This window comes from Streptomyces sp. 35G-GA-8 (genome assembly GCF_023534745.1).
Lineage (GTDB): Bacteria > Actinomycetota > Actinomycetes > Streptomycetales > Streptomycetaceae > Streptomyces.
Window position 1 is genome coordinate 1 of the sequence record NZ_JAMHJQ010000007.1, and the last position, 50,431, is coordinate 50,431.

General features: G+C 70.2%; 51 protein-coding genes. 22 read left to right on the forward strand and 29 right to left on the reverse strand.

Annotation, left to right across the window (positions count from 1 at the left end):
* Positions 1-349: 349 nt before the first annotated feature.
* Positions 350-991 carry a DNA-3-methyladenine glycosylase gene (locus M1203_RS16800; protein WP_249950536.1) on the reverse strand — a complete coding sequence of 214 codons (642 nt, stop codon included), beginning with the start codon at positions 989-991 and terminating at the stop codon, positions 350-352.
* Between the two features lie 73 nt (positions 992-1,064).
* On the opposite strand from M1203_RS16800, the gene M1203_RS16805 reads away from it, so the two are divergent.
* The 3 genes from M1203_RS16805 (at position 1,065) to M1203_RS16815 (ending at position 3,150) form a co-directional block, all read left to right on the forward strand.
* Positions 1,065-1,847: a sporulation protein gene (locus M1203_RS16805; RefSeq protein WP_249950537.1), complete on the forward strand. Its 783-nt coding sequence runs from the start codon at positions 1,065-1,067 to the stop codon at positions 1,845-1,847.
* A 98-nt stretch (positions 1,848-1,945) separates the two neighbouring features.
* Positions 1,946-2,485: a YbhB/YbcL family Raf kinase inhibitor-like protein gene (locus tag M1203_RS16810; RefSeq protein ID WP_249950538.1), complete on the forward strand. Its 540-nt coding sequence runs from the start codon at positions 1,946-1,948 to the stop codon at positions 2,483-2,485.
* A gap of 152 nt (positions 2,486-2,637) precedes the next feature.
* A complete protein-coding gene (locus tag M1203_RS16815; protein WP_249950539.1) occupies positions 2,638-3,150 on the forward strand; it encodes an HNH endonuclease in 513 nt (170 codons plus the stop codon).
* 126 nt (positions 3,151-3,276) lie between these two features.
* On the opposite strand, the gene M1203_RS16820 is transcribed toward M1203_RS16815, so the two are convergent.
* The 4 genes from M1203_RS16820 to M1203_RS16835 form a co-directional block, all read right to left on the reverse strand.
* The gene (locus M1203_RS16820) at positions 3,277-4,053 is read right to left on the reverse strand and encodes a sulfite exporter TauE/SafE family protein (protein ID WP_249950540.1); all 777 of its coding nucleotides are present in this window, start codon (positions 4,051-4,053) and stop codon (positions 3,277-3,279) included.
* Between the two features lie 62 nt (positions 4,054-4,115).
* A complete protein-coding gene (locus tag M1203_RS16825; protein WP_129769718.1) occupies positions 4,116-5,045 on the reverse strand; it encodes an SPFH domain-containing protein in 930 nt (309 codons plus the stop codon).
* A 90-nt stretch (positions 5,046-5,135) separates the two neighbouring features.
* Positions 5,136-5,564, reverse strand: a complete 429-nt coding sequence (locus M1203_RS16830) for an NfeD family protein (protein ID WP_249950541.1) — start codon at positions 5,562-5,564, stop codon at positions 5,136-5,138.
* 79 nt (positions 5,565-5,643) lie between these two features.
* A complete protein-coding gene (locus M1203_RS16835; protein ID WP_249950542.1) occupies positions 5,644-6,435 on the reverse strand; it encodes an ABC transporter ATP-binding protein in 792 nt (263 codons plus the stop codon).
* Between the two features lie 126 nt (positions 6,436-6,561).
* On the opposite strand from M1203_RS16835, the gene M1203_RS16840 reads away from it, so the two are divergent.
* Positions 6,562-7,359 (forward strand): hypothetical protein, encoded by a 798-nt coding sequence (locus M1203_RS16840; protein ID WP_249950543.1) that lies wholly within the window; start codon positions 6,562-6,564, stop codon positions 7,357-7,359.
* A 122-nt stretch (positions 7,360-7,481) separates the two neighbouring features.
* Here the strand turns inward: M1203_RS16840 and M1203_RS16845 are convergent, their stop codons facing one another.
* From M1203_RS16845 to M1203_RS16855, 3 genes are all read right to left on the reverse strand, one after another.
* A complete protein-coding gene (locus M1203_RS16845; RefSeq protein ID WP_249950544.1) occupies positions 7,482-7,730 on the reverse strand; it encodes a chaplin in 249 nt (82 codons plus the stop codon).
* A 162-nt stretch (positions 7,731-7,892) separates the two neighbouring features.
* Positions 7,893-8,522, reverse strand: coding sequence for a response regulator transcription factor (locus M1203_RS16850; RefSeq protein WP_249950922.1), 630 nt, complete (start codon positions 8,520-8,522; stop codon positions 7,893-7,895).
* Between the two features lie 64 nt (positions 8,523-8,586).
* The gene (locus M1203_RS16855) at positions 8,587-9,732 is read right to left on the reverse strand and encodes a GAF domain-containing sensor histidine kinase (protein WP_249950545.1); all 1,146 of its coding nucleotides are present in this window, start codon (positions 9,730-9,732) and stop codon (positions 8,587-8,589) included.
* A 207-nt stretch (positions 9,733-9,939) separates the two neighbouring features.
* Here M1203_RS16855 and M1203_RS16860 point away from each other — a divergent pair, with 207 nt between their 5' ends.
* From M1203_RS16860 to M1203_RS16870, 3 genes are all read left to right on the forward strand, one after another.
* Entirely contained in the window at positions 9,940-10,635 is a 696-nt protein-coding gene (locus M1203_RS16860) for an SDR family oxidoreductase (RefSeq protein WP_249950546.1), read from the forward strand.
* Entirely contained in the window at positions 10,632-11,723 is a 1,092-nt protein-coding gene (locus tag M1203_RS16865; protein WP_249950547.1) for an S-adenosylmethionine:tRNA ribosyltransferase-isomerase, read from the forward strand. The genes M1203_RS16860 and M1203_RS16865 overlap by 4 nt, the downstream gene beginning before the upstream one ends.
* A 331-nt stretch (positions 11,724-12,054) precedes the next feature.
* Complete coding sequence (locus M1203_RS16870; protein WP_374403181.1) at positions 12,055-12,708, forward strand: transglycosylase SLT domain-containing protein; 654 nt, start codon at positions 12,055-12,057, stop codon at positions 12,706-12,708.
* Positions 12,709-12,834: 126 nt separating this feature from the next.
* Here the strand turns inward: M1203_RS16870 and M1203_RS16875 are convergent, their stop codons facing one another.
* A complete protein-coding gene (locus M1203_RS16875) occupies positions 12,835-15,399 on the reverse strand; it encodes an FHA domain-containing protein (RefSeq protein WP_374403183.1) in 2,565 nt (854 codons plus the stop codon).
* Between the two features lie 392 nt (positions 15,400-15,791).
* Between M1203_RS16875 and serB the strand changes: the two genes are divergently transcribed.
* On the forward strand, positions 15,792-17,012 hold the full coding sequence (gene serB / locus M1203_RS16880) for a phosphoserine phosphatase SerB (protein ID WP_249950550.1): 1,221 nt from the start codon (positions 15,792-15,794) through the stop codon (positions 17,010-17,012).
* A gap of 137 nt (positions 17,013-17,149) precedes the next feature.
* Here the strand turns inward: serB and M1203_RS16885 are convergent, their stop codons facing one another.
* From M1203_RS16885 to M1203_RS16895, 4 genes are all read right to left on the reverse strand, one after another.
* Positions 17,150-17,668, reverse strand: coding sequence for a histidine phosphatase family protein (locus M1203_RS16885; RefSeq protein WP_249950551.1), 519 nt, complete (start codon positions 17,666-17,668; stop codon positions 17,150-17,152).
* A 91-nt stretch (positions 17,669-17,759) separates the two neighbouring features.
* On the reverse strand, positions 17,760-17,969 hold the full coding sequence (locus M1203_RS16890; RefSeq protein WP_249950552.1) for a hypothetical protein: 210 nt from the start codon (positions 17,967-17,969) through the stop codon (positions 17,760-17,762).
* 371 nt (positions 17,970-18,340) lie between these two features.
* Complete coding sequence (locus M1203_RS38750) at positions 18,341-18,457, reverse strand: SGM_5486 family transporter-associated protein (RefSeq protein WP_283958703.1); 117 nt, start codon at positions 18,455-18,457, stop codon at positions 18,341-18,343.
* 4 nt (positions 18,458-18,461) lie between these two features.
* Complete coding sequence (locus M1203_RS16895) at positions 18,462-19,814, reverse strand: CynX/NimT family MFS transporter (protein ID WP_249950553.1); 1,353 nt, start codon at positions 19,812-19,814, stop codon at positions 18,462-18,464.
* Positions 19,815-19,866: 52 nt separating this feature from the next.
* Here M1203_RS16895 and M1203_RS16900 point away from each other — a divergent pair, with 52 nt between their 5' ends.
* Entirely contained in the window at positions 19,867-20,541 is a 675-nt protein-coding gene (locus tag M1203_RS16900; RefSeq protein ID WP_249950554.1) for a FadR/GntR family transcriptional regulator, read from the forward strand.
* Positions 20,542-20,597: 56 nt separating this feature from the next.
* On the opposite strand, the gene M1203_RS16905 is transcribed toward M1203_RS16900, so the two are convergent.
* The 3 genes from M1203_RS16905 to fabG form a co-directional block, all read right to left on the reverse strand.
* Entirely contained in the window at positions 20,598-20,951 is a 354-nt protein-coding gene (locus M1203_RS16905) for a hypothetical protein (RefSeq protein ID WP_249950555.1), read from the reverse strand.
* 199 nt (positions 20,952-21,150) lie between these two features.
* Entirely contained in the window at positions 21,151-21,924 is a 774-nt protein-coding gene (fabI, locus tag M1203_RS16910) for an enoyl-ACP reductase FabI (RefSeq protein WP_249950556.1), read from the reverse strand.
* Positions 21,925-21,928: 4 nt separating this feature from the next.
* On the reverse strand, positions 21,929-22,648 hold the full coding sequence (gene fabG, locus M1203_RS16915; RefSeq protein WP_249950557.1) for a 3-oxoacyl-[acyl-carrier-protein] reductase: 720 nt from the start codon (positions 22,646-22,648) through the stop codon (positions 21,929-21,931).
* A gap of 194 nt (positions 22,649-22,842) precedes the next feature.
* Here fabG and M1203_RS16920 point away from each other — a divergent pair, with 194 nt between their 5' ends.
* From M1203_RS16920 to tyrS, 3 genes are all read left to right on the forward strand, one after another.
* On the forward strand, positions 22,843-24,366 hold the full coding sequence (locus M1203_RS16920) for a TldD/PmbA family protein (RefSeq protein ID WP_249950558.1): 1,524 nt from the start codon (positions 22,843-22,845) through the stop codon (positions 24,364-24,366).
* Positions 24,363-25,760, forward strand: coding sequence for a metallopeptidase TldD-related protein (locus M1203_RS16925; protein WP_249950559.1), 1,398 nt, complete (start codon positions 24,363-24,365; stop codon positions 25,758-25,760). Before M1203_RS16920 ends, M1203_RS16925 begins: the two co-directional genes overlap by 4 nt.
* Positions 25,761-25,825: 65 nt before the next feature.
* Positions 25,826-27,097, forward strand: a complete 1,272-nt coding sequence (gene tyrS / locus M1203_RS16930) for a tyrosine--tRNA ligase (protein WP_249950560.1) — start codon at positions 25,826-25,828, stop codon at positions 27,095-27,097.
* An 85-nt stretch (positions 27,098-27,182) separates the two neighbouring features.
* Here the strand turns inward: tyrS and M1203_RS16935 are convergent, their stop codons facing one another.
* Entirely contained in the window at positions 27,183-27,476 is a 294-nt protein-coding gene (locus tag M1203_RS16935) for a GlsB/YeaQ/YmgE family stress response membrane protein (RefSeq protein ID WP_249950561.1), read from the reverse strand.
* Positions 27,477-27,689: 213 nt separating this feature from the next.
* Here M1203_RS16935 and M1203_RS16940 point away from each other — a divergent pair, with 213 nt between their 5' ends.
* Positions 27,690-28,052 (forward strand): DUF3099 domain-containing protein, encoded by a 363-nt coding sequence (locus tag M1203_RS16940; RefSeq protein ID WP_249950923.1) that lies wholly within the window; start codon positions 27,690-27,692, stop codon positions 28,050-28,052.
* Between the two features lie 233 nt (positions 28,053-28,285).
* Positions 28,286-28,555, forward strand: coding sequence for a hypothetical protein (locus M1203_RS16945; protein WP_249950562.1), 270 nt, complete (start codon positions 28,286-28,288; stop codon positions 28,553-28,555).
* On the opposite strand, the gene moaA is transcribed toward M1203_RS16945, so the two are convergent.
* The 3 genes from moaA to M1203_RS16960 form a co-directional block, all read right to left on the reverse strand.
* On the reverse strand, positions 28,538-29,530 hold the full coding sequence (gene moaA / locus M1203_RS16950; protein WP_249950563.1) for a GTP 3',8-cyclase MoaA: 993 nt from the start codon (positions 29,528-29,530) through the stop codon (positions 28,538-28,540). The two genes, M1203_RS16945 and moaA, sit on opposite strands and share 18 nt — an antisense overlap.
* Before the next feature lie 155 nt (positions 29,531-29,685).
* Positions 29,686-31,317: a cation acetate symporter gene (locus M1203_RS16955; protein ID WP_249950564.1), complete on the reverse strand. Its 1,632-nt coding sequence runs from the start codon at positions 31,315-31,317 to the stop codon at positions 29,686-29,688.
* 17 nt (positions 31,318-31,334) lie between these two features.
* Entirely contained in the window at positions 31,335-31,730 is a 396-nt protein-coding gene (locus M1203_RS16960; RefSeq protein WP_249950565.1) for a DUF485 domain-containing protein, read from the reverse strand.
* Between the two features lie 265 nt (positions 31,731-31,995).
* Between M1203_RS16960 and M1203_RS16965 the strand changes: the two genes are divergently transcribed.
* From M1203_RS16965 to M1203_RS16990, 6 genes are all read left to right on the forward strand, one after another.
* Complete coding sequence (locus tag M1203_RS16965; RefSeq protein WP_249950566.1) at positions 31,996-33,546, forward strand: S8 family serine peptidase; 1,551 nt, start codon at positions 31,996-31,998, stop codon at positions 33,544-33,546.
* A 162-nt stretch (positions 33,547-33,708) separates the two neighbouring features.
* Positions 33,709-36,813, forward strand: a complete 3,105-nt coding sequence (locus M1203_RS16970) for an NACHT domain-containing NTPase (RefSeq protein WP_249950567.1) — start codon at positions 33,709-33,711, stop codon at positions 36,811-36,813.
* A gap of 106 nt (positions 36,814-36,919) precedes the next feature.
* Complete coding sequence (locus tag M1203_RS16975; RefSeq protein ID WP_249950568.1) at positions 36,920-37,993, forward strand: DEDDh family exonuclease; 1,074 nt, start codon at positions 36,920-36,922, stop codon at positions 37,991-37,993.
* A gap of 109 nt (positions 37,994-38,102) precedes the next feature.
* Complete coding sequence (locus M1203_RS16980; protein WP_249950569.1) at positions 38,103-38,906, forward strand: SURF1 family protein; 804 nt, start codon at positions 38,103-38,105, stop codon at positions 38,904-38,906.
* 42 nt (positions 38,907-38,948) lie between these two features.
* Positions 38,949-40,733 (forward strand): glycoside hydrolase family 15 protein, encoded by a 1,785-nt coding sequence (locus M1203_RS16985; protein WP_249950570.1) that lies wholly within the window; start codon positions 38,949-38,951, stop codon positions 40,731-40,733.
* Between the two features lie 4 nt (positions 40,734-40,737).
* A complete protein-coding gene (locus tag M1203_RS16990) occupies positions 40,738-41,493 on the forward strand; it encodes an SDR family oxidoreductase (RefSeq protein ID WP_249950571.1) in 756 nt (251 codons plus the stop codon).
* 553 nt (positions 41,494-42,046) lie between these two features.
* On the opposite strand, the gene amaP is transcribed toward M1203_RS16990, so the two are convergent.
* The 5 genes from amaP to M1203_RS17015 form a co-directional block, all read right to left on the reverse strand.
* A complete protein-coding gene (gene amaP, locus M1203_RS16995) occupies positions 42,047-42,625 on the reverse strand; it encodes an alkaline shock response membrane anchor protein AmaP (RefSeq protein ID WP_249950924.1) in 579 nt (192 codons plus the stop codon).
* Positions 42,626-42,635: 10 nt separating this feature from the next.
* Complete coding sequence (locus M1203_RS17000) at positions 42,636-43,310, reverse strand: DUF6286 domain-containing protein (RefSeq protein WP_249950572.1); 675 nt, start codon at positions 43,308-43,310, stop codon at positions 42,636-42,638.
* On the reverse strand, positions 43,307-43,663 hold the full coding sequence (locus M1203_RS17005; protein WP_374403193.1) for a hypothetical protein: 357 nt from the start codon (positions 43,661-43,663) through the stop codon (positions 43,307-43,309). The genes M1203_RS17000 and M1203_RS17005 overlap by 4 nt, the downstream gene beginning before the upstream one ends.
* Entirely contained in the window at positions 43,660-43,851 is a 192-nt protein-coding gene (locus tag M1203_RS17010) for a hypothetical protein (protein ID WP_030353762.1), read from the reverse strand. Before M1203_RS17010 ends, M1203_RS17005 begins: the two co-directional genes overlap by 4 nt.
* A gap of 81 nt (positions 43,852-43,932) precedes the next feature.
* Positions 43,933-44,424, reverse strand: coding sequence for an Asp23/Gls24 family envelope stress response protein (locus M1203_RS17015; RefSeq protein WP_249950574.1), 492 nt, complete (start codon positions 44,422-44,424; stop codon positions 43,933-43,935).
* Between the two features lie 94 nt (positions 44,425-44,518).
* On the opposite strand from M1203_RS17015, the gene M1203_RS17020 reads away from it, so the two are divergent.
* The gene (locus tag M1203_RS17020; protein ID WP_249950575.1) at positions 44,519-45,286 is read left to right on the forward strand and encodes a hypothetical protein; all 768 of its coding nucleotides are present in this window, start codon (positions 44,519-44,521) and stop codon (positions 45,284-45,286) included.
* Between the two features lie 134 nt (positions 45,287-45,420).
* Here the strand turns inward: M1203_RS17020 and M1203_RS17025 are convergent, their stop codons facing one another.
* The 4 genes from M1203_RS17025 to M1203_RS17040 form a co-directional block, all read right to left on the reverse strand.
* A complete protein-coding gene (locus tag M1203_RS17025; RefSeq protein ID WP_249950576.1) occupies positions 45,421-46,236 on the reverse strand; it encodes an enoyl-CoA hydratase/isomerase family protein in 816 nt (271 codons plus the stop codon).
* 130 nt (positions 46,237-46,366) lie between these two features.
* Complete coding sequence (locus tag M1203_RS17030) at positions 46,367-46,588, reverse strand: helix-turn-helix domain-containing protein (protein WP_006123601.1); 222 nt, start codon at positions 46,586-46,588, stop codon at positions 46,367-46,369.
* Positions 46,589-47,020: 432 nt separating this feature from the next.
* Positions 47,021-48,619, reverse strand: a complete 1,599-nt coding sequence (locus M1203_RS17035; RefSeq protein ID WP_030353757.1) for an ABC-F family ATP-binding cassette domain-containing protein — start codon at positions 48,617-48,619, stop codon at positions 47,021-47,023.
* Positions 48,620-48,773: 154 nt separating this feature from the next.
* Positions 48,774-49,655, reverse strand: coding sequence for a hypothetical protein (locus M1203_RS17040; protein ID WP_249950577.1), 882 nt, complete (start codon positions 49,653-49,655; stop codon positions 48,774-48,776).
* 246 nt (positions 49,656-49,901) lie between these two features.
* Here M1203_RS17040 and M1203_RS17045 point away from each other — a divergent pair, with 246 nt between their 5' ends.
* Complete coding sequence (locus M1203_RS17045) at positions 49,902-50,303, forward strand: VOC family protein (protein ID WP_249950578.1); 402 nt, start codon at positions 49,902-49,904, stop codon at positions 50,301-50,303.
* Positions 50,304-50,431 lie beyond the last annotated feature (128 nt).

Sequence of the window (50,431 nt, forward strand, 5' to 3'; positions counted from 1 at the left end):
CTGTTGAGTTCTCAAGGAACGGACGCTTCCTTTGTACTCACCCTCTCGGGCTTTCCTCCGGGCTTTTCCCTTCGGTCTTGCGTTTCCGACTCTATCAGATTCATTCGGCGTGTTCCGCCTCAAGAATTCCGATGGCCTTTGGACTGGCCTTTTGCCTTTCGGCTGTTCACTACTTTAACCGAATCCCTGCCCGGCTCATAATCGAGCCATTGAGTCCGGATTTCGGCATGCCGAAATCCCTACCCGTCAGGGTGTCGTCGAAAGTAGTGGGTGGCCGCTTCGGGGACTGCTGAACAGCAGGACCCGTTGAAAGCGGCTCGGGCTACGTTAGGCGGATGAACAGCACGAGTCAAGTTCGACGTTTACGTGGTGCGTGAGCGCGATAGGGGCTCACCGAGGGGTCGCCGTCGATCCAGAAGCGCCAGGGGTGGACCGCGCCGTCGCCGCCCACTCCGGTGCGCGGGCCACTGCGGACCTGGTCAGTCGGGACAGGAGTACCGGTGAGTATCGACAGGGGGGCGTCGGGGCCGGCGCAGACGTCCGCTCCGTTCAGGGCGCGGTCGACATCGAGGGCGGTGGCCAGGCGGGCCGGGCCTTTGGCCAGTTCCCTGTCATGGCGGGCCGAGATTCGACGTTTGCGGGCCAGTTCGGCGCCCACGCCGATCTCACCGGCCCGCAGCAGGACCCCGCTCGCCATGCCCTCGGGGCCGCACACCAGGTTGAGGCAGTGCCACATCCCGTAGGTGAAGTAGACATACGCATGACCGGGCGGGCCGAACATCACCTCGTTGCGGGCGGTGCGGCCGCGGAAGGCGTGCGAGCCCGGGTCGACCGCGCCTGCGTACGCCTCTACTTCGGTCAGCCGGAGCTCGATGGGGCCGTCGTCCGTGTCCCGTATCAGCGTTCGGCCCAGGAGGTCCGGTGCGACCTCAAGGACCGGCCGGTCGAAGAAGTCGCGGGACAGCGGCCTGCGGTCGGGACTCTCGGTCATGGCGTATGAGCCTACCGGGGAACCGAATACGGTCGAGGCGCGTATGTAGTGGTCAGGACTAGAAGGAGTGAACATGGGGTTCAAGAAGCTGCTCGCGAGTCTGGGCGCCGGTGGCGCGTCCGTCGAGACGGAGCTGACCGAGCTGAACGTCGTTCCCGGCGGGGTCGTCCAGGGTGAGGTACGGCTCCAGGGCGGGTCCGTGAATCAGCGGATCGAGGGGCTCAACGTCGGGCTCCAGGCGCGCGTCGAGGTCGAGGGTGGCGACCAGGAGACCAAGCAGAACATCGAGTTCACCAAGCAGAACATCGGCGGCGCCTTCGAGGTGCAGGCCGGGGCCGTTCATGTGGTGCCGTTCGGTCTGGAGATCCCCTGGGAGACCCCGATCACGACGATCGACGGTCAGCCGCTGCGCGGGATGAACATCGGTGTGACCACGGAGCTGGAGATCGCGCGGGCGCTGGACTCCGGCGATCTGGACCCGATCAATGTCCACCCGCTGCCGGCGCAGCAGGCGATCCTGGACGCCTTCATCCGGCTGGGCTTCCGTTTCAAGTCCGCGGACATGGAGCGTGGTCACATCCGCGGGACGCGTCAGCGGCTGCCGTTCTACCAGGAGATCGAGTTCTTCGCGCCGCAGCAGTACCGCGGCCTGAACCAGGTCGAGCTGTCCTTCGTCGCGGACGACCGCGAGATGGACGTCATCCTGGAGATGGACAAGAAGCCGGGTCTGTTCACCGAGGGCAGCGACTCGTTCCGGGCGTTCCAGGTGGGGCTCAACGACTTCCAGGGCACCGACTGGTCCGCGTATCTCAACCAGTGGCTCTCCGAGGTCGGTGGCCGTCGTAACTGGTTCTGAGCGCGGGCTCTAGGCTCGGCCCCGCGAGGCTGCCGAACCGCCGCGAGCGGTCGGCGGCCGAGCAGTCAGGCAGGACAGCCTATTCGGAGGTTTCAGACGTGACCGAGGGGAAGAGGGCTCCGCTCCCTCATGACTTCCATCCGCGGGTGCCGTCGTTCACGGTGGTGAGCGATGACATCGCGCCCGGGGCCACGCTCAAGGACGCCCAGGTCCACGCCGCCGGGAACACCTCGCCGCAGCTGCGGTGGGAGGGTTTCCCGGCGGAGACCCGGAGCTTCGCCGTGACGTGCTTCGATCCGGACGCGCCGACCGGCAGCGGGTTCTGGCACTGGGTGGTCTTCGACATCCCGGCGTCGGTCACGGAGCTTCCCGTGGGCGCGGGCACCGGGGCGTTCGAGGGGCTTCCCGAGGGCGCGGTGCAGGCGCGCAACGACTACGGGTCGCGGGACTTCGGTGGCGCGGCGCCGCCGCCCGGGGATCCGGCGCACCGCTATGTGTTCACGGTGTACGCGGTGGACAGTGAGCGGCTGGGTCCCGACGGCGACGCGTCGCCCGCGGTCGTGGGCTTCAATCTGCGGTTCCATACGCTGGCTCGTGCGCAGCTCATCGGCGAGTACGCGGCCCCGGCCGCCCTTTGACCGTTTGCCTTTTGTTTGCCCTGCCCTGGTCTTGGAGAGATCAGAGCAGGGCATTTTTTATTGTGTTGTCCCTCTCGGCGTGCCCGGCCAGAGTTGATCCAGGCCCGACGCCTCCCGATGGGGCTCGGGCCGGCACACGGGAGGTGGGCGGGATGCGGGACACGCTGGTACTGAATGCGAGCTTCGAGCCGCTGTCGACGGTGACACTCAACCGTGCGGTGGTGCTGGTGCTGCAGGACAAGGCCGTTGTCGAGCACGCTCATCCCGATCTCCGTGTGCGTGCGGCCGCGGTGGAGCTGCCGGTGCCCCGGGTGATCAGGCTGTGCCGTTACGTACGGGTGCCGTTCCGAAGACAGGCTCCGTGGTCGAGGCGGGGGGTGCTGGTCAGGGACCAGCATCGGTGCGCGTACTGCGGCAGGCGCGCGACGACGGTGGACCATGTGGTGCCGCGTTCCCGGGGTGGTTCGGACAGCTGGCTGAATACGGTCGCTTCCTGTGCCGAGGACAACCACCGCAAGGCCGACCGTACGCCGGAGCAGGCGGGGATGCCGCTGCTGTACCAGCCGTTCGTGCCGTCCCCGGCGGACGCCATGCTGCTGTCGCTGAGGGCCGGTGAGCGTTCGGAGCTGCCGCAGTGGCTGGTCTCGGTGGCGTCCGCCGCGTAAAGCGTGAGAGAGAGCGTGTCGGTAACGCGTGAGAGAGAGCGTGTCAGAGGCAGCCCGCTTCCCCACGGGGAGCGGGCTGCCGGCTGTCCGGGGCCCTGTGGAGCCCGTGCGGTCCGGGCCCGTCGGTCAGCCGTACCGGCGGACGAGCAGCTGGACGATGGCGACCACTCCGACGGCCACGACCAGCCCGCGCAGCGCCGCGGGGGGCAGCTTGCGGCCGGCCTTGGCCCCGAGCTGGCCGCCGATCGCCGAGCCGACGGCGATGAGGACGACCGCTGTCCAGTCGAACTCCGCGACGAAGAGGAAGAAGAGCGCCGCGACGGTGTTGACGACGGCGGCGAGGATGTTCTTGACCGCGTTCAGCCGCTGCATGGTGTCGTCGAGCAGCATGCCCATCAGGGAGAGATAGATGATGCCCTGGGCCGCGGTGAAGTAGCCGCCGTAGACGCTGGCGAGCAGGATGCCGGTGAACAGGAGCGGGCCGCCGTTGGGGCGGGCGCTGGTGCCTTTCCGGGCACGGCGGGCCTGGACGGCCCTGGCCAGCCGGGGCTGGAGGATGATCAGGACGAGAGCGAGGGTGACCAGGACGGGCACGATCGTCTCGAAGGCCGTCGACGGCAGTGCCAGCAGCAGAGCGGCCCCGCCCAGCCCGCCGGCGAGCGCGGCGGCGCTCAGGCGCAGTACGCGGCGGCGCTGGCCGGTGAGTTCGGCGCGGTAGCCGATGGCTCCGCTGATGGCGCCGGGTATCAGGCCAAGGGCGTTGGAGACGGTGGCGGTGACCGGCGGGAGGCCTGTCGCGAGCAGCACGGGGAAGGTGATCAGCGTGCCGGAACCGACAATGGTGTTGATGGTTCCGGCGCTGATGCCCGCGACGAATACGGCGAGCATCTCCCAGGTGGTCACGGTGCGCTGCCCTCCGGTGATCGGTGCTGGATGCACCGATCATGCACGAAGGGGTCGGTCGCTCAGTCCAGCGGGGGGTCCTGCCTGCGCTCCTTGCCGGTGTCGAAGCCCGGCATGCCACCGCCCAGGTTGCCGAAGGCGCCGCTGAGTCCCTTGAGCGCGTCGCCGATCTCGCTGGGCACGATCCAGAGCTTGTTGGCGTCTCCCTCGGCGATCTTGGGGAGCATCTGGAGGTACTGGTACGAGAGCAGCTTCTGGTCGGGGTCGCCCGCGTGGATCGACTCGAAGACCGTGCGGATCGCCTGGGCCTCGCCCTCGGCGCGCAGGGCGGCGGCCTTGGCCTCACCTTCCGCGCGCAGGATCGCGGACTGCTTCTCGCCCTCGGCGGTGAGGATCTGCGACTGGCGGATGCCCTCCGCGGTGAGGATCGCGGCGCGCTTGTCACGGTCGGCGCGCATCTGCTTCTCCATCGAGTCCTGGATGGAGGTCGGCGGCTCGATCGCCTTCAGCTCGACGCGGTTGACGCGGATGCCCCACTTGCCGGTGGCCTCGTCGAGGACGCCGCGCAGCGCCGCGTTGATCTCCTCGCGGGAGGTGAGGGTCCGCTCCAGGTCCATGCCACCGATGATGTTGCGCAGGGTGGTGACGGTGAGCTGTTCGATCGCCTGGATATAGCTGGCGACTTCGTAGGTCGCGGCGCGGGCGTCGGTCACCTGGTAGTAGATGACGGTGTCGATGTTGACGACCAGGTTGTCCTGGGTGATCACCGGTTGGGGCGGGAAGGGGACGACCTGTTCACGGAGGTCGATCCGGTTACGGATCGAGTCGATGAACGGGACGACAATGTTCAGGCCCGCGTTGAGAGTTCGTGTGTAGCGGCCGAACCGCTCCACGATGGCGGCGCTCGCCTGTGGGATGACCTGGATCGTCTTGATCAGTGCGATGAATACAAGCACCACCAGGATGACCAGGACGATGATGATCGATGGCATCGCGTTCCTCGGGCCCTTCGCTGCCGGATGTTCTGATGATCGATTTTCTCAGACCGCGAGCGTATGTGCTTACCGTTCGGCCGGGTTGGCTCACATCACCACGGCTGTGGCACCGTCGATCTCGACCACATCGACCTGTTCACCGGGTTCGAAGGCGGCTCGCTCGTCGTAGGTGCGGGCCGACCAGACCTCACCGGCCAGCTTGATTCGGCCACCTCTGCCGTCCACCCGTTCCAGTACGACGGCTTGACGGCCCTTCAGTGCGTCGATGCCGGTGGCCGAGCCGGGGCTCGCGCCGCGTTGGCGGGCCGCGTAGGGACGTACGACGGCGACGAGGGCGATGGACACTACGACAAATACGAGGACTTGGACCACGATTCCACCGCCGAGCGCCGCGGTGACGGCTCCGGCGACCGCTCCGGCCGAGAACATGCCGAATTCGGGCATCGCCGTTATGACGAGCGGAATGCCCAGTCCGACAGCGCCGATCAGCCACCACACCCATGCGTCGATTTCCACATGGTCATGGTAGGGGCGGGGGTCCCTGTCACGACAGGGGTGATATCCGGTCAGCTGAGGGCCGTTGACCGGCCGGACGTCAGCCGAGGGGCAGGCCCTGCGCGGTCCAGCGGTCGCCGTTGCGCTCGATGACGAGCGGGAGACCGAAGCAGTGCGAGAGGTTGCGCGAGGTGAGTTCGGTCTCCACGGGGCCGGCGGCGAGCACCTTGCCCTGACGGATCATGAGGACATGGGTGAAGCCCGGCGCGATCTCCTCGACATGGTGGGTGACCATGATCATGGAGGGGGCGTACGGATCGCGGGCGAGGCGGCCGAGTCTGCGCACCAGGTCCTCGCGGCCACCGAGGTCGAGACCGGCCGCGGGCTCGTCCAGGAGCAGCAGTTCGGGGTCGGTCATCATCGCGCGGGCGATCAGGGTGCGCTTGCGCTCGCCCTCGGAGAGCGTGCCGAACTTGCGGTCCAGGTACTCGGTCATGCCGAGGCGGTCGAGGAAGGCGCGGGCGCGCTGCTCGTCGACCTCGTCGTAGTCCTCGTGCCAGGTCGCGGTCATGCCGTACGCGGCGGTGAGGACGGTCTCCAGGACCGTCTGGCGCTTGGGCAGCTTCTCGGCCATGGCGATGCCCGCCACGCCGATACGGGGGCGGAGCTCGAAGACGTCCACCTTGCCGAGCCGCTCGCCGAGGATCCGTACCTTGCCCGAGGTCGGGAAGAGATAGCTGGAGGCGAGATTGAGCAGGGTGGTCTTGCCGGCGCCGTTGGGGCCGAGGATCACCCAGCGCTCCCCCTCCTTGACCGACCAGGAGACATCGTCCACCAGAGCGCGTCCGTCGCGGACCACGGATACGTCCACCAGCTCCAGTACATCGCTCATGAGCGCGTTGTCTCCCCATGCAATCGTCTTGAGGTTTCAGGTACGCCTGTAGGCGCGTCACCCAAGGAAAACCTACGCCACCCATCGGGGGGTCCGGCCGTGAGGTCCGTTCCCTACGCTGGTGCCATGCTTTCGCAACCACGCTCAGGACTGCTGGCCGCATGGGGAAATGCCCTTTTGGCCGGGTTTGTATCGCCGGACGACGCTGTGACCGCCGTGGTGGGCGACGACGCCGTGCACCGGGTGGAAGGGCTGCCCGGTGAGGCCGGTCCTGTCGGGCTCACGCTGGCGCTTGGCCGGCTGCGGGCGCTCGGGGTGACCGGGTACCGGATCGCGCTGCCCGCGCCGGGCCATCCGCTGGGGCTCAGCGGTCCGCCGGAGTTCAATGCCCGCGCGCTGGAGGCCGAGGAGGCCGTGATCGCGGCAGGGGCACCGTACGGACTGATCCCGGAGGTCTCCGCGGTGGGCCCGGACGGGGACCAGCATGTCGAGGTCGTGTGGCACTGTCTGCCGGTACGGGAGGCGCCGCCGGCGGACGTGCCCTCGCTGGGCGAGGCGGAGCGCGAACTGGCGGAGGCGCTGCGGGAGGCGACGGACGTGCTCTCCCGGCTGGATGTGGCGGCCTCGGGGCCGGTGGCAGAGGCGGCTCTCGACGCGTACCGGGCACGGTCGGAGCGCGGGCGCGAGGTGCTGGCGCCCGGCTATCCACCGCGCGCCGTACGGGTGCTCGAACTGGCGCAGCGGATCGCGCTGCTGGTCTCACTGGCGTACGAGCACGGCCACGGCGGCGCGGTGAGCGCGTCGGAGATGGCGGCGCGTGGCGAGGCGCTGCGGCCGGTGGAGCGGTGCGCGCGACGGGCGCTCGTGGCGTCCTACAACGCGTATGTCGAGGAGCGGGAGCGGGGTATGCCGCCCGTTTCCTGAGGTCCTGGGGTCGTGAGGATCCGGCGCACCGGGGTCTTGGGGACGCGACGAAAAGGCCGCCGAGGCCCCGGTACCCACCCGCCAGGGAGTCACCGGGCCTCGGCGGCGCGTCACGCGCTGCGTCAGTGGTTGACCGAGGCGTTGCCCAGGGCCGGGTTGAGCAGGCCGATCACGTTCACGGTGTTGCCGGTGAGGTTCACCGGGATGTGCACCGGGACCTGGACCGCGTTGCCGGAGCCGACACCCGGGGAGTGCTGCGCCACGCCGTTGGCGTGGGCGCCGCCCTCGGTGGCGGACGCGGCTCCGGCGGTGGCACCCGCGGCGAGACCGGCGGTGACGATGACCAGAGCGGCCTTCTTGGCAACCTTCATGGGATGTTCCTTAATCGTGTGATCAACAACAGCGGCGGTACGCCGCCGCACGCCATGAAGAACGCGCGAAAGACGATCAGGATGCGCCGTGTGGGTGACATACACCCGACGGTATGAATACTCAGACCGGAGTGCGATCATCCGATATCGCCGTGTGTGCGCTCAGCCCGTCACCCCATGGCGCACGGCCCACAGGGCCGCCTGCGTACGGTCCGAGAGGTCCAGCTTCATCAGGATGTTCGAGACATGTGTCTTGACGGTCTTCTCGGAGAGCACCAGCGCACGGGCGATCTCCCGGTTGGAGCGACCGTCGGCGATCAGGCTCAGCACCTCGCGCTCGCGTTCGGTGAGGGAGGTGCCCCTGCCCTGGCCGCTGCCCGGCTCGTCCTGGGCCAGCAGCGCTCCCGCGACCTCCGGCTGGAGCAGCACATGCCCGGCGTGCACGGAACGGATCGCGCCGGCCAGCGCCTCGGGATCGATGTCCTTGTATACGTAACCGGAGGCGCCGGCGCGCAGCGCGGGGACCACCGTGCGCTGTTCGGTGAAGCTGGTGACGATCAGGACCCTGGCCGGGTTGTCGAGCTCACGGAGCTTGCGCAGCGCCTCGATGCCGTCGGTGCCGGGCATCTTGATGTCCATCAGCACGACATCGGGGCGCAGTTCCTCGGCGCGGGCGATCCCCTCGGCGCCGTCGGACGCCTCGCCCACGACCTCGATGTCGTCCTGGATCTCCAGGAACGTCCGCAGTCCGCGCCTGACGACCTGGTGATCGTCCACCAGCAGCACCCGGATGGCCCGCCCGTCACCCGCCGCCGCTCCGACGACGCGCTCCGCGCCGCCCCTGTCCTTTTCTTTCTCAGCCACCGGGCACCTCCATCTCGATCGTGGTGCCCTGGCCGGGCGCCGATATCACCCTGAGCCTGCCGCCCACACCGCTCGCCCGGTCGCGCATCGAGACCAGCCCCAGATGGCGGCCGGCCCGGCGCACCGCGCGGGGTTCGAAGCCGGTGCCGTTGTCGGTGATGCCGAGGAGCGCGCCCTGGCCCCGGCGGGCGAGGGTGACGTCGACGCGGTCGCCGCCGGAGTGGCGCAGCGCGTTGTGCAGGGCCTCCTGCGCCACCCGGAGCAGCGCCTCCTCCTGAGCGGCCGGCAGCGCCCGCATCCCGCAGGTGTCGAAGGTCACCCGGGCGGAGTGGGCCCGGTCGAGGACCTGGATCTGGGTACGGAGCGTATTGACCAGGCCGTCCTCGTCGAGGGCGGCGGGGCGCAGCTCGACGACCGCGGCGCGCAGCTCGTCGGCGGCCTCGGCGGCGAGGGCGGCGACCTGCTGGAGCTCGCCCTTGGCCCGGTCCGGATCGCGGTCGACCAGCGCCGCCGCCGCCTGGGCCGTCAGCCGCAGCGAGAAGAGCTTCTGGCTGACGGCGTCGTGCAGCTCGTGGGCGAGGCGCGAGCGCTCCTCGGCGATGGTCAGCTCGCGGCTGCGCTCGTAAAGACGGGCGTTGGTGAGGGCGATCGCGGCGTGCTGGGCGAGGATCGAGAGAAGTTCCTCGTCCTCCTCGGTGAAGCCACAGCGGCCCTCCTCTTTGGGGCAGCGCTTGTTGGCGAGGAAGAGCGCGGCGATGGTCTCGTCGCCGTCCCTGACCGGCAGCCCGAGGAAGTCCGACATCTCGGGGTGGGCGGCGGGCCAGCCCTCGAAGCGCGGATCCCTGCGTACGTCGCCGAGCCGCTCGGCCTTCTCCTCATGGAGCATCGCGGCGAGGATTCCGTGCTGGCGCGGCAGCGGGCCGATCGCCTTCCACTGCTCATCGCTGACGCCGTCCACGACGAACTGGGCGAAGCCGCCGTGATCGTCCGGCACACCCAGTGCCGCGTACTCGGCGTCGAGCAGTTCGCGGGCCGAGACGACGATCGTCTTGAGGACGTCGTGCACCTCCAGACGCCTGCTCATCGCGAGGAGTGCGGTGCTCACGGCCGCGAGGCCGGAGCGTGGTCGATGGCTCATGGCTTCACCGTACCGGCGGGCGGGGCGGGCCGTATCGGCCTCGGGATCGGCTCCGACCAGGGCTGATGACCTAGGTCGTCCGACGCCGGGAGTAGGACGAAGTGCCTTCTTGGACGGTCCCGGCGCACGAGGCGGCGGGGGCCGCTCCCTTCCTACGTTGGGCCCGTCAGGCGGGAACGGGCGCGTGAGGGAGAAGGAGCGGACATCATGCCGGTAGCGATCATCACAGGGGCTTCCAAGGGGCTGGGGCGCGCGCTGGCCGACGCGCTGGCCCGGCGCGGCTGGGATCTGGTGCTGGACGCCAGGACCCCGCGCGCACTGGACGGGACGGCCGCCGACGTCTCGGCGCACGGGACCCGGGTCACGGCGATCAGCGGCGATGTCACGGACGCCGGGCACCGCGCGGAGCTGGTGGCCGCGGCGGCGGAGCTGGGGGCGCTCGATCTGGTGGTGAGCAACGCCAGCGCGCTGGGCGCGGAACCGCTGGTACGGCTGGACGCGCTGCCGCTCGACGGGCTGCGAAGGGCGCTGGAGACCAATGTGGTGGCGGCTCTGGGGCTGGTGCAGGAGGCGCTGCCGCTGCTGCGGGCGAGTGCCGTGGGCGCGGTGATCGCGGTGAGTTCCGACGCGGCGGCGGAGGCGTACGAGACCTGGGGCGGTTACGGCGCGTCCAAGGCGGCGCTGGACCATCTCGCCGCCGTGCTCGCGGTCGAGGAACCGGAGCTGCGGGTGTGGGCGGTGGATCCGGGCGACATGGGGACGGACCTGTACGCCGCGGCCGTGCCGGACGACCAGGACCCGCGCCCCGAGCCGGCGTCGGTGGTGCCCGGCTTCCTGCGGCTGCTGGAGCGGCGCCCGGTGAGCGGCCGGTACGCGGCCCCCGCGCTGCTGGAGCCGAGGTGAACGTCCTGCCTGCGCTCCGGGTGCCCGAGGAGCTGTCGGCGCGGGTCCCGGCGGAGCAGCGCGGGTCGGGCAGGGACGACGTACGGCTGCTGGTCTCCCGGGGTACGAGCGTCACGCACCACGCCTTCCGGGAGCTGCCCGGACAGCTGCGGGCCGGGGACGTGCTGGTGGTCAATACGTCCGCGACGCTGCCCGCGGCCGTCAGCGGGCGGCTGGGGCCGGAGCCGGGTGGCGAACCGATCGTCGTGCACTTCTCGACGCGGGGTGACGACGGCCGGTGGGCGGTCGAGCTGCGTACACCGCGGCGGGACAGCGGCGGGGGAACCACACTGCCGCGCGCCGGGGGTCCGGCGGGGGCGGTGGTCCGGCTGCCGGGCGGGGAGCACCTCGTACTGGACGAGCCGCTGGCCCCCGGGGGGTCACGGCTCTGGTGGGCGCGGGTCTCGTGCGCGGACGTTCCGAGGCTGCTGAGCCGCCACGGCCGGCCGATCCGGTACGGCTACACGGACCGGGACCAGCCGCTCTCCGCGTATCAGACGGTCTTCGCGCGCCGCTCGCCCGACGGCGCCGGTTCCGCGGAGATGCCGAGCGCGGGGCGGCCCTTCACGGCGTCGCTGGTGGCGGAGCTGAGGAGCCGGGGTGTGCGGTTCGCGCCGATCACGCTGCATACGGGGGTGGCGTCGGCCGAGGCGCACGAGCCGCCGTACCCGGAGCGCTTCGAGGTGCCGCGGAGCACGGCACTGCTGGTGAACGCGGTGGCGGCGGACGGGGGCAGGATCATCGCGGTCGGGACGACGGCCGTGCGGGCCCTGGAGTCCGCGGCGGGGCCGGACGGGGTGGTGCGGGCGGCCACCGGCTGGACGGATCTGGTGATCACGCCCCGGCGCGGGGTGCGGGTGGTGGACGGACTGCTGACCGGGCTGCACGAGCCCGAGGCCTCGCATCTGCTGATGCTGGCGGCCATCGCCGGGCGGGCGGCTCTGACCAGGGGATACGAGGAAGCCCTGCGCGGGCTCTACCTCTGGCACGAGTTCGGGGACATCCATCTCATCCTCCCGGAGGAGACCGTTCACAGTTCGCGTTGCTGAAGCAACACCGTGTCATGTCGCCATGCCCCCGATGTGAGCCCGGGCATAGGACGCACATCACTTACGAACTCCGCTAGTCGACCGAGAAGAGGGGTGTGAGCTTGAGATAAGCGGGGAGCGGGGCGCCGTCGAGGCGCCCCGCTCCACTATGCGGGGTCGTACGTCACACCTTTGCCAGAGCATTTTGCGACCGCTAAGAATTGCCGACGTCGCCGCCCGAGCAGGCTGGCCATCCGGCCTCCGCGACTCCCGCTACTCGAAGAGGTTCGTCTCTATGTTCTCGTCACGCACCCCTGGTCTCAGTCGCCTGAACAAGACCCAGAAGGCTTCCATGGCCGGCGTCGCCGCCGCCGGAATCGCCGCGGTCACGTTCTCCCTGGTTCCCACCACGGCTGTCGCCGCCGAGTCCCAGGCCCCCGTCCAGTCCCGCACCACCTCCACGGTGTCGACGTCGGCGACGGACAGCGCCAGGACCCCCGCCGTGAGCGCGATCATCGCCAAGCAGTTCAGCAGCCCCGACATCGCGGCCAAGGTTCAGTCCGTGGTCCAGAAGACGGCGTCGGAGAAGACGAAGGCCGCAGAGGCCGTCGCGAAGGCCAAGGCCGACGCGCAGAAGCGCGCCGACGAGGCCGCCAACCGCTCCACCGTCCGTAAGCCCGTCTACAAGAACAACCTGGACGGCTGGATCAAGGAGTCGCTGGCCATCATGAAGAAGCACAAGATCCCCGGCTCGTACGAGGGTCTGCACCGCAACATCATCCGTGAGTCGAGCGGTAACCCGAAGGCGATCAACCTCTGGGACATCAACGCCCGGAACGGCATCCCGTCGAAGGGCCTGCTCCAGGTCATCCCGCCGACGTTCAAGGCGTACCACGTCAAGGGCACCCCGTTCGACATCTACGACCCGGTCGCCAACATCGTGGCCGCGGCCAACTACGCCGCGGACCGGTACGGCTCGATGGACAACGTCAACAGCGCCTACTGAGCCCAGCAGGGCCCGGCGCGCTGAGGCGCACCACACGCAGAACGCCGGAGGGCGGCACCCCATGTGCGGGGTGCCGCCCTTCGGCGTGCGCGGTGTGTGGCGGAACACTCTCCGGCAGGACAGGACCTAGTTGCGCATGACCTCCGGTTCATGGCGGCGCAGCAGACGCGCCACCGCGAATCCGCAGACCACACCGATGAGCAGCAGCACCGAGATGTTGATGCCCCACTGGGCCGCCGTGTGTTCCCACAGCGGGTCCAGATTGGTGGGGTTGTCCGGGTCCCAGGGCGCCATCAGCGTGGAGAGGTTGAGCGTGGTGCCCGCGCCCGCGATGGCCCAGCGCGACGGCATCAGCCAGGCGAACTGCTCCAGGCCGGGTGAGTCGTAGATCTGGAAGATGACACCCGTGAAGACGATCTGGACGATCGCGAACATGACCAGCAGCGGCATCGTCTTCTCGGCGGTCTTCACCAGCGAGGAGATGACCAGGCCGAACATCATCGAAGTGAAGCCGAGGGCGATCATCACGAGACACATCTCGACGGCCGGCGGCATGAGCAGGCCCTCCGCGGGCAGCGCGCGGGGCGCGAAGCCGATACCGCAGATGATCACGCCCTGGAAGGCGGTGATCACTCCGAGGGTGATGACCTTGGACATCAGATAGGCGGATCGGGAGAGGCCGGTGGCCCGTTCCCGTTCGTAGATCACCCGTTCCTTGATCAGCTCACGGACGGAGTTGGCCGCGCCCGCGAAGCACATACCGACCGTGAGGATCAGCAGGATCGTGCCCGCGGCGCCGTTGAACCTGGCGGGCGCCTCGGCCGGGCCGAGGCCGAACTTCGCCGGGACGACGACGCTGACCACACCGAGCACGACGGGCAGTATCACCATCAGTGCCATGAAGCCCTTGTCGGACGCGATCACCGAGACATAGCGGCGGATCAGTGTCAGGAGCTGGGATCCCCAGCTCTGCGGCTTCGGCGGGCGCATCTGCTGCGCCTTCGGCATGGCCACGGACTGCGCGGCGACGGAGTCGATGTCGGCGGCGTACAGCTGGTAGTGCTGCGAGCTGCGCCAGCGGCCCGCCCAGTCGTAGTCGCGGTAGTTCTCGAAGGCCGAGAAGACATCGGCCCAGGTGCTGTAGCCGAAGAAGTTGAGCGCTTCCTCGGGCGGGCCGAAGTACGCGACGGAGCCGCCCGGCGCCATCACGAGCAGCTTGTCGCAGCTCGCCAGCTCGGCCACGGAGTGGGTGACGACCAGGACCGTACGGCCGTCGTCCGCGAGGCCGCGCAGCAGCTGCATGACATCGCGGTCCATGCCCGGGTCGAGGCCCGAGGTCGGCTCGTCCAGGAAGATCAGCGACGGCTTCGTCAGCAGCTCCAGGGCCACGGACACGCGCTTGCGCTGGCCGCCGGAGAGCGAGGTGATCTTCTTGTCCTTGTGGATGTCGAGCTTCAGCTCGCCGAGGACCTCGCCGATCCTCGCCTCGCGCTCGGCCTCGGCGGTGTCACCGGGGAAGCGGAGCTTGGCGGCGTACTTGAGCGCCTTGTTCACGGTCAGTTCCTTGTGCAGGATGTCGTCCTGCGGGACCAGACCGATGCGCTGGCGCAGCTCGGCGAATTGCTTGTAGAGATTGCGGTTGTCGTAGAGGACATCGCCCTGGTCGGCGGGGCGGTAGCCGGTGAGCGCCTTGAGCAGGGTGGACTTCCCGGAGCCCGAGGGGCCGATGACCGCGATCAGCGATTTCTCGGGGACGCCGAAGGAGACGTCCTTGAGGATCTGCTTGCCACCGTCGACCGTCACCGTGAGATGACGCGCGGAGAAGGACACATCGCCGGTGTCGACGAACTCTTCGAGCCGGTCACCGACGATACGGAAGGTCGAGTGACCGACGCCGACGATGTCGTTCGGGCCGAGCAGTACGGTGCCCGACTTGGCGATCGGCTGACCGTTGACATAGGTGCCGTTGTGGGATCCGAGATCACGGATCTCGAAGCGGCCGTCGGGCGCCGCCGTGAACTCGGCGTGCAGACGGGAGACCTGGAGGTCGGAGACGACCAACTCGTTCTCCAGGGCGCGGCCGATGCGCATGACCCGGCCGAGGGAGAACTGGTGGAAGGTGGTCGGGCTGCGGTCGCCGTGGGCCGACGGGGCCCCCGCGCCCCGCTGGTGCGGTACCTGACCGTGCTGCCGCGGAGGTATGTACCCCTGCTCCTGAACGTGTGCCTGATGCGGTGCTTGGTGCTGGGGCGGTGCTTGGTGCTGGTGCTGTACCTGCTGCTGGGGCTGTCCCTGGTACGGGGCCTGCTGCCAGCCCTGTTGCTGAGGCGCCTGGTGCTGCGGCGCCTGGTGCTGCGGGGCCTGCTGAGCCGGGACCTGCTGAGCCGCCGCGCCGGTGAGGCTCAGCCGGGGCCCGTCGGTGGCGTTGCCGAGATGGACGGCGGAGCCGGGACCGATCTCCGTCTGCTGAACGCGCCGGCCCTGCACATACGTACCGTTGGTACTGCCGTGGTCCTCGATGACCCAACCACGGTTCCCCCAGCTGATGGTGGCATGCCGCCACGAGACCCTGGCGTCGTCGATCGCCAGGTCGCCCTGGGGATCACGTCCTAGGGTGTATGTCCTGGACGGGTCGAGCGTCCAGGTCCTTCCGTTCAATTCCAGTACGAGTTCCGGCACTCCATGCCCCACTTGTTGTCCCCCGATTTCCCCCGTGCAGGGAGTCTAGGGATGGCGAACATCGGGGGGAACTATTTCAGGGACGCAGCCAGGTTTGAAAGCCGGGACCGGTGCGGTATCGGCACAAGCTCGTAACGGCGGGCACGGGGCGGCGCGGGAAGGACCCGCGACAGGGACAACGCCAGCGGGATCAGCGATCGCGGTGTGGGTGACGGCGGGGCCCGTGGGCCGGCGGCGCCGTTCGACGGCACCCGGTCTTCAGCCGGTGTAGGCCGCCCGGCCACCCGCCGTACGCCGGCTTCACGCCACCGTCACGGACCTGCGGGTGTACCCGTTCCGGGCGCTGTCCGGTACGCGGGACAGACAGCGCGCACCGGCGATCCGCCCGATACGGTGGAAGCACCATGAGCGCATCGCAGCCCCCTCGGACCGCAGACGTCCCCACCCTCCTCGTCAAGATCTTCGGGAAGGACCGCCCCGGGATCACCGCCGGGCTCTTCGACACCCTCGCCGCCTACTCCGTCGATGTGATCGACATCGAGCAGGTCGTCACCCGTGGCCGGATCGTCCTGTGCGCGCTGATCACCGCGCCGACCGCGGGCGGCACCAGCGAGGGCGAACTGCGCGCGACCGTGCACAGCTGGACGGAATCGCTCAAACTCCAGGCCGAGATCATCTCGGGCACCGGTGACAACCGGCCGCGCGGCAGCGGCCGTTCCCATGTCACGGTGCTCGGCAACCCGCTGACCGCCGAGTCGACGGCGGTCATAGCGGCCACCATCACCGGTACCGGTGGCAACATCGACCGGATCTTCCGGCTGGCGAAATACCCGGTCACCGCCGTGGAGTTCGCGGTCTCCGGCGTGGAGACCGAACCGCTGCGCACCGCGCTGGCCACCACCGGATCCGAGATCGGCGTCGATGTCGCCGTCGTCTCGGCCGGGCTGCACCGCCGGGCCCAGCGGCTGGTGGTGATGGATGTCGACTCGACCCTGATCCAGGACGAGGTCATCGAACTCTTCGCGGCCCACGCCGGCTGCGAGGCAGAGGTCGCCGAGGTCACCTCCCGGGCGATGCTCGGGGAGCTGGACTTCGAGCAGTCCCTGCACGCCCGGGTGGCGCTGCTGGCCGGGCTGGACGCGTCGGTGGTGGAGAAGGTACGGGCCGAGGTCCGGCTCACCCCCGGCGCCCGCACCCTGATCCGTACGCTCAAGCGGCTCGGCTACCAAGTCGGGGTCGTCTCCGGTGGATTCACCCAGGTCACCGACGCGCTCCAGGAGCGGCTCGGGCTGGACTTCGCCGCCGCCAACACACTGGAGATCGTGGACGGCAAGCTCACCGGACGCGTGGTGGGCGAGATCGTGGACCGCGCGGGCAAGGCCCGGCTGCTGCGCCGGTTCGCCGCCGAGGCGGGGGTGCCGCTGGCGCAGACCGTCGCGATCGGCGACGGCGCGAACGATCTCGACATGCTGAACGCGGCGGGGCTCGGCGTGGCCTTCAACGCCAAGCCCGTGGTCCGCAAGGCCGCCCACACGGCGGTGAACGTGCCGTTCCTGGACACCGTGCTCTATCTGCTGGGCATCACCCGGGAAGAGGTCGAGGCGGCGGACGGCGAGGACGGCTGACCGTACGCGGGAAGGCCCCGGTACACGGTGTGTGTGCCGGGGCCTTCGCCATGAACGTGAACGGACGGATGGGCAGATACACGGAAATACGGGGCGCCCGGTCCGGCCCTGACCGGCCTGACCGGCCGCCGACCGGGTCAGTCGTGGGGGCTCCAGAAATCGACAAGCTTGCCCACGCCGTGCTCCACCGACTTCCAGCTGCCGTTGAAGACGATCACGGCGAAGGACGCGGTCGGGAAGCCGGTCCTGGTCATCCGGGCGATGGCGTCGCCCTCCCCCGCGCCCGAGAGCGCGTCGGCCAGTGCGTGCGTACCCGGGTTGTGACCGACGAGTAGCAGATCGTTCACCTCGTCGGGCGTCTCGTTCAGCAGCGCGATGAGTTCACCGAGGCTGGCATCGTAGACCCGCTCCTCGTACACGGTCCTGGGACGCTGCGGCAGCTCCTGCACCGCCAGCTTCCAGGTCTCGCGGGTCCTGAGCGAGGTCGAGCAGAGAGCCAGGTCGACGGAGATACCGGTTTCGGCCAGCCGTCGGCCGGCCACGGAGGCATCGGCGCGGCCGCGATCGGCGAGCGGCCGTTCGTGATCGGACACGTCCGGCCAGTCGGCCTTCGCGTGCCGGAGTAGGACGATCCTGCGGGCTGTTTCGACGCTCATGCATTCCAGCTTCGCATGAAACGCGCCATCGGGCGCAGGGTGTTGACGCACGGCCCCAGCACGGGTGAACGCTCCCGTCGGCGGTCCCGCACTACCGGCCCAAGGTCAGATGAATGTGCTCCAGGATCCGGCCCACCGTGGCGTCCTCGGTCGCGGCGTGCGCCTGGCCAGGATCCGCCACCAGCAGGAACAGCACGACGAAGGCGACGACGGGCAGCGCCACGGACCACCACGGCAGCCGGATCTCGACGCGGTCGGCGGAGACGGGCGGATGGGACCGGGAGCGGGTTCGGGCCGGCATGGCCGCCTCCGTAGGTCTGCGGTTGTCGAGGTACCCCAAACCTACGGATCATGGCTCCCGGATCCCATCCGGTGACCCACCCACTCGACCCTGACCCTGACCCCCTAGGGGACGGTAGTGCTAGCCCCACCCCCCTCTGTTTTTGGGGCTCGGTTCGCCTCCGGGGCGCTTGCTGTGTCCATCAGCGGCCTCCGGCCGCGGGCCCCGTCGACGGTCGACCGTGCTCGATTCGCTCGTTCCTCGGGAACCTCCGCCCACGCGGCGGAGCCGCATATCGAGCACAGCCTCCCTTTCGACAGCGGCGCGCCCTTCGGCTCACTCGCCACCGGAAAGACGGCACCCGGAACGGATTGGCGCCCGAACCCCCGCCCTCAGGGGCTGGCGATGGTGGCGATGATGCTGATGATCACCATGATGCCGATGATCGTGCCGAAGACGAGGAGCAGCTTCCGCTGGCCGTTCTGGGGATTCGGGTCAAGGACTGGCATACGGTCAGTCTCGCATCCGCGCCTCGTCCTCTATCGTCCGGTCCCTGCCCGCCACCACGCCCGCCACCATCTGCGGCAGCAGGAACGTCGCCATCAGCGCGATCGGCAGCCCCGAACCACCGGTGTGCTGGTACAACACACCCACCAGCAGCGGGCCCGGTATCGAGATCAGGTAGCCGGTGCTCTGGGCGAAGGCGGAGAGGCGTACGACGCCCGCGCCGGTCCTGGAGCGCATGCCGATCATGGTGAGGGCGAGCGGGAAGGAGCAGTTCGAGATTCCCAGCAGCACGGCCCAGGCCCAGGCGCCCTCGGCCGGGGCGAAGTACAGACCCGCGTAGGCGCTCAGTCCGCAGAGTCCCAGGGCGATGACGATCGGGCCCTGGTTCTTCATGCGCGCGGCCGTCCGGGGGATCACGAAGGCCAGCGGCACTCCCATCACCATGGTCACGGCGAGCAGCAGCCCGGCCGTGCCCGCCGAGATCCCCGCGTCGCGGAAGATCTGGGGCATCCAGCCCATGGTGATGTACGCGCCGGTGGCCTGGAGGCCGAAGAAGCAGGCGAGCCCCCAGGCGGTGCGGCTGCGCCCGAGCCTCAGCCCCGAAGCCGGGGCCGGGATCCCGGGTGAGGGCGAGGACGAGGACGACGGTGAGGTCGGCGCGGCGGCGCCGCGCTCGCGTACGAGGCCCAGCCAGGGCAGTACCCCAAGCACGGCGAGTACGGCCCACACCCCGAGGCCCGTGCGCCAACTACCGCCCAGCGCCTCGGTCATGGGGACGGTCACGGCGGCGGCGACGGCGGTGCCGAGCGCCAGGGCCATCGAGTACAGGCCGGTCATCGTGCCGACGCGGTCGGGGAAGTACCGCTTGACGATCACCGGCATCAGCACATTGCTGACGGCGATACCCATGAGCGCGACCGCGCTCGCGGCGAGGAAGCCGACCGTGCCGCCGGCGAAGGGGCGGATCAGCAGCCCCGCCGTGATCGCCACCATGCCCGCGCACACGACCGCGCCGGGGCCGAAGCGCCGGGCCAGCCGGGGGGCCGCGAAGCCGAAGAGCGCGAAACAGAACGGCGGTACGGAGGTGAGGACACCCGCGACGCTCCCGCTCATGTGCAGCCCGTCCCGTACCTCTTCGAGGAGCGCGCCGAGGCTGGTGATGGCGGGGCGGAGATTGAGGGCGGCGAGGACGAGTCCGACGACGAGAAGCCGGGTGAGCCAGGCCCCGGCCACCGGCCCCGGGGAATCGGCGGACGCGGACGGCGCTCGGCCCGGGGTTTTCGTAGGCGCCTGTGACCCAGGGGTCCCTGGCGATGGCAGCTGTATCTGCTGTATCTGTGTGTGCGGCTCATCGGACATGGAGCCATCATAGAATCATGGGATGATTGGTTGTCCACGGACGAGGAGCACCATGCCGCTGAACTCCCCCCGCCGCTCCGCGCTCTCCGACCAGGTGATCAGCGAGCTGCGGAATCAGATCACCTCGGGCGAATGGCCGGTGGGCTCACGTATCCCCACCGAACCCGAGCTGGTCGAGCTGCTCGGCGTGGCCCGTAACACCGTCCGTGAGGCGGTGCGCGCGCTCGCCCACAACGGACTGCTGGACATCCGGCAGGGCTCGGGGACGTATGTCGTCGCGACCAGCGAGCTGGCGGGGGTGATGCACCGCAGGTTCGCGACCGCCGATCCGCGGCATGTCGTGGAGCTGCGTTCCACGCTGGAGTCATCGGCCGCGCGGATGGCGGCGGAGCGCCGTACGGAGCGGGATCTGCGGCAACTGGACGCGCTGCTCGCCCGGCGCGAGGAGGCATGGGACTCGGGCGACGCGGAGGTGTTCGTCGGGGCCGACGCGAGTCTCCACATGGCGGTCGTCGCCGCCTCGCACAACGATGTGCTGACCGCCGTCTACGCGGATCTGGGCCATCTGCTGCGCGATCAGCTCCGCGACAACGTGGGGCGGGAGCTGCGGCCGGAGAACCATATGGACCACGCTCGGCTGGTGGCGGCGATCCGGGCGGGCGATGTGGAGAGAGCGGGGAGCGAGGCGGCGAGCCATGGCCTGGGCTGCCTGGGGGAACGGGTCTGAGCCGCGCCGGATGCGGGCAAGCCGGTCAGAGGGGGAGCCCGTCGGAGGGAAGCCGGTCAGGGCCGCTCATGGGTGATCCAGACCTCGCGTATCTCCTTCCAGCACCGGTTGGTCAGCTCGGCGTACCCGGCCGGTTCGAGATCCACGGGCGCGCTGTCGGCGTCGATGTCCCACCAGCGCGCGCACTCCACATGCAGCCGTATCCGGTCGGTCTCCGGATACGGGTTGTGACAGGACACGGTGGCGCGCGAGCCCTCCACCGTCGTACGGCAGGAGGCGTGGAAGCGGTCGGTTTCGCCGGGGTTCGCGACGGCTCCGACGCTCGGCGCGCCGGTCAGGGTGACCGCGAGTCCCGTCGTGAGCAGAGCGGCTGTCGTGAGCGCTGTCGTACGGCGACGCAGCGGGCGCATGCGCACACACCTCCTGGCCCACGATGACCGGACGACCCCGGTTCGCTCAGTGTGCGGTGCGTCGCCGCTCTTTTCGACTCGGGCGGACGGGGCGGACGCGGCCGGCACGTCCGGCACGTCCGGGCGCGAAACGCACGGAAGCCGCGCGCCGTCTCCTGGACGGTCGCGCGGCTTCCGGGGTCCGCGTACGGTAAGGGCGTCAGGCGCCCATCATGTGCACGCCACCGTCGACATGGACGATCTCGCCCGTGGTCTTCGGGAAGAAGTCCGACAGCAGACCGACGACACCGCGGCCGGCCGGCTCCGGGTCGGCCAGGTCCCAGCCGATCGGGGCACGGTGGTTCCACACATCCGCGAGCTCCTCGAAGCCCGGGATGGACTTGGCGGCCATCGACTTGATCGGACCGGCCGAGATCAGATTGCAGCGGACGTTCCGCGCACCCAGGTCACGGGCGAGATAGCGGTTGGTGGATTCGAGCGCCGCCTTCGCGACACCCATCCAGTCGTACTTGGGCCAGGCCACCTGCGCGTCGAAGGTCAGCCCGACGACCGAGCCGCCGCGTGCCATCAGCGGCAGACAGGCCATGGTCAGCGACTTCAGCGAGTACGCCGAGACGTGCACCGCCGTGCCGACGTCCTCCCATGAGCCCTCAAGGAAGTTGAAGGCGCCCTGCGGGCCGAAGGCGATCGAGTGCACGATGCCGTCGAGTCCGGCCCCGCCTTCGCCCTGGTACTCACGGATCCGGTCGGCCAGCCCGTCCAGGTGCTCCTGGTTGGTGACGTCCAGCTCGATGACCGGGGCGGGCTTGGGCAGCCGCTTCGCGATGCGCTCGACGAGCGTGAGCCGGCCGAAACCGGTGAGGATGACCTCCGCGCCCTCCTCCTGCGCCACCTTGGCGGCGTGGAAGGCGATGGACGACTCGGTGAGCACACCCGTGACGAGAATGGTCTTGCCGGCGAGGATTCCACTCATGTGATCAGTGACCCATGCCCAATCCGCCGTCAACGGGAATGACGGCTCCAGTGATGTACGAGGCGTCGTCGGAGGCGAGGAACCGCACCGTCGCGGCGATCTCCTCCGGCTGCGCATAGCGGCCGAGCGGTACCTGCGAGACGATGCCCGCGCGCTGCTCGTCCGTGAGCACCTTCGTCATATCGGTGTCGACGAAGCCGGGCGCGACGACATTGAAGGTGATGTTCCGCGAGCCCAGTTCGCGGGCGAGGGAGCGGGCGAAACCCACCAGCCCGGCCTTGGAGGCCGCGTAGTTGGCCTGCCCCGCCGAGCCGAGCAGCCCGACCACCGAGGAGATCAGTACGACCCGGCCCTTCTTGGCGCGCAGCATGGCGCGGTTGGCGCGCTTGACGACCCGGAAGGTGCCGGTGAGGTTGGTGTCCAGCACGGAGGCGAAGTCCTCCTCGGACATCCGCATCAGCAACTGGTCCTTGGTGATACCGGCGTTGGCCACCAGCACCTCCACGGGACCGTGCTTCTCCTCGATCTCCTTGTAGGCCTGCTCCACCTGCTCACTGTCGGTGATGTCGCAGCGGACCGCCAGGCAGCCCAGCTCCGTCAGGGCCCGCGGCGGCTCCCCGGACCGGTATGTGATGGCGACCTTGTCACCGTTGTCGGCGAAGGCGCGGGCGATGGCGAGGCCGATGCCCCGGTTTCCTCCGGTAACGAGAACCGAGCGGCTCAACGGATCAGCCTTTCCCTAGCGGTCTTCGAGCTGTCTGGCACATCGAAAACCTATCGGTACCGTGCCCGTCACGGGGAAGCGACCCCTGACAGCGCCTCGGTGAGGACCCTGTTGGATCCCTACAGAAAGTGGTGGGCAACGGGCCGCCGACACGACATGATCAGGTCGACCAGTCTCGACGACAGGAGACATCAGTGCCTCATTCCATCGACGAAGCCTTCACGGCACTGCCGCTACGGGCGCTCGCCGACGCCGCGCTCGCCAGGGCGCGGGCGCTCGGCGCCGACCATGCCGACTTCCGCTTCGAGCGGGTACGCGGCGCGGCCCTGCGGCTGCGGGACGGCAAGCCCGCCGGCTCGTCGGACACCACGGATCTCGGCTACGCGGTCCGGGTGGTGCACGGGGGCGCCTGGGGTTTCGCGTCCGGGGTCGATCTCTCCATGGACGCCGCGGCGCGGGTGGCGGGACAGGCCGTGGCGATGGCCAGGCTGTCCGCGAAGGTGATCTCCGCCGCCGGTTCCGACGAGCGCGTCGAGCTGGCCGAGGAGCCGGTGCACGCCGAGAAGACGTGGGTATCGGCGTACGAGATCAACCCGTTCGAGGTACCCGACGAGGAGAAGAGCGGGCTCCTGGCGGAGTGGAGCGGACGGCTGCTGCGGGCCGAGGGCGTGGCGCATGTGGACGCCTCGCTGCTCGCCGTCCATGAGAACAAGTTCTACGCGGACACGGCGGGCACGGTCACCACCCAGCAGCGGGTCAGGCTCCATCCGCAGCTCACCGCCGTGGCGGTCGACAGCGAGAGCGGCGAGTTCGACTCGATGCGCACGATCGCCCCGCCGGTCGGCCGGGGCTGGGAATATCTCACCGGGACCGGCTGGGACTGGGACGCGGAGCTGGAGCGCGTCCCCGGGCTGCTCGCCGAGAAGATGCGCGCGCCGAGTGTCGACGCGGGCACGTACGACCTGGTCGTCGACCCGTCCAATCTGTGGCTGACGATTCACGAGTCGATCGGCCACGCCACCGAGCTGGACCGCGCCCTGGGGTACGAGGCGGCGTACGCGGGGACCTCGTTCGCCACGTTCGACCAGCTCGGGACGTTGGCGTACGGCTCCTCGGTGATGAACGTGACGGGTGACAGGACCGCAGAGCACGGTCTCGCCACCATCGGCTACGACGACGAGGGCGTCGAGGCGCAGTCGTGGGACCTGGTCAAGGACGGCACGCTCGTCGGCTACCAGCTGGACCGCAGGATCGCGAAGCTCACCGGTCTCGGCCGCTCCAACGGCTGCGCGTACGCAGACTCGCCGGGCCATGTGCCCGTACAGCGCATGGCGAATGTGTCGCTGCGGCCGGATCCGGGCGGGCTGAGTACGGAGGATCTGATCGGCGGGGTGGAGCGCGGGATCTATGTGGTCGGCGACCGGTCGTGGTCGATCGACATGCAGCGCTACAACTTCCAGTTCACCGGGCAGCGGTTCTTCCGTATCGAGAACGGCAAGCTGGCGGGCCAGCTGCGGGATGTCGCGTACCAGGCGACGACCACGGACTTCTGGGGCTCGATGGAGGCGGTCGGCGGACCGCAGACGTATGTGCTGGGCGGCGCGTTCAACTGCGGCAAGGCCCAGCCGGGGCAGGTGGCCGCGGTCTCCCACGGCTGCCCTTCCGCCCTCTTCCGCGGCGTCAACATCCTCAACACCACGCAGGAGGCCGGACGATGACCAGCAGCCGTATCAGCAAGCCGCACGAGATCGTCGAGCGCGCCCTCGAACTGTCCACCGCCGACGGCTGCGTGGTCATCGCCGACGAGCAGTCCTCCGCCAATCTGCGCTGGGCGGGCAACGCGCTGACGACCAACGGCGTCACCCGGGGCAGGACGCTGACCGTCATCGCGACCGTCGACGGCACACAGGGCACCGCGTCCGGTGTCGTGTCGCGTTCCGCCGTCACCGCCGATGATCTGGAGCCGCTCGTACGGGCCGCCGAGGCCGCCGCGCGCGCGGCCGGGCCCGCCGAGGACGCCCGGCCGCTGGTCGAGGCGGGGCAGGCGTCGGGGGACTTCACCGACGCGCCCGCCGAGACCACCTCCGCCGTCTTCGCGGACTTCGCGCCGGCGCTCGGTGAGTCGTTCGCCCGTGCGCGGGCCGGCGGACGTGAGCTGTACGGGTTCGCCAACCATGAGCTGACCTCGACCTATCTCGGTACGTCCACGGGCGTACGACTGCGCCACGACCAGCCGAGCGGCACGCTGGAGCTCAACGCCAAGTCGCCCGACCGCACCCGCTCGGCCTGGGCGGGCCGGTCCACCCGCGACTTCAAGGATGTGGACCCGGCCTCCCTCGACACCGAGCTGGCGCGCCGGCTGGCCTGGGCGGAGCGGAAGACCGAGCTGCCCGCGGGCCGCTACGAGACGCTGCTGCCGCCGACCGCCGTGGCCGATCTGCTGATCTACCAGCTGTGGTCCTCGACCGCCCGTGACGCGGCGGAGGGCCGTACGGTCTTCTCCCGCCCCGGCGGCGGCACCCGCGTCGGCGAGAAGCTCTCCGAGCTGCCGCTGACCCTGCGCAGCGACCCGCAGGAGCCCGGCCTGGAGTCCGCGCCGTTCGTGATCGCGCACTCTTCCGGGGATGACGCCTCCGTCTTCGACAACGGTCTGCCGCTGGCGGCGACGGACTGGGTACGGGACGGCGAGCTGTCGCGTCTGGTCACCACCCGGCACAGCGCGGCGCTGACCGGGCTGCCGGTCGCGCCCGGTATCGGCAATCTGATCCTGGACGGCGGGGGCGAGCGCTCGCTGGAGGAGATGGTCGCCGGCACCGAGCGCGGGCTGCTGCTGACCTGCCTCTGGTACATCCGCGAGGTCGATCCGGCGACGCTGCTGCTCACCGGGCTGACCAGGGACGGGGTCTATCTCGTCGAGAACGGCGAGGTCACCGGCGAGGTGAACAACTTCCGGTTCAACGAGTCGCCGGTCGATCTACTGTCGCGGGCCGCGGAGGCCGGGCGTACGGAGAAGGCGCTGCCGCGCGAGTGGGGCGACTGGTTCACCCGGGCCGCGATGCCCGCCCTGCGTATCCCCGATTTCAATATGAGCTCGGTCAGCCGGGGAGTATGACCCCCATACACTGGCCGGTAGTACATCCCAGTGAACCGTTTGAACGTTCGAGGAGAGAAACGACCGTGACGGACATCGTCGACGAGCTGAAGTGGCGCGGGCTGTTCGCCCAGTCCACTGACGAGGACGCTTTGCGTAAGGCGCTCGCGGACGGTCCCGTCACGTTCTATTGCGGTTTCGATCCCACGGCGCCCAGCCTGCATGTCGGACATCTCGTGCAGGTGCTGACCGTACGCAGGCTCCAGCGGGCTGGGCACCGGCCGCTGGCGCTGGTGGGCGGGGCCACCGGTCAGATCGGTGATCCCCGGCCGACCGCCGAGCGGACGCTGAACGACCCGGAGACGGTCGCCGGCTGGGTGCGGCGGCTGCGGTCCCAGATCGAGCCGTTCCTGGACTTCGAGGGTCCGAACGCCGCGACCATGGTCAACAACCTGGACTGGACCGCGTCGCTGTCCGCGATCGAGTTCCTGCGGGACATCGGCAAGCACTTCCGGGTGAACAAGATGCTCACGAAGGACTCCATCGCCAGGCGGCTGGAGTCCGACGAGGGCATCAGCTACACGGAGTTCAGCTACCAGTTGCTGCAGAGCATGGACTTCCTGGAGTTGTACCGCCGCTACGGCTGTGTCCTCCAGCAGGGCGGCAGCGACCAGTGGGGCAATCTCACCGCGGGTCTCGATCTGATCCACCGCCTGGAGCCGGGCGCCACCGTGCACGCGCTGGCGACGCCGCTGATGACGAAGGCGGACGGGACCAAGTTCGGCAAGACCGAGGGCGGGGCCGTCTGGCTCGACCCGGAGATGACCACGCCGTACGCCTTCTACCAGTTCTGGCTGAACGTGGACGACCGTGACATCTCCGCGTACAGCCGCATTCTCAGCTTCAAGAGCCAGGCGGAGCTTGAGGAACTGGAGCTGGCGACCTCGGAGCGTCCGCAGGCCCGCGCGGCCCAGCGGGCGCTGGCGGAGGAGCTGACGACGCTCGTCCATGGCGCCGAGCAGTGCGCGGCGGTCGTCGCGGCGTCCCGGGCGCTGTTCGGCCAGGGTGAGCTGGCGGGGCTCGACGAGGCGACGCTGAGCGCCGCGCTCTCCGAGCTGCCCCGCGCCGAGGTCACCGAGCCGGCGTCGGTGGTCGATCTGTTCGCCGAGACGGGTCTGGCGCCGAGCAAGTCGGCGGCCCGCCGTACGGTCAAGGAGGGCGGGGCCTACGTGAACAACGTCAAGGTCTCCGACGGGGACGCCGTACCGGACCGTACGGAGCTGCTGCACGGCCGCTGGCTGGTGCTGCGCAGGGGCAAGAGGAACCTGGCCGCGGTGGAAGTAACCGCCTCCGGCTGACGCCCGGACTCGGCTGCGGCCGGGCACGCGCACGCGTTCCCGGCCGTAACCGTCCCGCCCTGCCCTGTCCGGATCGGTGTCCGGTTCAGGCTCTCTGGCGACTGCCCCGCTTGTTCTTGTCGCCGCGGATGGTGTGCCAGAGCCTGTCGGCGACGAGCACGACGACGATGGCCCCGATCAGCTGGAGCAGATGGCGGATCCAGTCCACTCCCCTGGTCTCCGCGACGCCGATCCAGCCCGCGACCGCGTTGCCGAGGAAGCTGCCGAGAATGCCGCACACGATCGTCAGCCACAGGGGGATGTGCTGCTTGCCCGGGATGACGGCCCGGGCGATCAGGCCGAGCACCAGACCCACGATGATGACCCACAACCAGCTCATGGTCGCCTCCTCACGCGGCGCGATCTGCGCGTGATCGCCAGTTTGGGACGTTCCGCCATATGGCGCATGTCGGACACGGCCGTACGTGGCGGGATGGGTGATATCGGCGAGGATGGGGGTGCCCCCGCTCTCGTGGGCGCCGGGGTCCCGGCGTACCGTTGACCGGGTCCGGTCCGGGGAGAGTCCGGCACAGAATCGGGTGGTGGCGACGTGGTGCGCAAGCGGGGCGGCACGGAGGTTTTCCGGATCACGGAGGCCCGGCGGGGGCTCGCCGAGGATGTGCGCGGCCGGCAGCGCCGGTATGTGATCTCGATGCTCGTGCGGACGCTCGCGGTGATCGCGACCGTGGCCCTGTGGAATGTGCAGCGGCCGGTCGCGATCGTGGCGCTCGCCCTGGGGATGCTGCTGCCGTACGTGGCCGTGGTGATCGCCAACGGGGGCCGGGAGAACGTCACTTCACTGCCCTCGACCCATCTTGACCCGCCGGCCCGTACAATGATCGCGGCTCCTGTGGAACCCGCCGTGGCGGAAGCCGGCGCCACGGCCCCCGAGGGGGAGCGGCCAAGCGGTACATAACGCTCCGCGAAGCTCAAGAAAAGCTCAGATCAATCGTGAAGTTCCGGTGCCCGGCACCCCGTTGCCCGTGACATACTTGAAGTGCGCTCCGCATCCCCCGTCGGAGCGACGGACCGACGCCGGGCAGCTCCCCCCGTGGCTGCCCGGCGTCGCCATTTCCGGTGACGGAACGTACCCCGGGCAGGCCAGGGCCCGCACCGGACAGGGCCCGGGACCTGTCCTAGGGTGGTCAGGTGAACTTCCCCGGCATTCCAGGCTTCCCCGACGCTTCCGGCTCCGCCGACGAAGCCGCCCCGATCTGTTCCGCCAAGGGGTGTCGCGCGCCCGCCGTCTGGGTCCTCGCCTGGAACAACCCCAAGCTGCACACGCCCGAGCGCCGCAAGACCTGGCTGGCCTGCGACGAACACCGCGAGCATCTCTCCTCGTTCCTGGGGATGCGCGGCTTTCTGAAGGACGTGGTGGAGCTGACCGAGTGGGAGCGGAACTCAGCCACCGATCGCTGACATCGGCCGGTCGGGCTGGAGGAACTCCGTCGGATCGTCCAGTCCGGATCCCGCCTTCTTGCCCCACATCGCCGCTTTCCAGAGCGCGGCGATCTCCTCGTCGGGCGCGTCGGAGCGCAGCGCGCCCCGCAGATCCGTCTCCTCCTGGGCGAACAGACACGTCCGCACCTGTCCGTCGGCGGTCAGCCGCGTGCGGTCGCAGGCCTGGCAGAACGGGCGGGTGACGGACGCGATCACGCCGACCCGGTGCGGACCGCCGTCGACGACCCAGCGCTCCGCGGGCGCCGAGCCCCGTACGGAGTCGTCCTCCTCGGTCAGCGCGAAGCGCGTACGGAGCGAATCGAGGATGTCACCGGCCGTGATCATGTCCTCGCGCTTCCAGCCGTGCTGGGCGTCGAGCGGCATCTGCTCGATGAAGCGCAGCTCGTAGCCGCGCTCCACGGCCCAGGCCAGCAGCTCGGGGGCCTCGTCGCCGTTGAGCCCCGGCATCAGGACGGTGTTGACCTTGACCGGGGTGAGCCCGGCGTCATGGGCCGCGCGCAGCCCGTCCAGCACGTCCTGGTGCCGGTCGCGGCGGGTGAGGGTCTTGAAGACATCGGGGCGCAGCGTGTCGAGCGAGACATTGACCCGGTCGAGACCCGCCTCCCGCAGCGCGGCGGCCGTCCGCTTGAGCCCGATGCCATTGGTGGTCAGCGACATCCGGGGGCGCGGCTCCAGCGCGGCGCAGCGCTCCACGATTCCGACGAGTCCGGGCCTGAGCAGCGGCTCACCGCCGGTGAAGCGGACTTCCTCGATCCCCAGCCGTGTCACGGCTATCCGGATCAGCCGGACGATCTCGTCGTCGCTGAGCAGATCCGATTTGGTGAGCCACTGAAGCCCCTCCTCGGGCATGCAGTACGTACACCTCAGATTGCACCGGTCCGTGAGCGATACGCGCAGGTCGGTGGCGACACGACCAAAGGTGTCGACAAGCACTCGGGCCCCCTCCCTGATCGGATCAGACACGATCGAGCCTACGTCAGACCACTGACATCGCCAGGGCCCGTATGTCACGAGGAGCGGCAAGGCCGCGTCGTAGGACTCTACGACGCGGCCTTGGATCTGTATACCGTCTACAGAATTCAGCGTGCTCAGTGCGCTCCCGTACCGGTGAGGGACTTGACCTCCAGCTCGGCGTACTTGCCCTGGTCGGCCTCCTCCTTGGACAGGACGGTGCCCAGCCAGCCCAGCAGGAAGCCCAGCGGGATCGAGATCAGCCCCGGGTTCTCCAGCGGGAAGAAGTGGAAGTCGACCCCGGGGAACATCGAGGTCGGCTTGCCCGAGACGACCGGTGAGAACAGCACCAGCAGCACGGACGAGGCCAGACCGCCGTAGATCGACCACAGGGCGCCCTGGGTGGTGAACCGCTTCCAGAACAGGCTGTAGAGGATCGTCGGCAGATTGGCCGAGGCGGCGACGGCGAACGCGAGCGCGACCAGTCCGGCCACATTCAGATCGCGGGCGAGCGCGCCGAGCGCGATCGAGACGATGCCGATGGCGACGGTCGCCCAGCGGGCCGCGCGGACCTCCTCCTTGTCGGTGGCCTCTCCCTTGCGGATGACATTGGCGTAGATGTCGTGCGCGAACGACGACGAGGACGCCAGGGTCAGGCCCGCGACGACCGCGAGGATGGTGGCGAACGCGACCGCGGAGATCACGGCGAGCAGGATCGCGCCCCCGGTCGAGTCGGCTCCACCGCCGATCTCCAGGGCGGCCAGCGGAGCCGCCGTGTTGCCGGCCTTGTTGGAGGCGATGATGTCGCCCGGCTTGAGCAGGGCGGCGGCGCCGAAGCCGAGCACGATGGTCATCAGATAGAAGGCGCCGATGATGCCGATCGCCCAGATGACCGACTTCCGCGCGGCCTTGGCGGTGGGCACCGTGTAGAAACGGATCAGGATGTGCGGCAGCCCCGCCGTACCGAGGACGAGGGCGATGCCCAGCGAGATGAAGTCCAGCTTCGAGGTCGCGGTGGCGCCGTACTTGAGGCCGGGCTCCAGGAAGGCCGCGCCCTTGCCGCTGTTGCTCGCCGCCGTGCCCAGCAGGTCGGAGAGGTTGAAGCCGAACTTCCACAGGATCAGGAAGGTGATCAGCAGCGTGCCCGCGATGAGCAGCACGGCCTTGACCATCTGGACCCAGGTGGTGCCCTTCATCCCGCCGATCGTGACGTACACGATCATCAACAGACCGACCAGGGCGACGATCGCGATCTTCCCGGCGTCGCTGGTGATGCCGAGCAGCAGGGAGACCAGCACACCCGCGCCCGCCATCTGCGCCAGCAGATAGAAGATCGAGACCACGATGGTGGAGGTGCCCGCGGCGGTACGCACGGGCCGCTGGCGCATGCGGTACGCGAGGACGTCACCCATCGTGTACCGGCCGGAGTTGCGCAGCGGCTCGGCGACGAGCAGCAGCGCGACCAGCCAGGCGACCAGGAAGCCGATGGAGTACAGGAAGCCGTCGTATCCGAAGAGCGCGATGGCGCCCGCGATACCGAGGAAGGAGGCGGCGGACATGTAGTCGCCGGAGACCGCGAGACCGTTCTGGAAGCCGGTGAACTGACGGCCGCCCGCGTAGAAGTCCGACGCGTTCTTGGTCTGGCGGCCGGCCCAGACGGTGATGACGAGGGTCGCCACGACGAAGAGGGCGAAGAGCGTGATGATCAGCGGCCGGTGCTCGCTCGCGTCCGTGGCGGCGGCGAGCTGCTGGTGGACCGGGTGACTCATGGGTGACAACGGCCGGCTCACGCGTCCGCCTCCATCCGGGACTTGATGGCATCCGCCTTCGGGTCGAGCTCACGCGACGCGTGCCGCGCGTAGAACCAGGCGATGAGGAACGTGGTGGCGAACTGCGCGAGGCCCAGGACCAGGGCCACATTGATATTGCCGAAGACCTTGGTGCCCATGAAGCCGCCCGCGTAGTTGGACAGCAGGACGTACAGCAGGTACCAGGCGATGAAGGCGATGGTCAGCGGGAAGGCGAAGGAGCGGTACGTACGGCGCAGTTCGCCGAATTCCGCGCTCTCCTGCACCTCGACGTACTGGGCCGTCGTGGGCTGCGCCGTCGCGGACCGGTCCGGCGTTGACTTGGCGGGGCGGGTGTCCGTACCGCCCTCGGGCGGCGGTGCATCGGAAGCCACGGAATCTCCTCGTGACGCGGGTGCGGTGGGGTGGGTCATCTGGGAAAACCTCACAGGGGGTGCGGATGTGCCGGTCCCCCTGACAACGGCACGGAGAGCGTGGCGACGCGGTTCAACACCGGGCTTTTTCTTCCAGTTTCTTCCAAAAATGATTCGGGAAGTGATTGATGACCGGGGATGATCAGCGCTAACTTCACTGGTCATGTACCCGTCCACGCGCACGCCTGCGCGGGGACGGTTCTTTCACGGATGATGTGGAGAACCCATGGCTCCTCTGGGATCCAGACGGCGGCGCGCACTCGCTCTGCCCGCAGGTCTGGCGCTCACCGTCTCGCTCGGCTTTCTGCCGACCGGTACGGCCACGGCCGTGACGGCGGCGGGCAGCGTCCCCGCCGCCGCGGTCGCGACGGACGGCCCGAAGCTGTCGTACGTCGTCAACACCCGCGGTGGACGTTCCACCGTCACGTCGATCAAGAAGGCGATCGGCGCGGCGGGCGGCACGATCGTGACCTCCTACGACCAGATAGGCGTCATAGTCGCCACCTCGCAGAACCCCGAGTTCGCGAGGACCGTACGCAAGGTCAAGGGCGTCGACTCGGCCGGTGCCACCCGCACCGCTCCGATGGCCGCCCAGTCCACGACGGACATCGGCGCCCCGCAGGTGCTGTCCGCCGAGGAGGTCGCCGCCGCCACGGCGAAGGCGAAGGCGAACAAGGCCGCCGACCAGGACCCGCTGGAGCCGTTGCAGTGGGACCTGCCCGCCATCAAGGCGGACAAGGCGCACGAGAAGACGCTCGGCAGCAGGAACGTCACTGTCGCCGTCATCGACACGGGTGTCGACGACACCCACCCGGACATCGCGCCGAACTTCGACCGCGCGGCCTCGGTCAACTGCGTCGGCGGCAAGCCGGACACGACCGAGGGCGCCTGGCGGCCGGGCACGGGCGAGAGCCCGCACGGCACCCATGTCGCCGGTGAGATAGCCGCGGCCAAGAACGGCATCGGCGTCACCGGTGTCGCGCCGGGCGTGAAGGTCTCCGGCATCAAGGTGTCCACCCCCGCCGGGTTCTTCTACACCGAGGCCGTCGTCTGCGGCTTCGTGTGGGCCGCCGAGCACGGCGTCGATGTGACGAACAACAGCTATTACACCGACCCGTGGTACTTCAACTGCAAGAACGACCCGGACCAGAAGGCTCTGGTCGAGGCGATCTCGCGGGCCACGCGCTACGCGGAGAAGAAGGGCGCGGTCAACGTCGCGGCGGCGGGCAACGAGAACTACGATCTCGCCTCCGACTCGATCACCGACCCGACCAGCCCGAACGACACCACTCCGGGCGACCGGGTCATCGACCCGTCCGAGTGCCTCGACATCCCCACCCAGCTGCCGGGTGTGGTGACCGTCGCGTCCACCGGCGCCAAGGGTCTGAAGTCCTCGTTCTCCAACTACGGTCTCGGTGTCGTCAACATCGCGGCCCCGGGCGGCGACTCCACGCGCTACCAGACCCCGGCCCCGCCGGCGGTCAGCGGTCTGATCCTCGGCCCGCTGCCGGGCGGCAACTACGGCTACATGGCCGGTACGTCGATGGCCTCCCCGCATGTCGCGGGTGTCGCGGCGCTGCTGAAGTCGACCCACCCGAACGCCTCGCCGCAGGCGATCAAGGCGCTCCTGTCGGTCCAGGCCGATGACGTCGCCTGCCCGACGCCGTACGACATCGACGGTGACGGAGAGGTCGACGCCGTCTGCGAGGGTGGCAAGCAGTACAACAGCTTCTACGGGGCGGGTCTGGTCGACGCCCTGGCGGCGGTGCGCCGGTAAGCACCAGGGTGCCTGAGCACCGGGCGCCGCACTGAGCGCGACCGCTGAACCGAGCGCGGGCCGTCCTCCGGGACGGCCCGCGTTCGCGCGCTCCAGCCACTCCGCCTCGCCGTGCGCCGTACGATTCTGTGCACCGGTCGGCATGGGGGAGGTACGGGCTCGGTGAGCACGGAAGTCGTGGTGGCACGTCTCGCGGGAACGGTGCTGGGCGCGATCGCCAAGTCGATACTGACCCCGAAACCGGGCGCGGGCCTCGTGGACACCCCCGTACGCCCCCTCCCGAAACCCGCGTCGCCCGACCGGCTGGCGAAGGTACTGGCCCGCCGGCTCAAGGATTCCCACGCGCGGCTGCCGGAGAACGAACGGCTGGCGGCAATCGAGGCGGTACGGTCCGCCTTCGCCGCGGCGGGCGAGATCGGCGCCGACCGGCTCTTCGCCCTGGAACTGGACCCGGGGCGCCTGCGCGAGGAGTTACGGGCATCGCACCCGGGCCCCGGCCCGGGTCCGGGCGAGGATCTGTACGAGGAGCTGCTCGGCGTCTGCTGCGCACATGTGGTGGAGCAGTTCACGGCACACCCCTCGTTCGCGGCACGGGCCGCGGTGGAACAGGCACGGGCGGCGGGCCGGACGCGCGAACTGGTGGAGGACGTACGGGAGCGGGTCGGGCCGCGTCCGGGGGCGGCGGCGCTCGGCTTCGAGCAGCGGTACGCGGACTTCATCACGGCGACCCAGGGCCGGCTGGAACTCTTCGGACTGACGCTGGGCCGGACAGCCAACGAGTGGCCTCTCGACACCGCCTACATCAGCCTCGCGGTCAGCGGCGGCGACCACCCGCAGCCGTACCGGGAGGACCTCGGCCTGCCCACGGCCCCGGGCCGGGGCCCGGTCAAGGCCGAGCAGGCCCTGACCGGCGCCCGCCGGGTGGTGCTGCGCGGCCCCGCGGGCTCCGGGAAGAGCACCCTGGTGCAGTGGCTGGCGCTCAACGCGGCCCGGCGCGGCTTCCCGGCCGAGCTGGCCGACTGGAACGCGTGCGTACCGTTCGTCCTGCGCCTGCGCGCGTTCACGACGGCCGACGAACTCCCCCTGCCGGAGGACTTCTTGCGCGCCTCGGGTGTGCCGCTGCACGGTTCCGCCCCGGCGGGCTGGGCGGAACGGCTGCTGACCGACGGACGGGCACTGGTGCTCGTGGACGGCGTGGACGAGGTCCCGACGCGGCTGCGCGGCCGTACGGAGACCTGGCTCAAATCGCTCATCGCCGCGTTTCCCGAGGCGCGGTACGTGGTGACGACGCGCCCCTCGGCGGTGCCCGAGGACTGGCTGACGGGGCACGGCTTCACGGCGCACTCACTGCTGCCGATGGAACGGGACGACATCCGCGCGTTCGTCGCGCACTGGCACGACGCGGCACGCCAGGAGTGCCCTCGGGACGCCTCGCTCCTCGACACATACGAACACTCCCTCAACCAGGCCGTCACGGGACGGCGGGACCTGGGCAGGCTGGCCACCAATCCACTGATGTGCGCGCTGCTGTGCGCACTGAACCGCGACCGCCGGATGCGACTGCCGCGAGCGCGCAAGGAGTTGTACGACGCGGCCCTTGACCTGCTGCTCGTACGCCGGGACACCGAGCGCGAGGTGGTGGGTGTCGAGGGCGTCGACCTGACGCGCGATGAGCAGACGGCGCTGCTCCAGCGGCTGGCGTACTGGCTGATCCGCAACGGCCAGGTGGAGGCGGGCCGTGACGAGACCGTGGAGATGGTGGGCGAATGGCTGGCCGCCATGCCCCAGGTGACGGGCGACGCGGAGCAGGTGTTCGCGCATCTGCTGATCCGCAGCGGGCTTCTGCGCGAACCGGTGCCGGGCGCGGTCGGCTTCGTCCACCGCACCTTCCAGGACTATCTGGGCGCGAAGGCGGCGGTCGAGGCGCGCGACTTCGGCGTGCTGGTGCGCAACGCGCATGACGACCAGTGGGACGACGTGGTCCGGATGGCGGTCGGACACGCGCGGACGGACGAACGGGTGCGGCTGTTACGGCAGTTGCTGCGCCGCGCCGACAAGGTACAGCGCCACCGGAACCGGCTGGTGCTGCTGGCGGCGGCCTCTCTGGAGCACGCGCCGGAGCTGGACCCGGCGATCAGGGCGGAGATCGAGGAACGGACGGGCGAGCTGGTTCCGCCACGAGGGCTCGATGAGGCGGAGGAGCTGGCGAAGGCCGGTGAGCTGGTGCTTGAGCTGCTGCCGGGGCCGGAGGGGCTGAGCGAGAGGAGTGCGGCAGCGGTGGTAACGGTCGCGGCGCGTGTGGGAGGGGACGCCGCGATGGAGGTGATTTCCCGGTTCCGGGAGGACGCCAGGTTTGCGGTCGGCTTGCAGGTGTCGGATGCGTGGGGAGCGTTCGACACCGAGCACTACGCACGGTCGGTGCTGGCCGGCAGGGACTGGTCGGACTCGTATCTCAGCGTTCGCACGGACGACCAGCTGCGGGCTCTGCGGCAGCTTCCCGGAGTCCGTCTCGTCGATCTCATCGGCCCCTTTACTGATCTGTCACCCTTGGGCATGTTGGGTAGTCTCAGAACGCTGTCCCTCACGGAGAACCCGGTGCTGACGGATCTCTCCGCGCTGACTGACATCCCCTCGCTCAGGGGCCTGCTGCTAGACGACTGCGCGGCACTTCGGGATCTGTCTCCGCTGACTGAGACAGAGGTGAAGGTGCTCGTCCTCCGTGGTGAGCACACCAAAGTCGGTCCCGACCAGTTGCGGCGGATGGTCCGAATCACACGCTTGTTGCTCGGCTACCCGGTCCCAGCGAGGAGCATCGGGGAACTCCCCCTCGGTCCGCAACTCGACGACCTCCTTCTGTTCGAGAGAGCCGAGCACCTGGCACTGGACGGGATCGACCGCTTGCCGAGGCTCCGCAGAATGACTGTTTCCAGCAACCGTCATGTGCGTGAACTGGCCAGCCTCCCACGCCCTCTGCCGCTGGAGGCTCTCAGCCTGCGCTGGCTGAGCGCTCTGCGTCTCGACTGGATCAGGGACTGGGAATCGCTCACCGAAGTAAATTTGACGCAGTGCATCTTGGCCGGAGGCCTCGATCCGCTGGCAGAACTGCCGCAGTTTAAGCGTCTGCATCTGTCTTCCTGTACCCACCGGGAGGGCCTGATCGACCTGTACCCACTGGCCGAACGGGAAGATCTGGTCATTACCGTGACTCACGGCACCTCGGTGCGCGGAGACGAAGACTTCGCCCCCGGCCGGATCGTCCGGGAGTAGACCCCGGCCTCTGCAAGGGCCTTGACGGAACGACGGCCAGGGGTCGGTAATCGGCCGGTCCCGGCCGACCGGGCTGCCGGAGTGTCAGTCGCGGCCCGTATTCTCTGTGACCATGCTCGACGACCATACGACTGCAGCGACATGGCCGACCGCCTACCCCGAGGGGTACGCGGTCGTCGACGTCGAGACCACCGGACTCGCCCGCGACGACCGGATAGTGTCTGCTGCCGTCTATCGCCTGGACGCCCGGGGCAATGTCGAGGACCACTGGTACACGGTCGTCAATCCGGAGCGCGACCCCGGGCCCGTATGGATCCACGGGCTGACGACCGACGTTCTGGAGAGCGCCCCGCTCTTTCCGGAGATCGCCGGTGAGCTGGCCGCCCGGCTCGACGGGCGGGTGCTCGTCGCGCACAACGCGATCTTCGACTGGTCCATGATCGCCAGGGAGTACGCGCGCGCGGAGCGGACCGCGCCCACCCGGCAGCGGCTGTGCACCATCGCGCTCTCCAAGGAGTTGGGCCTGCCGCTGCCCAATCACAAGCTGGAGTCGCTCGCCGCGCACTTCGGCGTCGTACAGCAGCGCGCGCACCACGCGCTCGACGACGCCCGGGTACTGGCCGAGGCGTTCCGGCCGAGTCTGCACGCGGCGGCGAGGGACGGCGTACGGCTGCCGCTGCTGGAGTGCCGGCCGCTCACGGAGTGGTCGGACGCCCCGGCGCTGCCCCGGGTCGGCTATCAGTCCTCGTACCGGCAGACGAGCTGGCGGCCCTCGCGCAAGCGGCCCGCGTGCCCGTATCCGAATCCGGGCCGGTATGTGCCAGGCGGGCAGTTGGTGCAGGGGATGCGGGTGGCGTTCTCCGGCGACACCTCCGTCGACCGCGAGCTGCTGGAGGACCGGGCCGTGGAGGCGGGGCTGCATGTCGCGACGAGCCTGTCCCGGCTGACCAGCCTGCTGGTGACCAACGACCCGGGGTCCTCGACGTCCAAGACGGTCAAGGCGGCGTCGTACGGTACGCCGGTCATCGACGAGGCCGCGTTCACCCAGCTGCTGCGGGACGTGGCCCCGGCGCCCGGGGCGTCCGTCCCGGCGCCCGCGTCCCCCGCCCCGTCCGCCGCGTCCGCCCCGTCCGCTGTCGCGTCCACCTCCGTCCGCGCCGTCACCCCCGCGGACGGGTGATCGGCGCGCATCGCGCCGGCGGGCCGCTCGCGTACCGCCGCCCTGCGCCCGGGGCCCGCCACCCACCCCCCGTCAGATCAGCCGGGACCCGCCGGGTACCGTCAAAGGCGTGTACCGCTTCCTGTTGTCCCGGCAGTGGGTGATCCTCACCCTCCTCGCCCTCGCCCTCATCCCCGCGATGATCGAGCTGGGTTTCTGGCAGTACCACCGCCATGAGAACAAGGTCGCCCAGAACTCGCTGATCTCGGGAAACCTCGCGGCGAAGCCCGTCCCGGTCACGGATCTGACGTCCCCCGGGCACACCGTGCCGCGCGCCGACTACTGGCGCCGTGTCACCGCCACCGGCACGTTCGACACCGCGCACGAGGTCGTCGTACGCCGCAGGACCTCCATCGACGACCGGGTCGGCTTCCATGTTCTGACCCCCCTCGTCCTGAAGGACGGCCGCGCGCTCATCGTGAACCGCGGCTGGATCCCCTTCGGCGACGACCAGCGGGCCTTCCCCGACATCCCGGCGGCGCCCAAGGGCGAGGTCACCGTCACGGGCCGGCTGAAGGCGGACGAGACGTCGGCGGCCAGCGGTATCAAGGACCTGCGGGATCTGCCGCCCCGCCAGTTCATGCTGATCAACAGCGGGCAGCAGCGGGAAGAGCTGGGCCGTACCGTCCTCGGCGGCTATGTCGAGCAGATCTCGCCCGCGTCGGCCGGTGACAGTCCCGAGCAGATCCCGAGCCCCGACGACAGCTCGATCGGCCCCCATATGGCGTATGCGGTCCAGTGGTGGCTGTTCGTCGCCGCCGTGCCCGTCGGCTGGGTGATTCTCGTACGCCGTGAGCTTCGCGACCGCGCGGCGGCGAAGGCCGAGCGGGACGCCGCCGACGCGGCATCCGCGCAGGAACCCGCCACCGTCTGACAGCGCTGCTTAGCGCCCGCGCCGTGCGGGAACAGCCCTGGCGTGACCCAACGCATCGAGGACTACGCACTCATCGGCGATCTCCAGACCGCCGCTCTGGTCGGCCGGAACGGCTCCATCGACTGGTTGTGCCTTCCTCGCTTCGACTCGGCGGCCTGCTTCGCCGCACTGCTCGGGGGCGAGGAGAACGGTCACTGGCGGCTCGCCCCCACCGGCGCGCGCGAGTGCACACGGCGCGCCTATGTGGGTGACTCGCTGGTGCTGGAATCCGTGTGGGAGACCCGTACCGGCACCGTCAAGGTCACCGACTTCATGCCGCAGCGCGACAAGGCTCCCGAGATCATGCGGATCGTGGAGGGCGTCAGCGGCACGGTCGACATGAGTGCCACGATGCGGCTGCGCTTCGACTTCGGCTCGGTGGTGCCCTGGATGCGGCGGGCGGAGGGCCACCGGGTGGCGGTCGCGGGCCCCGACTCCGTCTGGCTGCGCAGCGAGCCGCCGGTCAAGACATGGGGTCAGCACTACAGCACACGGTCGGCGTTCACCATCGGCGCGGGCGAGAAGGTGGCCTTCGTCCTCACCTGGCACCCCTCGCACAGGCCGCGCCCGCGGCGCGTCGATCCGCACAGGGCGCTGGCGCGCAGCCTGGAGGACTGGGAGAGCTGGGCGGAGCGCTGCCGCTACCACGGTCCGCACCGCGCGGCCGTCATGCGCTCGCTCATCACGCTCAAGGCGCTCACATACGGTCCGACCGGCGGGATCGTCGCCGCGCCCACGACCTCCCTGCCGGAGGAGCTGGGCAGCGTACGCAACTGGGACTACCGCTACTGCTGGCTGCGCGACTCCACGCTGGTGCTGGGGGCGCTGGTGTCGGCCGGCTATCTGGAGGAGGCGGCGGCCTGGCGCGACTGGCTGCTGCGCGCGGTCGCGGGCGACCCGGCCGATCTTCAGATCATGTACGGACTCGCGGGCGAGCGCCGGCTGCCGGAGACCGAACTGCCGTGGCTGCGGGGGTACGCGAGCTCGGCGCCGGTGCGTACCGGCAACAACGCGGTCGACCAGCTCCAGCTGGATGTGTACGGCGAGGTGATGGACTCGCTCAATGTGGCGCGGACGGCGGGTCTCCCCGCGCAGCCGCACGCCTGGAACCTCCAGCTCAGCCTGCTGGGCTTCCTGGAGTCGAAGTGGCGCGAGCCGGACGAGGGGCTGTGGGAGGTGCGCGGGCCGCGCCAGCACTTCGTGCACTCCAAGGTGATGGCGTGGGTCGCCGCCGACCGTGCCGTGCGGACGCTGGAGGACGATCCGTCGCTCAGGGGGGATGTGACGCGCTGGCGCGCGATGCGGGACGAGGTGCACCGGGAGGTGTGCGAGCGCGGTTACGACCCCGAGCGGAACACCTTCACGCAGTCGTACGGCTCCGCCGAGCTGGACGCGGCGACGCTGCTGATCCCCCGGGTCGGATTTCTGCCGCCGGACGATCCGCGGGTGATCGGCACGGTCGACGCGGTACGGGCCGAGCTGGGGCACGGCGGTCTCCTGCGGCGCTACAGCACGACGGGGCCCTCGGTGGACGGGCTGCCGGGCAGTGAGGGAACGTTCCTGGCCTGCTCGTTCTGGCTGGCCGACGCTCTCCATATGACGGGGCGCACGGCGGAGGCGACGGAACTGTTCGAGCGGCTGCTCGCGCTGCGCAATGACGTCGGACTGCTGGCGGAGGAGTACGACCCGGTGACCCGGCGCCAACTCGGCAACTACCCGCAGGCGTTCAGCCATATCGGGCTGGTGGTGACCGCGTTGAGCCTCACCGGGGCCGACACGGCAGGATAGGACCATGGATCTTGGACTGAAGGACCGCGCATACGTTGTCACCGGTGGATCGCGGGGGCTGGGCCGCGCGGCGGCGGACGCGCTCGCCGCGGACGGGGCGAAGGTCGTCATCTCGGGCCGCGACGAGAAGCGGGTCGCCGAGTCGGCCGCGGAGATCGGGCCCGGTGCGTACGGGGTGGCCGCCGACAACGCCGATCCGGCGGCGGCGGGACATCTGATCGCCACGGCGAAGGAGCGCTTCGGCCGCTTCGACGGCATCCTGATCAGCGTCGGCGGCCCGGCGCCGGGGTTCGCCGCGGACAACACGGACGAGCAGTGGGAGACGGCGTTCGAGTCCGTGTTCCTGGGCGCGGTACGACTCGCCCGCACGGCGGCGGCCGAGCTGGGCGAGGGCGGTGTCATCGGCCTTGTGCTCTCCTCCTCGGTGCACGAGCCGGTCCCGGGCCTCACCATCTCCAACGGCCTGCGCCCGGGTCTGGCCGGCTTCGCGAAGTCCCTCGCGAACGAGGTCGGCCCGCGCGGGATCCGGGTGCTCGGCCTGCTGCCGTCCCGTATCGACACGGACCGGGTCCGTGAACTCGACACGCTGTCGGGCGACGCGGAGGCGGCGCGGGCGGCGCACGAGTCGCGGATTCCGCTGCGGCGGTACGGGCGGCCGGAGGAGTTCGGGAGGACGGCGGCGTTCTTGCTGTCGCCGGCGGCGTCGTATCTGACGGGGGTGATGGTGCCGGTGGACGGCGGGGCGCGGCACGGCTACTAGGCCCTTTACGGGTCCGCTGGGCCGCTGCTCGGGGCGTTTCCCCACCCCGCCCCTTCCCGAAACCGGGGCTCCGCCCCGGACCCCTGTCCGGCGTTGCGGGCGCCGAGCGAGCCTGAGGCAGGCTCGGCGACCCCGGCGCGTCGCGGTCCCCGTGTGCCGAGCAGCCACACGCCCCGCACGGGCGACACCCGGCCCGACCCGGGCCCCGAGGACCCGGGGCACAGCCGCCGGGTTCCCGTCAGCGGTGCGTCGGCGAACGGCCCGCGCGGCGGAGGAAACGGGCTCGGCCCGTTGGCACGGCCACGGCAACACCCCCCGCGCCGGAGCAACACCCCGAGGCGCGGGGCGCAGCCCCGACCGCACCACCCCGGGGCCCGGGGCGCAGCCCCGGTTTCGGGAAGGGGCGGGGTGGGGAAATCGCCCCGCGCAGCGGGCCACGGCACGCCGGGCGGCCGACCCGCCCGCACCACCCCGGGGCCCGGGGCGCAGCCCCGGTATCGGGAAGGGGCGGGGTGGGGGAAACACCCCGCGCAGCGGGCCACGGCGTACGCCGTCAGCTCACCCTCTCCGCACCGTGCCTCACCGCCCGCAACCGCACCTCCGCCCCCAGCTCCCCCAGCCCCGCCGACCTCCGCGCATGCTCCAGCGCCTCCGCCGTCAGCAGGTTCAGCGTCTCGCCCGGGGCAGCGTGGGGCTCCAGGAGGAGGCGTACGCGGGCGGCAGGGGCGGTGCGGCGGCCCTTGAGGCGTACGCGCGCGCGGGCCACGCCGTCCAGGGACTCCGCGTCGTCCTCGATCGCGCTCTCCAGCGCCCGCGCACGGAGCAGCGCGCCCTCGCCGTCGCCGCTGTCGACCAGTATCTCCGCCATCCTGGCCCGGCGAAACTGGGCGAAGAACCACCACAGGGCCAGCACGACCAGCACCGCCAGCACGGCGATCACCACCGGCCACCACCAGCCCTGATCGCGCCAGCGCCCGCGGTCGGCGTGGCTCAGCAGCACATCGCGCTGCCCGCTGTACGGCCACCAGGACGGCACCGCCCAGCCCAGTCCGCGCGCCAGCACCGCGCCGCCCCCGCAGAGCAGCGCCAGACCCAGCAGAGCCAGCAGTACGCGGTTGACGACCCGGATCATCCCCGTCACCTCACCTCTTCTTGACGGGCCTGCGGACACGCATCGTCAGCGCGGGCGCCCGGTCGAGGCCCAGCTCGCGGATGCCGGCGGTGAGCACCCGGTCCAAGTCGTCCCGTACGTCACCGAGTTCGCGGAAGTGGGACAGGGCCCGCACCTTCACCTTGGAGCGTCCCATCCGTACCCGCACGGACCGCACGCCCGAGACCTCCATGGCCCGGTCGCGCAGCGTCAGCGCGGCGGCGTCGCGGTCGATGCCCGCCCGTACCAGCGGGGACTGGCGCCGCATGGGCAGCAGTCCGCGCAGGCCGGGGGTGAGGGCGAGCGCGAGGAGCCACAGTCCGAGCGCCATCGCGATGCCCGCGGCGACCAGCACCCAGGGTTCGTCCAGCGGCTGCCGGGCCAGTTGGGCTGCCAGTTCGCGGCGCCAGTACATCGCGGGGCGGCCGGCCCGTACCGCCGCGACGTCGTACAGCAGCAGAGCCGCCGCGCCGAGAACGACCAGCGCGGTCAGCGCCGCCGGGACGCGGCGCGTCGACCAGAAGCGCCCGGCCCGTTCGCCGTCGTCGTCGTCCGACAGCGTGGGCCTGGCCGCGTCCCGCGTGGTGGGGTCCGGCGGGTCCCACTCCCCCACACCACCGCCCCGCTCCGTCGCCCCGGCTCCCCCCTCGGGCGCGGGTTCGCTCATTGGAGCCTCCCCCGCGCCGCGAGGCGCGACCGGTCGGAGTGCAGCCGCTCCACCCGCACCACCACCTCCGGCACATCCATGTCCGCCAACGCCTTCACCCGCTGGGCGACGTGGAGACGTACGGCGCCGCACTGCCGGCCGATGTCGGTCGGATACTCCAGCTCGACACCGATCCGTACGCGCGCGCTGTCGTGGCGCACCGTCACGGTGGCGTGCGGCGCGGAGCCGCCTTCCGGTACACGGTCCAGCGCCTCCCGGGCCGCCTTTGCGGCGATCTTCGCGACGACCCGGTCGGCGATCGTGGTCGCCCCGCGCTCGCCGGCCGCCACCCGCTCAACGGCCACGCGCGTCACCGGCGCCGGTCGTCGCGGTCGCGACTGCGGAAGAGGTCACCGGGTTCCAGATCGCCGTCCAGGAAGCGCCCGGCCACGAAACCGATCACACCCAACGCGGCCACCAGCACAAAGGCCCCGAAGCCGCCGAAGTACCCGGCGAATCCGAGCGCCATACCGGCCAACAGGCCGACCACCGCCATGCTCATGTGCCGCTCCTCATCCACTGCGCTGCCGGTCGCGTACGGTGCGTCGTGCCGCCTGACGCCGCTTGACGCCGCGTACGGACGTTACTGGAGCCGGGTGTCCGACTCTTCGTCATCTTCCTCGTCCGGCAGCTTGACGTCGATGACCGCGATATTGACCTCGACGACCTCAAGTCCCGTCATCCGCTCGACCGCCGAGATGACGTTCTCCCGTACGGCGGCGGCGACATCGGTGATCGAGACGCCGTAGTCGACGACAAGCTCCAGGTCGAGCGCCGTCTGTACCTCTCCTACCTCGGCCTTCACGCCCCGGCTGACGGACTTGGCGCTGCCGGGGACCCGGTCGCGCACAGCGCCGAAGGTACGGGACATCCCGCTGCCCAAGGCGTGCACACCGAGGACGTCACGGGCCGCGAGGCCGGCGATCTTCTCCACCACACCGTCGGCGATGGTGGTACGGCCGCGGGAGGCCGGGGGCCCGCCGCCGCGTTTGGTGACGGGGCTGCTTCCCCCCTCGTCGACCGGCTGCTTCCTGCCTGACGGCGCGGACTGGTTACGGGGTGCGGTGTCTGACATCGCCATTCGTTCCTTCCCGGGCGGTGGTGGACTCCGCTGCCCACACTAGGTGCGCTTGCCCCGTCCCGCCCCGTGGATGCGGCAGGCTGGAGGAATGACGACTGCGCACAGCTCGGATGAGCTCGGCACCGGCGGATGGACGGCCGCGGTACGACAGCGGCTCGGCCTGGGCAGGCTGCTTCCGCTGGGCGGGGCGCGGGACGGTGCGTGGATCTCGGAACGCGCGGCGACGGACGAACTGCGGCGGGCGGCGGCGGAGGTGGCGGGCGCCGCGCTCGGCCGGCTTCGGCTCTCCCTGGCCGACCCGGACGGGGCCGGGCCGCCGGCCGTACCGCCACCGCCCAGCGCGCTGCCGCCCGGTCCGCTGCGGATCGAGGGCGAGTTCGCGGCGGGTCCCGCCGAGCCGTTGCCCGCCGTGGCGGAGCGGTTGCGCGGGGTGCTGTTCGCCTGTGCGACACAGCGTCTTGGGCTACGGGTCGAGGAGGTCGATCTGCGGGTGACGGCCCTGCTCGATCCCTCCGGGGAATCCGCGGCGGCAGCCGCCGCGCGGCCCGACGGGGAACCGCCGGACAGGGAACGGTCGGCCGACGTACGGGCCGCCACCCCGCAGGGCGAGCCGGAGCTCCTGGCGGCGGCGGTCCCGGGCGTCGCGTATCCGACCAGAACGCTGGGCGGCGCGGTGGTCACCACTCCGGGACATGTCCGGGTGGAGCTGGCGACGGCGGCCGGGCACCGCCCGCTGGAGGTGGCGCGGGCGGTACGGGCGAGACTCGGGGCGGAGCTGCCGGACGCGCCTTCGGTGGCCGTGCTGGTCACGGCGGTGGGTCGGGACGGCCGAGACAGCTCAAGTACGGCCGAGTGAGCCCGGGTACGGGCGGATGCGGCCGAAGGTCCGCCTGCCCGGGAACGGAACGACCCCCTGCGGACGACGCCCCTTCGGACCTACCCGTCCAGTCGGACTGCCCCGCCCAGTCGGACCTACCCGCCCAGCCGGACTTACTCGTCCAGGCCGGCCAGATCGCGAAGCCGACGCGCCTGCGCGGCACGCTCGGCGACACGCTGCGCCTCGAAGGTACGACCGGCCGCGCCCTGAAGGAGCGCCTTGGTCTCGATCAACGCGTCCCGCGGCGCGGCCAGCAGCGCGCCCGCCAGATCGCTTACCGCCGCGTCGAGTTCGTCAATGGGCACCACCAGATTGGCGAGCCCCGTACGCTCCGCTTCCTCGGCCCCTACGAAGCGGCCCGTGGCGCAGATCTCCAACGCGCGGGCGTAGCCGACCAGTCCGACGAGCGGATGGGTGCCGGTGAGGTCGGGGACCAGGCCGAGACTCGTCTCGCGCATGGCGAACTGGACGTCGGACGCGACGACTCGGAGGTCACAGGCGAGAGCCAGCTGAAAACCGGCTCCGATCGCATGCCCCTGAACGGCCGCGATCGACACGATGTCGGGTCGGCGCAGCCAGACGAACCCTTCCTGATACGCGGCGATCGCCGCGTCGAGGTCCTGGTCGGATTCCCGCGCGAGATCCAGGAAGGACGGCTCGCCGTCGAACCCCTCGGGGGTGAACGCCTGCCGGTCGAGCCCTGCGGAGAAGGACTTCCCTTCGCCCCGCAGCACAACGACCCGCACGCTGCCCGGCAGTGACCGTCCGGCTTCTGTCAACGCCCGCCACAGAGCGGGAGACTGGGCGTTGCGCTTCGCCGGATTGGCCAGTGTGACCGTGGCAACCGCGTCCTCGATGGTGAGCCGTACGCCGTCCTTGTCGAATACTGGTTCACGTACTGGTTCACGTACTGATTCGCGCGAAGTCATGGGGCGCCTCCGGTTCGGGCAGTCAGGGAAACCAGGCTAAGTGACTGCACAGTAACCACCTGGGCGATCGTCCGATCGACCCGGGTGGCCACCATCCGAACCGGTGGCCAGGAGGAGTCGCGCTCGGTCGTCAGGCCGATGCGGCCTTCTTGCCTCGCGTCGCTCCGCCGCGTCCCCGCAGCGTGACTCCGGACTCGCTGAGCATCCGGTGGACGAATCCGTAGGAGCGGCCGGTTTCCTCGGCCAGCGCCCGGATGCTCGCACCGCTGTCGTATTTCTTCTTCAGGTCTGCCGCGAGCTTGTCGCGCGCGGCGCCGGTTACCCGGCTGCCCTTCTTCAGAGTCTCGGCCACCCGTGCCTCCTCATGGGAAGTGCGCTCTGGACTTCTCATGATCACCCCTCGCGGGCTTCCTGGCCACCCATTCGGCAAGGTCCGCACGACAAGCTTTACCCGGCTCCAGGGGTGAAACACGACCGGAATCGCGTATTCCGTACGCGGTTACCGTCACCTCTGCCCAAAGCTCCGGACGAAGTGCCAGGTCAGCGCCGCCGCGTCGGAGACGGCGCGGATCATGGTGCGATCGGCCTGTTCCGTCGCGCACCACGCCGTGGTACGAGACGCACTCACACAGATGAGGGATCACGGCTGAGCCGAAATGATCCATATGGAGTCGATCACGCGCGTGGATCATGTGGCGACAGCTCATCACCGGGCCCCCGGCACCCCGCTCATGAGCGTACTCGGAGGTAGCGCAGAGCTACCGCAGGGGTACTCAGGGGGTTCTCAGGCGAGTGCGACCAGATCCGCGTAGTCCGCACCCCAGAGGTCCTCGACCCCGTCGGGCAGCAGAATGATCCGCTCCGGTTCCAGCGCGTGCACCGCGCCCTCGTCGTGGGTGACGAGGATGACCGCCCCCTTGTAGGTGCGCAGCGCGCCGAGGATCTCCTCACGGCTGGCCGGGTCCAGGTTGTTCGTCGGCTCGTCGAGCAGCAGCACATTCGCGGAGGAGACGACCAGGGTGGCCAGCGCCAGCCGGGTCTTCTCGCCACCGGAGAGCACCCCGGCCGGCTTGTCGACATCGTCCCCGGAGAAGAGGAAGGAGCCCAGCGTCTTGCGGACCTGGACCAGGTCGAGGTCGGGAGCCGAGGACCGCATGTTCTCCAGAACGGAGCGCTCCGGGTCGAGGGTCTCGTGCTCCTGCGCGTAGTAGCCGAGCTTGAGGCCGTGACCGGGGGTCACCTGTCCGGTGTCCGGCTTCTCGACCCCGGCCAGCAGCCGCAGGAGCGTGGTCTTGCCCGCCCCGTTGAGGCCGAGGATGACGACCCGGGAGCCCTTGTCGATGGCGAGGTCGACATCGGTGAAGATCTCCAGCGAGCCGTACGACTTCGACAGCCCCTCGGCCGTCAGCGGGGTCTTGCCGCAGGGTGCGGGCTCGGGGAAGCGCAGCTTGGCGACCTTGTCGGACTGGCGCACCTCCTCAAGGCCGGACAGCAGCCGCTCGGCGCGGCGGGCCATGTTCTGCGCGGCGACGGTCTTGGTGGCCTTGGCGCGCATCTTGTCGGCCTGGGAGTTCAGGGCGGACGCCTTCTTCTCCGCGTTGGCGCGCTCGCGCTTGCGGCGCTTCTCGTCGGCCTCGCGCTGCTGCTGGTAGAGCTTCCAGCCCATGTTGTAGACGTCGATGTGCGAGCGGTTGGCGTCCAGGTAGAAGACCTTGTTGACGACGGTCTCGACGAGTTCGACATCGTGGGAGATGACGATGAAACCGCCGCGGTACGTCTTGAGGTAGTCGCGCAGCCAGACGATCGAGTCCGCGTCGAGGTGGTTCGTGGGCTCGTCGAGCAGCAGGGTGTCGGCGTCCGAGAAGAGGATGCGGGCCAGCTCGACGCGGCGGCGCTGACCGCCGGAGAGCGTATGGAGCGGCTGGCCGAGCACCCGGTCGGGCAGTCCGAGCGCGGCGGCGATGGTGGCGGCCTCGGCCTCGGCGGCGTACCCGCCCTTGGTGAGGAACTCCGTCTCCAGGCGCTCGTACTTGCGCATCGCCTTCTCGCGGGTGGCGCCCTGGCCGTTCGCCATCCGGTCCTCGTTCTCCCGCATCTTCTTGAGTACGGAGTCGAGGTCGCGCGCGGAGAGGATGCGGTCCCTGGCAAGGACGTCGAGGTCGCCGGTGCGCGGATCCTGCGGGAGATAACCCACCTCGCCCGAGCGGGTGATGGTGCCCGCGGCGGGGACGCCCTCGCCCGCGAGGCACTTGGTGAGCGTGGTCTTGCCGGCGCCGTTGCGGCCGACCAGGCCGATGCGGTCGCCCTTGGCGATACGGAAGGAGGCGGACTCGATGAGGACACGGGCGCCGGCGCGCAGCTCTACACCGGTTGCGGTGATCACGGAAAGACTCCAGGGCGGTATGGACGGCGGAAGAGGGCAGGCGGAGGAGATTCTTCGACGCCGGCTAATGCACAAGGAGAAATGCCATACGGGTCAGTCTAACGGGGCCGCGCAACTGCTTTCTCTGGCCGGTCCCCGACGGATCGTCCGTTGGCTAGTTCGAGACACCGCTCGGTGGATCGTTCGGAGGAACGTTCGGGCGGTCGTTACGGAGCGGGGTGCGGCCCGGCACGATACGGCCGAGGTCGTCGACCGCCATCAGCTCGGCCGCCCAGTTGGTGTGTCCTGGGCAGGGCTGGGCGACCAGCAGGATCCCGGCCGTACGGACGTAACGGCCCGGCTCGAAGGCGCAGCCACGGGCGGCGGGCAGCACCCAGCGCAGATCGCCGTCGTCCGCCCGGAAGGTGGCGATGCGCTGCGGGGTCACGACGGCGAGCATGCGTGCCCCGGGTGTGAGGGGCTGGAGGACGCCCGCCGCGCGGCCGGATCCGGAGGCCAGCCAGTTGGCGAGACCGGGCAGGGCGCGATGCCAGCGGACGGCGGAGCCGGTCACGCGCTCGGTGTCGGTGACCAGGCCGTCGCTCCAGAGGGCGAAGGCGTGGCCGGGCCCCGCGGCGAGGGCGAGCGGGCGGCTGCCGGTGCGTTCATGGACCCAGCGGAGCGTGCCCGAGCGCGGGTCGCGTGCCTCGACACGGGGGCCGACAGTGCGCAGGACGGGCTCCTGGGCGGCGGGCGGTCCTGGCGCCGCGGTGGTGTGCACCGTGAGGCGGTCGTCGAAGGGGAGGTGCCGTGACTGCTGGGCGGCGGTCACCAGCGGGACGGCGATGACGGCGGAGAGGGCCGCGAGGAGGAGACGGGTGCGGCGTGGGCCGGAACCGGGGGCGCGGCGCCGGGAACCGCCGGGCGGGAGGCCGTCGTGCGGGGAATCCGCGTACGGGGACTCGGTCGGCGGGGAATCGGCGTCGTCCTGGGGACCGCCGCCCTCTCTGGCGCCCGGCAGCAGGTCCGGCGCCGTGGTCGTCGGCAGGGCCGTCACTGTTCTCCCTCGCTACCACTGGTGGGCCACTGGTCTCGATGCAGGCGCGAGCGTAGCCACGGGCCGCGCGGGCGGGGCGGGGGCGCCCCGCGACACGGCGGACGCGGCGGGGCACATCCCCCGTTCGGCCTCGGATGCCTGCCGCGCGGGGCCGGGACGGCTGGGAACGACACGAAGGCCGATTGTCAGTGGCCGGTGCGAGACTGAGATCCGCGTCACAGTCGAGCCCGCGAAGGGGTGATCCATATGACCGGAGTACCGAGCATCTGTCCGACCATCCTGTACAAGGACGCGAAGGCGGCCATCAGGACGCTCAAGGACGCCTTCGGCTTCACCGTGCTGAGGGCGTACGAGGACGAGGACGGCGCGGTGCTCCATGCCGAGCTGGCCTACGGCGACGGCGTGGTGATGGTGGGCTCGAAAGGCCGGGCGGGCGTCTTCGCCAAGGCGATGGGCGACGCGGGCCCGGCGGGCGTCTATGTGGTCGTCGAGGATGTCGACGCGCACCACGCGCGAGCGGTGGAGCACGGCGTCGGGGTCCTGATGGCGCCCACGGACCAGGACTACGGCTCGCGGGACTATATGGCCCGCGATGCCGAGGGAAACATATGGAGCTTCGGGACGTACGCGCCGGGCGCGGGGAGCTGAGGCCCGGCTGACCGCTGACCCCGGACCGCCGACCGCTGGCCCCGGACCGCTTGCCGCGGTCCGGGCGGCCGGGGCAGGGCCGGCGGGGCCGGTCCCAGCCTCCCTCGCCCGGCGCGCGGCCGGGCGGG

Excerpts from the sequence above, each read along its gene's own strand:
- M1203_RS16870 (WP_374403181.1), top strand. The coding sequence starts at position 12,055 with ATGGCCGGCGTCGCCGCCGCCGGAATCGCCGCGGTCACGTTCTCCCTG.
- fabI (WP_249950556.1), bottom strand. The coding sequence starts at position 21,924 with ATGAGTGGAATCCTCGCCGGCAAGACCATTCTCGTCACGGGTGTGCTC.
- M1203_RS16905 (WP_249950555.1), bottom strand. The coding sequence starts at position 20,951 with ATGCGCCCGCTGCGTCGCCGTACGACAGCGCTCACGACAGCCGCTCTG.
- M1203_RS16805 (WP_249950537.1), top strand. The coding sequence starts at position 1,065 with ATGGGGTTCAAGAAGCTGCTCGCGAGTCTGGGCGCCGGTGGCGCGTCC.
- M1203_RS16840 (WP_249950543.1), top strand. The coding sequence starts at position 6,562 with ATGCTTTCGCAACCACGCTCAGGACTGCTGGCCGCATGGGGAAATGCC.
- M1203_RS17010 (WP_030353762.1), bottom strand. The coding sequence starts at position 43,851 with ATGAGCATGGCGGTGGTCGGCCTGTTGGCCGGTATGGCGCTCGGATTC.
- M1203_RS16855 (WP_249950545.1), bottom strand. The coding sequence starts at position 9,732 with ATGAGCCATCGACCACGCTCCGGCCTCGCGGCCGTGAGCACCGCACTC.
- M1203_RS16965 (WP_249950566.1), top strand. The coding sequence starts at position 31,996 with ATGGCTCCTCTGGGATCCAGACGGCGGCGCGCACTCGCTCTGCCCGCA.
- M1203_RS16835 (WP_249950542.1), bottom strand. The coding sequence starts at position 6,435 with ATGAGCGATGTACTGGAGCTGGTGGACGTATCCGTGGTCCGCGACGGA.
- M1203_RS16895 (WP_249950553.1), bottom strand. The coding sequence starts at position 19,814 with ATGTCCGATGAGCCGCACACACAGATACAGCAGATACAGCTGCCATCG.
- M1203_RS16990 (WP_249950571.1), top strand. The coding sequence starts at position 40,738 with ATGGATCTTGGACTGAAGGACCGCGCATACGTTGTCACCGGTGGATCG.
- M1203_RS38750 (WP_283958703.1), bottom strand. The coding sequence starts at position 18,457 with ATGCCAGTCCTTGACCCGAATCCCCAGAACGGCCAGCGGAAGCTGCTC.
- M1203_RS16800 (WP_249950536.1), bottom strand. The coding sequence starts at position 991 with ATGACCGAGAGTCCCGACCGCAGGCCGCTGTCCCGCGACTTCTTCGAC.
- M1203_RS17000 (WP_249950572.1), bottom strand. The coding sequence starts at position 43,310 with ATGAGCGAACCCGCGCCCGAGGGGGGAGCCGGGGCGACGGAGCGGGGC.
- M1203_RS16925 (WP_249950559.1), top strand. The coding sequence starts at position 24,363 with ATGACCAGCAGCCGTATCAGCAAGCCGCACGAGATCGTCGAGCGCGCC.
- M1203_RS16885 (WP_249950551.1), bottom strand. The coding sequence starts at position 17,668 with ATGAGCGTCGAAACAGCCCGCAGGATCGTCCTACTCCGGCACGCGAAG.
- M1203_RS17015 (WP_249950574.1), bottom strand. The coding sequence starts at position 44,424 with ATGTCAGACACCGCACCCCGTAACCAGTCCGCGCCGTCAGGCAGGAAG.
- M1203_RS17020 (WP_249950575.1), top strand. The coding sequence starts at position 44,519 with ATGACGACTGCGCACAGCTCGGATGAGCTCGGCACCGGCGGATGGACG.
- M1203_RS17025 (WP_249950576.1), bottom strand. The coding sequence starts at position 46,236 with ATGACTTCGCGCGAATCAGTACGTGAACCAGTACGTGAACCAGTATTC.
- M1203_RS16825 (WP_129769718.1), bottom strand. The coding sequence starts at position 5,045 with ATGCCATCGATCATCATCGTCCTGGTCATCCTGGTGGTGCTTGTATTC.
- serB (WP_249950550.1), top strand. The coding sequence starts at position 15,792 with ATGAGCGCATCGCAGCCCCCTCGGACCGCAGACGTCCCCACCCTCCTC.
- M1203_RS16935 (WP_249950561.1), bottom strand. The coding sequence starts at position 27,476 with ATGAGCTGGTTGTGGGTCATCATCGTGGGTCTGGTGCTCGGCCTGATC.
- M1203_RS16860 (WP_249950546.1), top strand. The coding sequence starts at position 9,940 with ATGCCGGTAGCGATCATCACAGGGGCTTCCAAGGGGCTGGGGCGCGCG.
- M1203_RS16845 (WP_249950544.1), bottom strand. The coding sequence starts at position 7,730 with ATGAAGGTTGCCAAGAAGGCCGCTCTGGTCATCGTCACCGCCGGTCTC.
- M1203_RS16955 (WP_249950564.1), bottom strand. The coding sequence starts at position 31,317 with ATGAGTCACCCGGTCCACCAGCAGCTCGCCGCCGCCACGGACGCGAGC.
- amaP (WP_249950924.1), bottom strand. The coding sequence starts at position 42,625 with ATGATCCGGGTCGTCAACCGCGTACTGCTGGCTCTGCTGGGTCTGGCG.
- M1203_RS16815 (WP_249950539.1), top strand. The coding sequence starts at position 2,638 with ATGCGGGACACGCTGGTACTGAATGCGAGCTTCGAGCCGCTGTCGACG.
- M1203_RS16890 (WP_249950552.1), bottom strand. The coding sequence starts at position 17,969 with ATGCCGGCCCGAACCCGCTCCCGGTCCCATCCGCCCGTCTCCGCCGAC.
- M1203_RS17045 (WP_249950578.1), top strand. The coding sequence starts at position 49,902 with ATGACCGGAGTACCGAGCATCTGTCCGACCATCCTGTACAAGGACGCG.
- M1203_RS16900 (WP_249950554.1), top strand. The coding sequence starts at position 19,867 with ATGCCGCTGAACTCCCCCCGCCGCTCCGCGCTCTCCGACCAGGTGATC.